Source organism: Pseudoalteromonas sp. SR45-6 (assembly GCF_014163545.1).
GTDB classification, from domain to species: Bacteria; Pseudomonadota; Gammaproteobacteria; order Enterobacterales; family Alteromonadaceae; genus Pseudoalteromonas; species Pseudoalteromonas rhizosphaerae.
In genome coordinates this window covers 1-47,106 of the sequence record NZ_JACJDM010000036.1, presented here as the reverse complement: position 1 = coordinate 47,106, position 47,106 = coordinate 1, and the positions used below count along the sequence as shown (strand labels likewise).

Sequence of the window (47,106 nt, the reverse complement as noted above, 5' to 3'; positions counted from 1 at the left end):
ATTCGGTGCTGCGTTATCTAAAATCACTGAGGTGCTGGCTGCAGTTGAGGTGTTACCCGCCGCATCACTTTGTGTGGCGCTGACGGTGAGCGTGCCATCATTAAAGCTGCTGACATCAAACTCACTACCACTGATAGTCCATGCCCCAGAGCCATCAGCCGTCACAGTACGCGATTGGTTATTCGAACCATCGCTAATGGTCACATTAACCGTAGCGCCAGAGTCAGCGCCGCTACCTTGTATAAGCACATGCGCATCTTCCACAGCATTGATCCGACCATCTACTTCAATCGGGGTGGTAATACTCGGTGCACTCACGTTAGTATCAATGGTTATTGTAGTACTCGTTCCATTGGTAATATTACCAGCAGAGTCCGTCGCGCGTGCCACAATAGTATGCGAGCCACTCGTCATTGCTGAGCCTACGGTGATACTCCACACCCCACCACTAACAACAGTACTGCCTATTGAGCCATCAACACTTGAAATAAGAGTAATAGTGTCGCCTGTGGTGCCTGTACCTGTAAAAGTGGGTGTTGTATTATTGGTTATATTATCTGTACTCGAAGAACCACTATCACTGGCTGCAGTTAGATCGGCTGCGCTCGGTGCGCTCGGCGCGGTTGTGTCAATTGTCACTGTAAGTGCGCTTGAGCTACTACTTACATTACTTGCTGAGTCTGTTGCTTTTGCTGAAATAGCATGGTCTAAACCGGCAGTTAAAGTGCTAGTGGTAATTTGCCAATTGCCATCGGTCGCTATGCCAGACCCGATTACAGTTGCTCCAGCACCAACTTGGTCGCTGTAAAGACTAACTGTTGAACCACTCTCAGCAGTGCCACTAAATGTTGGCGTGGTATCGTTGGTAATATTATCCGTAGTAGATAACCCTGAATCAGCAGCCGCATTTAAATCAGGGGTAGATGGCGCACTTGGCGCAACATTATCATTTACCGTTATAGTAAACGTTTTTTGAAAAGTTGTTGTTGCATCGTTACTTTGTACGCACACAATGTAACTTCCTGCACTAAGTGCAGCTTGCGTCTGAATTAAGGTGCCACTAATCTGAAAACTGCTATTGTTTGTGTCAGCGCTACATGTACCGTTTACACTTGCGCCTGAGCTTACAAACGTATAACTATGACTGTCGGTGGTATCTACATCTGAGGTAGTGAGCGCCCCTATATTAGCACCAGGTCCAGTTGATGATTGATTTATACTTGCCGATGAAAGTGAAATATCCGTTGGGGCATCATTTTGCCCAGTAATATTCACTATCGCTTGATTTGTACCCGCGCTGTTTGCTATCCCATCATTAAAGACATAATCCAAAGTCACTGATGATGATGGAGATTCGGAACTATTTTGATAGGTAATGCTTTGTAAAACTGAGTCAACAATTGCAGATGTAGCATTAGCATTAAAGGTCAGTACCAAGGTACCTGAGGAGTTAGTCGTTACCGTTCCGACTGTGGTCGAATTATAAGTAAACGTATTGCTCTGCGTTAGTGCGCCCAATAAGTTATTGTTCGCAAAAACATCTTCAGTACTTGCCCCACCGTTTCGACTAATAGTTAAACTGGCATTATTATAATTACCAATTGCGCCATTAAGGGCATCGAGCTCAGTATCAGCGATAGTCACATCAGAGTCGATAACAATTGCAGAGCCATTTTCAGTAAAGGTTGCACCGCCATTCAAACCACTAAATACGGGGGCGCTATTTGGCTCAACAAAAGTTATTATGGTATCGCTACCACTTTCAGCAACGCTAAAAGCTAAACTTGAGCCTGGTGAATTACTTAATGAGAGCGTAAGTTCAGAAATATTAAAATCGGTGGCATCTGTATCAACTTCTAATGTGCTAGCGCCATTAAATCGCACATTTGCACTTGAAAGCCCTGTCACACCAGTAATCGTTAAGGTATCGCCTACGGCTAGATCGGTGATGGTATCCCCTGATAATTGTGATGCACTGCCAACAAAATTATCGTTACCTGCATTGCCCGTCATCGAATCAGTACCACCGCCAGGGCGGATGGTATCTGCGCCGCTACCGCCAACGAAAGTATCATCACCATTAAAATCGCTGGCTGTGATTGTCAATATGTCACTGGCAAAGGCTGAAGCATTTATTGATAGGGCTGCTGTAATTTCACCGCCACTCGCATTTGACACTGATACTGCTTGACCATTGGCATTAAAGTTGTCAGTTAAGGTTACCGTGGCATTATTGTCTGTTCCTATTGCCACGCCTTCAACAGCAGACACTGAGGTACTGGTAAAATCAAACGCCCCACCATCCATAAGTTTCAGTGTTTCAGTACCCGCACTACCCGTTATAGCAGTATTAAAATTACCAATATTAGCGGCATCAATAGCCACTGTTGCGCCACTAGCTAACGAAAGAGTGCCTATATTTAAAAATCCACCGCCGCTAATGTCTGCACCATCAGTTACTTGTACTTGGTCGGCAACACTATTCTCGCCAATTAACGTGCCCGTGTATGCACTGTTACCAATTGCAAAAATTATGGCGTCGGTTGATGAACCAGCCGTAACATTAGTGGTCCCTGTTGATACGGTGATTGTTCTGGTATTTGTACTGTCATCAGCTACATCGTAGCTTTCAATGCCAGTTAACGTTGTAAAATCACCATCACCGGTGATAGTAATAGTTTCTGAACCTGGCGCTGTTATGGTGCCCGTAAAACTGCCATGCTGGCTGGCCGTCATCGATACTGACGCACCCGAAGCAAGTGTTAAATTAGTCACATTACTAATCGTGGCATTACTGATGTTTGCGCCGCTACTCATAGACAATGTATCAGCAACACTATTTTCGCCGGTAATTGTTCCCGTATAAGCTAGTGTGCCAATGTCAAAAGTAATGGCATCAGTTACGGAGCTAGCTGTTACTGAGTGCCCCGCGGCGCTAATAGATACTGTACGCGCGTTCGTGCTATCGTCATTTAATGTGTAGCTTTCAATTGCTGATACTGTAGCGAAATTACCATCACCTAAAATATCTAGTGTCTCATTACCACTGCCTGATACAGTGCCTGAGAACAATGCTAGCTGTGATGCAGCAATACTTGCTGAACCGCCACTTGCTACCGTCAAGTTTTCAAAGCCGCTAATTGTGGCGCCAGAAATACTGCCACCACTACCAATAGATAACGTATCAGTGCCGGTGTTGCCCGCTAAAATACCGATTGCGCTAACTGAGCCAATATTGAGAGTATCGTCGCCGGTGCTACCAGTAAAATTTTGCCCTGCAGCGCCAAGGGTGAATGCATTTGGTGCAGATAAAACATACGTTTCAATCGCACTGTTGCCTGTTAGTCCATCCGTTGCTGAGCTAATAGTTATCGTTTCTGTGCCTGGTGCTGTAAACGTTGTAAAACTATCGTGCTGTGCCTCAGTCATCAATACACTCGCACCACTGGCAAGTGTTAATGATTCAAAGGCAGATATTGTTGCACCGCTGAGATCAGCACCAGTGCCAGCCTGCAATATATCGGTACCCGCAGCGCCGTTCAATGTACCTGTTACCGTGAAGGCATTAATATTAACGGTATCATCTGCGCTGCTGCCAGTTACATTTTGCGCTGCGCTACCAAGCGTAAAGATCATTGCAGCGCCAAGCACATAAGTTTCAATATCCGCATCACCCGTTAGCGTTTGATCGCCATCGGCACTAGCGATAGTAAATTGATTTGTACCTGTACCATTTATAGTAGTGAAACTGTCATGCTGCGTTTCACTTAATGTCAATGAACCATTGTTATAGGGCGTTAAGGTTTCAAAACCCGTTAAGCTTGTGAACCCAGTTAAGTCGCTCCCGGTAACAACACTGATTGTATCGGTACCGCCGCCGCCATCAGCCGTTGACCCTGTAATATGCGCTGCATTGTTAATATTTAATGTTTCATTATCGTCACTAAATGTAATTGCTGGGCTTAAATTTATACCGTTTAAGGTACTAAATCCAGCAGCGGCAGAACTCGCTGAAGTAATATTAGCAACCGAAATTGTCGCTGTACGACTTACACTATTTACAGTGCCATCATTAATTACCACTGTCACCGTTCTAGCAGTTTCATCGGGCGTATTTGAAGTATTATCGTAAGTGATATTCTGCAAAAAGGTAGCCACTTCAGCGGCCGTTACGGTTGCCCCTGTGATAGAAATTGTGTCTTGAAGTATAATATCCGCCGCAGACCCACCCGTGAGTGCGTTTTGCGCCGCAGCTGTTACGTTCAGGCCTTCTGAGGCGCCATTTTGATCGTTGGTTAATGCAACGGTTATTGTTGTTATTGTATCGCCATCACTATCCTCTGCACTAGCATCGGGCGCAATATTTACAGCACCACTACCTTCGGTAAATGACACTGAACTCCCTGTACCTGGAATCCCACCATTTAAATCAACAACAGGCGCTGAATTTGTAGAAGTACCTGTGGCACTCAAAGACACATTATACATACTCTCATTTGCATCAGTGTTGCTAATTCTTAAATTACCTGATATCCCACCAACTGTTGTCGTTTGTACAGTTACAAGTATCGTACATTGCATACCTGAGCTTAATGTTTGACCATTCGTAGCACATGTACCGCCTGTAATTGAAAAGTCGCTACTTCCACTTGTTATAGAAACAGCCGTAGTCGTTAAATTACCAGTGCCTTCATTTTTTACCGTAAAGGTTTTTGTTGTAGTTGCTACACCATCCGCTGCAACACTGCCAAAGTCTTCGCTTACAGTTGTCGATCCACTTTCTTCAACATCTATTTCTGGCGATGACCCACAAGCGCCAACACTACCACCTCTCAAAGTACAGCTAGAAGAGCTTACAGTGGTGCACGCCCCGCCTGGTAGGGTGCAGTTTGCACTTGCAAACACCTTTCTTATTAGTAAATCACTTTTTACTTGTGTATTATCGCCCTTAACAATACTTACTTTTTGTTCATTCGTTTCAAGTAATCCCTGCTCTTTTAAAAAGCTTAATGTATTATTTATATCTGGGTTTACTAAGTGTGATTGGGCTTTTTGCCCTCGACTAAATGTCGAAAATGGGCTTTTTGACTCTATACCAACTATTTCATCTTCAGTTTCTAGCGCTAACTTTTTTGAAAATTGTTTTAAATCTACAGCTTCATTTACTGTTTCTGCGTAAGCCCCGCTAGCTATTACTGCAGAAATCGCAACCCCTAAAAAAGTTTTATTTAAGCTTAAACGTTCCATGATACTCATCCTCGACAAAATTCAAAAATATGGCTAGACAACGCGTCTGAGCTTTGAAATAGCTCTGGTTTCCTGCTGTTCGGTACAACAGCAATATCGTAAATCTGTTTTACATCACCCGTAAAAGTCAAATTACCTACCACCTCACCTGTATTTACATTCACTAACCATATTGCGCACACACTTTTCCCATCTAATAATCTTGGGTTTGCTTTAAAGCGAATATGCTCTTCTGATTTACGTAATGTACTCGTACCGACAAGCATCAAGTCACCAAAGAACGTCATTCCCCTTGTAAAACCTTGCAACTCACATAAAACTCTATTAGTACCTGACTTTGGATCGTATACATGAATATCGCCATCTCCAGATGCACAATAATACACCTTGCCTGCGTGGCATCTTGGCGAATGTGGCATTGAAATACCTGATTTGATGACCTTATTTTCAACGACATCAATAAGCACCCCTTTATTCCCTAGCTCTTCACGCCAACCTTGTGCTGTATCTGATTCACTAAAGGCTGTAGCATAACGAGGCACACCATCTAACAACGCCATGCCATTTAAATGGCATCTATTTTCCGGCTTCAGTTCTGAAATAAACGACGGCACCCAAGCAGCGACAAAACTATGGTCAGGACTTAACTTACTTAAACAAGAGAACATCGAGTTAACTACCCACAAACCATCATTACCCCAACAAATATCATGGATATTGATCATACCTGTTGATAAAGTCGCTCTTTCTATAAACAAACTGTCGGCTGCCTTTACACTTTTGACTTGTTCATCCCACTCTTCACGAAATTTGGGGCTATCTCTGAGTTCATTATCTTGTAATTTTTTTGGCAACTCTTCATAACGATCAAGGTTCCCATTAATAACATCAGCATAACCACTTGGTGTTTTTTGAAAGTCGATTACTTGATTTAGTGTTCCAAGCGTGACCCTATTTTCGTCGGCATAAAGTCCCATTGGTCTTGGAAATGCCTTTAATTTTGTTTCTAGCTTGCCATTATTGGAACGCACTAAAATAACACGTTGTGATTGATAACTTGTCGCAATCAACGATACGCCCAACTGAGCCAATATTTTTGGGAAGTTGTCACTGTGGGTGCTACTAAAATCTAACGGTTCCATTTCAGTGCTCATTAATTTCACTACCTTTTGATCTAATCAAAGTTACACTCTTTATATTATTTTTATTAACTACATGTGCAGGCAAAATATTTTCAACCATCGTTAATTTTGTTAACGGGTATTCAACTCCGCATGCTTTTAGCTGTGCCACAACGCCTGAAACAATAGCGGCTGATGATGAGGTGCCACCAAAATTTACATACCCATTAAGTGACGTTGATGCAATTGAAGAAGGGGCGTAATAATCAACACATTGCCCATAATTAGAAAACTCAGCAACATTCCCATTTTTATTTATTGCCCCTATAACAACCACTGAACTTAATGCCGATAGATGATTGACTTCACAAGCTTTCTTACCCGAATTTCCTGCTGAAACAACGATAATAGGTGCATTTGATGCAGATGCAACATTCTCAATTACCAGTGACGTAATACCCGATAATAACGGTAAAACCCAACTACAGTTGATAACATCCGCTTTCATCAACTTAGCGACCTGAAATGCCAATATTATAGAAGATGACCATGTTGAAACTTGCCTGATAGCTATTATTTCACTAGTCGGTGCGAAACCCTCAACCCCTATATTATCTTGCTTTGCAGCAATAACTCCAACAACACGTGTACCATGGTAATCAGTTGGGTTTTTAGCACTGGTTGCCAGTGTTTTTTCATCAGGATCATATTCAAACAATACTGTTAAATCATCAAACTCTGGGTGAGTAAAATCAAAGCCGTCATCAATAATTGCAACCCGCACAGTATTCTCTGGTTTATCGCATAAAGGAGCATTTTGTGACACAAGCACGCTGCTAGTCTGCCTGCTTGTTCCTGACGTAACTAACTTTGTGACAGGTGCAATATCTGGTTCGATCTCTAGCACATCTTGATGTTTGCTTAACGCTAAATAAACATCAAAAAAATATTCGGGTCTAGGTGTTACCCAGTAAACCAATTCACTTCCTATATTAGCGATTACTTGAACTTGTTTTATTTCATCATGTAGCTGTGAGATCTCATCGACTGATAGCAAAGAGAGTATTATTATTTTTTTGTTAAAAGCGTACATCTTCCCTGCATCATCAATCAAAAAATTACTGTCATGCTTGGCAAATACAACACTACCTTTAGAGCTTTTAAATTGCAGCTTGTCTAAACTCGCCTGAGCAGATACATCTCTTGCAAATAAGCACACAACTATAATTAAACAGCTGAAAACAATATGCCAATTAAGGTATTTCAACATAAGTAAATAACAACCAACAGAGCTCTTTCAAACAACATATAACTTACTTCCTGCACAAACATAATGGTTTTTCATCATATGTAGAATACAGATTTCAAACTAAAATCTGTATTCTCACACATCAATTTCTTGGTGGATAAATTCCATCTAGTGCAATGCAAAAGTTTAACGCTAAGCTAGGTTGCATATTTTCATGCCGCTGACTCTTACCTGACGATGCTAAACTGCTGCTACTCATAGCACTTGTATTACTATCCAGTGGCGCAGTATATCGCAGTGCACCACCTGAGGAGGCAACGTCTATTGCAAGTTGATTATCACTTGGTTGGTCAGTATTACCAGCTTGAAATACACCTGAAATAACATGGTCATGCTTAGGTAGCTGTATGGGGGCCAACGCTACTTGGCTAACACCACCAAAGGTAGAAAATGGCCGAGTCGTTAGTCCTATCCCTGATCCCGCATGCATTGGTGCTCTGCCTTGTAAATCAGGGACTCCAAATGTTGTTCGTCCATCACCACCGAAATTAGTTCCCAGCAAACTAAATAGCGCTGTAGATTGTGAAATACTGAGTATTTGCCCTGCGCATTTAGCCCAAGCTCTAGGACTATACGTAAGACCAAATATTCTAATTTCAGCCATAAATGGTTCAGCCATAATATTTCTCCTTTAATTTCTTGATGGGAAGAGGCCGTTGAGGCAAATAATAAAATGTATAGCCAAATAAGGCATCATATTAGTATGCGGCTCATTAGCACCCACAGTTTCAACTGCAGCGTCATTTAGTTGCTGACTTTCTCCCGTGACAGCGCCTGATATATAAGTTGACTCAGTTGCAGGGCTTCTCGCCAAAACATTACCAATGGCTGTAGATGTAGTTGCACGATTATTATTTGCCTGCAAGCTATGGGTGTGTGCTGGCATCTGCTGTGGTAGAAGCGTCACTTTTTCTACGCCAGCCTGACGCGCTATAGGGTAAGGTTGTAATCCTGGGCCTTGCCCAAAATGTACGGGTACACGCCCTCTTAAATCAGGCAGCATAAATGACGAGCGCCCATCACCGCCATATTGTGCGCCAATCAATGCAAATAACACTTGGTTTTGACTTATTGAAAAAGTAGACCCGCTACAAAATGCCCACTGCCTAGGTGAGAATGTAGTAGCAATCATTTTTATTTCACCGACAAATGACTCAGACATGCTAGTTTCCTTTTTTAATTTCTAGCTGGAAAGGTACCTTCCAGTGCAATACAAAAATTAAGTACGAGTAAAGGTTGAAGATTAGTATGTGGCGACCCACTCCCGCTACTACTAACAACATCCTGAGCAAGTTCTGTCAAATCTAACGATGAACCGTATACGAAAGGTTCAGCTGAGGTACACTTATTATCCTTTGATTCAGAAAATATACGATCTGTAAACGCGGGGCTATTAGCGGCTATGCTAGCCGTAGCTTTTACTGCATGCGTATGCGCTGGCATTTCATCTAACGTTAACCTAACCGTTTCCTCCCCTGAACTATCTCCAGCATAAAAGGGACGGTTTTCAGTGCTCAAAAACCCACTACCGATAGGCGTGCGCCCCCGTAAGTCCGGTAACTTAAAATCACTTGTTCCGTTACCACCAAACTGAGTCCCTAATAGAGCATACAGTGCCCCATTCTGTGTAATTGCGATCACTCCACCATTACAGAATGCCCAATTTTTTGGGGCAAAATCAAACGCAAATGGTCGTATTTCAGATATAAACGGATCAGCCATATAAATCTCCCTACTCACTTTTATTAAACGAATAATTTAGTCTATTAAACACGAAGTACTATTTTTGTGTCGTGATGTATATCTCATACTCAGTTTCGCTATTTGGTGATAGAAACAGCTCTGCATCATTAAATGCATCGTGTGTGAGTCTATATGTGCCTTGTTCTAAAGGTTCATTTGCAGAGCCTTTAAGCAAAACACGAAATGCATCCCATTGTTCCCCATTCAGTTTTGTTCTATCAACTGATGATACCTTTAACTCTACTTCACCATCTTGACCAGCAACCTTAACAATTGACCCTTGTGCTCTTTCAACATTTTCAAACGTAAACTTTTCCATATTCAACTCCTGTGTTTAACTTCGCTTAGTCACACACCACTCATTAATTTCACTGGGTGTGGGTACCACGCCATAAATTCATATGGCGGGCTAATTGATTCAACTTGAAACCCTAAACGCGCATACAACTGCTTAGCAGCAAAATTATGTTGCTCAACGGTCAGTGTTAAAGGTGCACCAGATTGTAATGCGGCACTTTGAAACGATTGAATTATCGCTGAGCCAAAACCATGCCCTCTCGCACTTGGTAAAAAGCCAATATCGACGATACGAATTTCATTTGGGCCAAAATCAATGGTTGCCTTACCGATTGCTTCATGATGTTTTTCAATAATAAAGTACATTGCATTGGGGAACTTATCTCCATACCCTTGGGTTTGAGCTTTAAACTGCATTTCCACAATTGACTCTACAAAATCTTTTTCGCCATCAATTAACTGTAAGTCTTGTCGCATTAAACTATGCAGCTTTTCTAAAAAAGGCTTATCGTTTGCATTTGACGGTCTTATATTTAAGCCCTTAGGAATATTAAGTTTCATTACCTCTTTAGCTCCTTAGCTTACTTTTTTTACTACAATATGTTTTTTCTTTAGAGTTCATAATTAAATCCAACAACCACTCATTAACATTACAGTCTATGACAAGGTTGATTCTTGGTGTATCACCAGTATTTATTACAGAATGTTCCGCATCGGCATTTATATACCAACAGCTGCTCTGACTTATTGGAACTTTTAAATCATCCACTAAAAATTCAACATGTTCAGATGTCTCTAAAGAAATATGAATACGTGCCTGGGCTGATAGCTCAATACTCAATCCAAGGTCTCGGTGGGGTTTAATCAAAGAGTTGGGGGAAAGGCGCATAAGCCGTGCAGATAAAATATTACATTTAAATTGTGACAATAACTCACTAATAGAAGGTAAATATTGAAGGTGATCGCCATCAATAAAACTTGAGCTAGACTCAATTGCGAAAGATTGCAGAATCACATGCTTATCAGCATGTTCAACAGGCACTCTTAAAGGCAATACATCCCAATCGCCCTGATAACACTGGGTATTAACATGTCTAACCCATTCTAATTTTTTTGCTACAAGCAAATCGGCAGACATCTTTTTTACATTATAAAAAATTTCAAGCTTGGCAAACGAAATGACTGGAGAGACTATATTCTCACCAGCATTAACAACTTCAGGAATAAGTATGTCATCATTCATTATTTGTTCTCAAACGAAGAGAATGAATGAGCAAGTATTTAATCTTAAAACAAAGTGTATACAGGATGGGGGTGAAATCGATTTCTGTATGTATATTGTTGCGGTATGTTGAGCTACTTTCACTCACTATAACGGCTTTAGCAAATGACTCTAATTGCATTTTAAGTAAAGACTTTAAATAACAAATTATTGGTTTTGCGCGCCGTAAACGCTTTGTAAGCTGTGAACTTTGTGCTTCCATACTGAAATATTCCTTTGATATCCAATTATCGTGCTAAATTCTATTAGGGAATTAATGCTACATTCAGTTAAGAGCTTAGTTTAAAAGCTATAGGGTACAACTTTAATTTTCATTTATTTTATATAGCTTTAATTTATTTGACTTATATCAAACATCATAAAAAAAAATAAAAGGCTTAGTAAATGCAGCTTAATTTAAATTATCTTGAGCATGGCACAGGAGTGTTATAAAAAACATTACACGTTATTACATGGCATCATTTTTATTCTTATAAATAACTGCAGGCTTGATTTGCTTAGCTTTATAATGAGCTCATATTTATATATTGCACAATTCGAGGACTATTCGTCCTATTTGGACAACTACCATGCGGCAGTGTATGTTGCCAAACAATTAAACTGCCCGCTTTTGCAGGCAAAGGCGTACTGTGCCATTGTTGGCAATTAAAATGATGTGGATTGGTGTTTTTAGGTAAGCTAGCAAGCCAGCCGTCTATTTTTTTATGAAAACCAGGAACACAACTAAACGCACCTTGATCAGCGGTAACGTCAGTAAGGTACAGTAACCCTTGCGTTGCAAAGGTGAGCGGTTTATTAAAATTAATATCCCAGTGCAGATTTGGCCCGGGAAACTGCCAACTCAATGTCTCTGGCGGGTTAAAACCAACCCTATCAGTACTTACAGTTAAATTACTTTTACCCCACAGTTGCTCAAAAACATCCCGCACCTGAGGCTGCTTCCGAATAGCTTGCATTGTTATATCATTAAAAATTTGTACCATAACTCCTTGTTTAAGATCATGATTTCGGTACCATGAAGCAGGATTGTGTTTATCCATATTCAAACGTTCATAAATCATATTACAAACGTTTTCACATAGCGTTTTTTCCACCAACTCAGGAATAATAACGTAACCATTATCATCCCAGCTTTGCCACTGCTGTGACGTTAAAACATAATGACGAGGCTGATTTAGTAATATTTTTTGTTGTTTTGGGTCTTTTTGCTGAAAAAATGCTGCTACCTTTTCATTTAACTTACTTTTAACTGTATTTGAAATAGCTATGCCATAACGCTGTTCTACCCAGTTTTCGAACGTTAAAAAACTATCCGATGAAAAAATGAATTCTATCGTCGGTGTGAGCCCTAAGCCTAAAGTATCCATGATCATGACATCAAGCGACCATTCGCCTTCTATTATTTTTTTATCCGCACAGCCTTGTTTTTGTAATTGCGCTTTGTGCCACATTCGTTTTAATTGAAATAGACCTAAGCGCCCAGTTTCTTTATAACAAGGTAGTATGCTCTGCGCTGTTGTGTGCAGAGATGGCACTTTTGCTATCAATTCATTTTGCATAATAACTCCTTTTTCTTGCCTGATTTTAGACAAGCAAAACACCTTAAATTGATTTATTAACGCTAACTAAACTTAGTTAGAATAGAGTGCTATATTACTGTAAGCAACAATTGTAATTGCTAAATACAGGGAGTGGTATGAACACTGAGATTGAAAAAATTCTCGCCTTTGTTACTCATATTGGAATAAAGCACAGGTATCAAACGTTAAACGAAAAGACTTTTTTGCCGGGAATTAAAGTAGCCCAGGGAACTTTACTACTTGATTTAGAAAAATGCCTCTACCCTGGTGACATCCTTCATGAAGCAGGGCATATTGCAGTAACCTCAGAGACAAACAGAACCTGTTTAACCGGCGATATGAAAAACCATGATCACCAAGCCGCTGAAGAAATGACCGCGATTGCATGGTCATGGGCCGCAGCCTGTTACTTAAATATTGCACCCGATGTTTTATTTCATCAACACGGTTATAAAGGCAGTTCAGCTAGCTTAATAACCGCTTTTAGCAATAATACTGGCTTTGGCTATCCGCTGTTGTATTCATGGTTTATGTGCGAACAACCTGATCACCCCAACGGTTATCCAAACATGTTGAGGTGGCTTAGAGATGACGCCTACACACAAGCTCAACTAAAAAAATTACAATAAATACGATAAGGAATATACGTGCTTGATAATAACTTTTCCTCAGAGCAGCTTACTTTACTATGTGCTGACTTAGCTCAACTAAGATTAATAGCCGATTTAACACTTGCACCTACTATGCCGTACTTTGCTGAAAAACCTTATCCAATTGGCCGCTGTAGAGAAATAAGAGACGAGGTATTTACATTACTACAAGCACAACTGCCGCACACAAACAAACCAGGGCTTAGCTTATTAAAAGGTCTTATTGCACAGGGCAATCCTTTACAAAAAGCATGGGGTTCACTGCGGGATGAGTATTTTCAAAACGCATTTATTATTGGCCCTTGGTATATTGATGTTTCTAACGACACCGTGAATGCCAATAAACCCAGAGTAGAGATTTTGCCTTTAGCGACATCAAACTTTACCCCAATTAAAGATTTTACTCAGTTTGTAAAAATAGCCCGTAACTATTGGAAAGTTGAGGTGTATAGAAATGATGTATGCCCAGCACTTGCGCCTTATATGCCACTTTTATGCGTTGGCGATAACGGTACTAGCTGGCTAGGAGCTGCAAACGACGACATGCTAAACATCGCAATAAACAGCCAATTTACCCAATCAAAAGCAATATTAAAAGTTCTGCCAAGCCCACCAAAAGAAATAATACAGCGCTGGCAATCGCTGTTATTAAACTTCACTCACGACCCTTTATTGATAACAAAAGGAGATGCAATCATCTTTTGTGATGAATACAGTAAAAAGTTACAGCACCCCGATCTAGCACACAGGGATGCCGCTGTGATTGCCTATTCATCGTTACCAAAGTCAGTGTGATTTAGAATATCAGTGCAACACTCATTGTAATGATGTGTAATAGAAAAGCCTGCCCTTGTCCCTGTACTCCTTAGAATTTATAAAGCGCTATGACACCTAGACTTATAGCGCTTTAACAAATTGTTAGCTAAAACGCTTGTAACCCCTGCCATGCCAATTGCAGCGCAAGTAAGGTTAAAACAACCCGAAAAATACGTTTAAACTTCTCGGCAGAAATACGGTGTAATAACTGTAAACCAAGCCACGTGCCAAGCGCACCACTGATGATCATTGCCGCAACTAAAGGCAACCACTGCCAAAACGAAAAACCTACAAAGCCATACAAAATAGCTTTAAAAGTATGTTGCGCACTCATACAAGCGGAAAAAGTAGCGGTATATCTTAGCTTTTCATAATTATTAACATACAAACAACTGCCCACTAACGGGCCACTTGCGCCAACAAACATTGATAAAAATGTTGTCACAGCACCAGCTGTACTGCGCCATAAAGCTGAGGTTTCACGCAACTTTGGCGTCACTCCCCATAATAAATAAAGTACAAACCCTGCCACGACAATTTTCATCAATTCAAGTGGAATACGGGTCACAATAGACGACGCAGCAAACGCACCAATAAGCCCACCGAGTGAAAAGTACGCAAACATACTTTTATCAAGGTGTTTAAAAGTCAGCATAAACCTATTGGCATTTGAGCCCAGCTGCACTAACCCATGCACCGGAATAACAATACTCATAGGCAATAACGATGCCATCACCACCAACAACATCAACCCGCCACCAGCACCAAAAGCCGCCGAAATCATCGACGTTACAGCCGATAATATAATAAGCCCAATCACGCTGAGCGGCGTTAATAAATCGCCAGCTAAAAATTCCATATAAGATCACTTGGCAAGTAAAAGAGAATAATGACGTTAACATGAGTAAAAATAAGATGCGAGTACCTAAAGCACCAGTAAAATGAAGCGCTTATTTCAATAAAATAAAAATAAGCGATGAGCTATTAAAACAATAAAACACTTCGCCTTAAACATAAAAAAACCCGCAAAATTGATTACTCAAATTTGCGGGTTTTTTAGGGTTTTTAAATCAACGAATTTAAAAACCGATATTGGTGGAGCTGGGGGGATTTGAACCCCCGTCCGAAAAGCCTCGACCGTCGGTACTACATGTTTAGTATTGTCATTTAATTAACCTTTAAGTCCCGGACAAACACGGTAAGTAAAGGCGAGGCCGCTTAGTTTTAGCGCTTCAACCCCGGCCAGGGTTTCCGTCGCGATCAGGTGTTAGGGTGACACTCCAAAATCCAGTCCACAAGAATACATGGAAGGAGCGCTAGCTAGCCTAAGCTGCTAGAGAGTAGTTATCGTCGTTTGCGATTACTTTAAGTTGCGGCTTTTTAACGAGGCAAACCGCACCTCGACATGCACCTTGGGCTTCTTGAATTCCGTCGAATCCTAATCAGCCCCTGAATTAGTAAACTCATTCAGAGCGTGCAGCCAGTATAACCGAGTAACGCGCTGATACTCAAGGCCCTTTTATGCTTTATTTTATATTGCTATGTAGTTGCTGATTAAACACGCAACAAATGTTACTACCCCCTCCTAGATCAAGCAAATAAATAACATTTACTTAACAATATTTGAAAGTTATGTTCAAATGGTCTGCTACTTTGAAAATGCCTGACTATGGGTTTTAGCCGAGCGGCATATAAATAAAAAATATCTACATCCAAAATAATAAAAACAGGCATATTACATAGGAAATTAATAAATGTCGTTGTTTATACATAACCCTGTAACGGGTTTTGTGTCACTGCTTGAGCACCCTAAAAATAGTGGTTTCCCAGTGACTAGCGCGCAACTTATTGAGTTAATCGAACAGTCCCCGTTCGCTGATTTCGATATAGTCAGTGCAAATATTGGTAAGTTATTCTCACCGAGCAAAAACTATCAGGATGATTCTTTAATTGTTGCTCGTGCACTCGATGCGTCGATATTCATTCAGGTTGATGAAAAAAATATGGTCGCTGAAGCCACATTAACCACTGCTAAAGGTGGGGCCTTAATGTCGATTGACAAGGCTCGCGAAGCACTCGTTGATGCTGGCGTATTACATGGCATTAGCACTCGTGCACTGGACAATTTTTTAGGTCAGCAATTTGACAAGCCTGCGGATGTTTCCTATAGAGCGATTGTTGCTCATGGTCGTAGACCAAAAGAAGGCAGCGACGCTAAATTTGTACGTTTGTGCGCTACAGCACAAGATCGTGTATTGAGTCCACAAGCAAAAGAAGGTGGTAAGGTCGATATGCGCAATTTAGGCGCGATCATCACTGTAAAACCGGGCACTCCTCTAATGCAGCGTGTTGCTGCAACTCCTGGGGAAGATGGTTATACGGTATTTGGTGATGTGCTGCCCGCCATACCAGGTAAAGATCTACCATTACAACCATTTGAAGGCACTAAACTCGATCCAACTAATCCCAATGTACTGATTGCAGATTGTAAAGGTGTGCCTGTCGCCCTCCCGCGTGGCATGCGCGTTGATGACGTGTTGTGTTTTGATAATGTTGATATTGGTACCGGTCATGTTGATTTTGACGGCAGCGTAATTATCAGTGGCGATATAAAAGATGGTATGCACGTGCGTGCCAGTGGTGATATCACGGTATTGGGATTTGTTGAATCAGGCCAGATCGAAAGTGCCAGTGCGGTCACAATTATGCTCGGTGCAATTGGTCGTAAGCGTGAAAATGACGAAGCGTTTACTTGCAAAATTAAAGCCGCTCGGACTATTTCAATTGGCTATGCCCAGTATTGCCATATTCATAGCGAACAAGATCTCTTTATTGAACGACAAGCATTACATTGTGACTTGAGTGCTCGGCGGTTGATCCGCGTTGGTAAAGCAAATAATCCGCGCGGTAAAATTATTGGCGGCAATATTTTAGATGCCATGCGAATTGAAACCGGAGAGCTAGGTGCCCCATCGGGCACAAAAACCCGAGTTTTCATCGCGCAGTATTGGCATGACTTGAGACAAAAACAATTGCAAATTGCCGATTTTGAAAAACTGTTAGCCACTAAATCCGCAGCATTAAAGCAAGCACGTAAAAAAGCAGTTAAAATTCCAGCACCAGCAAAACGACAATTATTTTTAGACAAAATTAGTGCTAGCGAGCAACAAATTAATATTCGTATTGCCAACACCAAACGTAAAAAACATCTAGTAAAACAAAAAATAGCACAGCTTTTAGCTACTAGCCGTTTAAAAATTAATGAGTTAATGCATCCCGGTGTGGAGCTAAAAATCGCAAAAGATTCAAAACACTTTTCGCGTATTTATCCGCCCCACTTAGTTAAAATGAGCGAAGGTAAAATTACTCAGTCGTTTTAACGGCTGAGTCTTCGTTGTCACCAGCTTGCTCTGCATCTTCCGGCACTTCTGCAGCTAAAGGCCAGCCACCCAGCTGTTGCCAACGATTAACTATCAAACAATATAGCTCTGCCGTGCGTTCGGTGTCATATAATGCTGAATGAGCCTGTTTGTTGTCAAATTCAATGCCAGCTGCACGACATGCTTTTGCCAGTACCGTTTGACCAAGTGCCAAACCCGCTAATGAGGTTGTGTCAAAACTAACAAACGGATGAAATGGCGTACGCTTAATATTATTACGTTCTATTGCTGCATTTAAAAAACCATGGTCGAACGCCGCATTATGAGCCACTATGACTGAACGTTGACAACCCGCAGCTTTTTGAGCTTTACGTACCACTTTACAAATTTCTTTGATCGCTTCCTCTTCAGATACTGCGCCACGTAATGGCGAGAAAGGATCAATACCATTAAAATCAATAGCGGCTTGTTCAATGTTTGCGCCTTCAAATGGCTCAACATGAAAATGCACAGTATGATCAATACTGAGTAGGCCTTCATCATCCATTTTTAATACTGACACCGCAATTTCTAACAGTGCATCGGTTACTTTATTAAAGCCTGCAGTTTCAACATCAATAACCACCGGGAAAAAGCCACGAAAGCGTTTTGCGAAAAGAGTTTGTTCAGTATTTGCCATAGTATTCTTGGTTTGCCAGAGTAAGCTGGCTATTATGTCAAAAATCATAGTGGCTAGGCTAGCGCTTTACAGATTAAATTAACACTTACATTTAGGCATATAACTTGCTTTACTTAACTAGAACTAGAGCTAGCTAACGACACTTTGATGACTGTTAGCCTCTGTAAATGCAGCTTTTGCCAAGATATTGGCGTAATAAATTGTTGGAGATCCCGTAATGAAGCTTTCAATGCTGTTTATCAGTCTAAGCATTGCAACTGCATGCCTTTCAGATACGGCCAGCGCTGCAATGCGCCAGTACACAGCCACGGCAGATAACTCACAATGGGAAGTTGTAAAAACAACTCGCTTACAATGCCAATTAAATCATGAAGTTCCATATTATGGCGAAGCTATTTTCAGCGCTACCGCGAGCAAAAATAAAGACCTGCTATTTAACTTGGATATGGTTGTCCGTCCTGACAATTACAGTATTGCTGGTTTAAAAGCAGTCCCGCCAATCTGGCGAGCAGGTTTACCAGCACGTGATATTGCTGACATGAAATTACTACGAAAATTTGACGGCGAACTGGGTAACAAAACGGCATGGGAAATGTTGACCGAGCTTGAAAAAGGCTACCAACCTACTTTTTATTACCAAGACTGGCAAAATAGTGCCGATAAAATTGCCGTTGGCTTATCGAACATTAATTTTAAACAAGCCTATTGGGCATTTTTACAATGCCGCGATGAATTACTGCCATACAGCTTTGAAGATATTTCCTTCACGATTATGAATTATCAACCAAATACCAGTAAACTTACTAAATCATCAAAACAACGTTTAGATAAAATTGCTGAGTATTTAAAGTACGATACGACGATTGCGGCTATTTCGATTGACTCATACACAGATAGCTACGGTGGTCGTTGGAACAACTTAGAGCTGTCTAAAAAACGAGCTCAAGCGATCAAAGAATATATGGTGAGCCTAGGAATTGATGAAACTAAAGTTGAAACGCAAGGCTTTGGTGAAAAACGTCACGTAGCGACTAACGATAATATTTTGGGCCGCGATAAAAACCGCCGCTTAGTGATACAAATTGAGAAGATGTAGCTAAAAGAAGTAATGCCATTTAGCTATATGACGACTGTTGTTAAGGGTTAAGCTTTTTAAACGTGGCTCTTTTTTTCAACCAACCATCACCAAACTGAAACACCGCTAAGCTCAGTAATATAATGACAGCGCCAATAAGTAATTGTTGATCAATTGCTTCATTATTTAACCAGCCCCCTAAGCCAATCGCAAAGCTTGGTGTGATCAAGGTGGTTAGCGCCACGGTACTAGCTGGTAATTTTTGTAACACATGAAAATAAGCAAGCGAACCAACCAATGAGCCAAACACGCCCAAATACACAATTGACCACAGTGATTTTACTGTCCACGTACTCGTATTGAGCTCACCATCGAACAACCACCAAGTAATAAAAAATAAGGGCGTAACAAATACTAATGCACCAAATGTGGTCGCCATTGGATGAATAGCAATTTTTATTCGCTTGATCATCACCCCACTTAAACTAAAAAAGCACACAGCCATAAATACGTAAGCTAAACCCTGCATTTGCATCAATGAGCCTTGCATGTGTTTTTCACTCACCAAAAATAACCCCAATAGCGCAAATGCTAACGCAATTAGTTTAACAACGCTGAATTTTGGCTCGTTGAGTAATCGCTGTGCTAATAAACCAGATAAAATTGGTGCCAGACCAAACATTAATGATATCAGCCCTGATGGGACTGTTTTAGCTGCCATATAACTCAACAGCATGCCACCATATATGCCGATACTCGAATAACCATACAAAAAACACGCACGACGGTGCCAAGGGACACGAATATTCGCAATCGCCACAACTAAAGCAGCCAGCACTAATCCTATCGACATCCGTAACAATACCGCGAGCGTTGGTGTAACAGACTCACTGCTCCAAACAATTCCCAAAGGCGTTGTTGACCAAATTAAGACCATTAAAAAATATGATGCTTTAACGCTCACAAGCGAATCCTTTTAGCAAAGTGGCGATAACAAAGAGGAAGGAGATACAGCACTAACCGCTTTGAAATCGCGGTTAGTAAAAAACAACTTAACCGCAGCGCAGCAATGGGCGGACAACTGATAGATTCAGCCATGGGCGCATGGTTAGGGCTCGGTTAACTTGTTGCATGTAAATAGTATTCTTAATAATAAATTGAATTTATAGGAATAGCAGAACTGGTTAATAAGTCAACTGCTAGAGTGGTTTTTATACCAAAAACTGACTTCACAATGATGGCTTGTAAATCATAAGTTACATTTAATTTCTTTGATTTGTAACAAAACTATTTAAGTTTGTGCCAACTAGTTATATCTTGCCTGCCTCTCACGATGTTTTAGGGGCAAAAAGTGCTTAAAAATAAAACAATAGGCAGCATGTTAATTGTTGCAGGTACCACTATCGGCGCAGGGATGTTGGCGCTACCAATCGCTTCTGCGGGACTTGGCTTTACAACCGCATTAGCATTAATTATTTCAATATGGGCGTTAATGACTTATACCGCATTATTAATGCTCGAATTACATCAACATGCTGATCGCGATGCCACGCTAAATACGTTAGCAAAATCATGGTTAGGTAAACGCGGCCAATATCTGGCTAATTTTTCGGTGATGTTTTTATTCTATGCGCTTTGCTCAGCTTACATTGCAGGTGGTGGTGCGCAACTACAAGAAAAAATAAATAACGGCTTTAGCCTCGATATTGCGCCGCAAGTCGGCTCAGTCATTTTAGCTGTCGTAATAGGCACAGTTGTTACCTTAGGCACCAGTAAGGTCGATAAGCTAAACCGAGTGTTATTTAGCATCAAAATTGTGGTACTGGCGAGCTTATTTTATATGTTAACCCCGTATGTTCATGGCCAACATTTACTCGAAATGCCCATTGAACAAGGCCTTATTTTATCAGCTATTCCTGTGGTATTTACCTCTTTTGGTTTTCATGGTTCGATCCCATCGATCGTTAAATATGTTGGTTTAGATATTAAAACCTTACGCCGTGTCATGATTGCCGGAGCAGCTTTACCGCTGGTTATTTACATTTTTTGGCAGTTGATCAGCCAAGGTATGATGAGTCAAGCTGAATTACTAAAAAGCTCTGGCTTACCAGGCTTTGTGGCAAGTATTGCCAGTATCGCTAATAACGCAGCTGTTGCCACTGCAGTTAACCTATTTGCAGACTTAGCACTGGCAACCTCATTTTTAGGGGTGAGCCTAGGATTATTTGATTTCTTTGCTGATGCCTTTAAAAAAGGAGATGGTAATAAAGATCGGATAAAAACAGCCCTCATTACTTTTATCCCGCCATTAGGATTTGCATTGTTTTACCCACAAGGTTTTATTATGGCGCTTGGCTATGCAGCTATCGCTTTAGTCGTACTAGCAGTGTTTTTACCCGTAGCAATGGTTTATAAGCAGCGTAGCAGCGATAAAGGCGGCTATACAGTGCGTGGTGGTAATTTTGGTCTGGCAGTAGCGGCGCTTTGCGGCGTGCTTATTATCAGCGCCCAAGGGCTGCAGATGGCAGGTTTAATCCCCGCGATAGGTTAATGCAAAAAGGCACCTAAATGGTGCCTTTTGGTATTTTAACTAACTTGAGTTAGATTAAACATGTGTTTAACTCAATCATCAAGCTTTGCAAATAGCTTTGGCAAATCTTGCTCTGCTATAGGCGGGCTGTAGTAATAACCTTGCACTATAAAGCAGTTATTGTTTTGTAAAAACTCCACTTGCTCTATAGTCTCAACGCCTTCGGCTACCACATTCAATTTTAGCTTTTGTGCCATCGCTATAATTGCCGCAGTGATCTCCATGTCATTTGGATCATCCGGTATATCTTTAACAAACGAGCGATCAACTTTTAAAATATCAACCGGAAAACGTTTTAAGTAGCTCAATGACGAATAACCCGTGCCAAAGTCATCTATCGATATTGACACCCCAAGCGCTTTTAACTGATGTAATTGCGAAATTGCCGCTTCCACATTCCCCATTAGCATGCTTTCGGTTAATTCCAGGTGTAACTGCTTAGCCGGCACCTTGGTTTTCTTAATAATCGATGCCAACAACGGCACTAACTTAGCATCTTTAAACTGACGAGCAGAGAGGTTAATCGAAATATTATTTTCTCGCCCTTGCGCTGCTAATCTTGCTGCAAATTCACACGCTTCTTGTAGCACCCAAGCACCTAACTCAACTATTAAACCTGTTGCCTCAGCTATTGGGATAAACTTGGTAGGCGGGATCATCCCTTCAGTTGGGTGGAACCAGCGGATCAAGGCTTCATAACCGACCACATGCTGCGTGCGACTATCAACTTGTGGTTGATAAAAAATCACAAATTGCCGAGCTTTGATTGCTAAGCGCAGTTCATTTTCAATAAACAGCCGCTCATTCGCAGCGGCATCAAGTTCTTGACTATAAAAGTGATAAGTATTGCGCCCTTTAGCTTTGGCCTCATACATAGCTAAATCAGCGTGTTTTAATAACTGGTCTTCTTCTTGGCTATCATATGGTGCCATTGTGATGCCAATACTAGCACTAATAATGACCTCGTTATTGCCAAGCATAATTGGCACATTCAATGTTTTTTGAATAGTGTTAGCGACATCCATTGCATGCTCTTGACGCTCAATACCACTAAGTAAAACTGCAAACTCATCGCCACCTAAACGGGCAATTGTATCTTCCGCACGCAGTCGTTTTTTCAAACGGTTAGCAACTTCAACTAATAGCTGATCACCGGCATCATGACCAAGTGTGTCGTTAATACGCTTAAACTCATCTAAATCAAAATAGAATAAAGCAAACGCATAATGGCCACGCTCTGCAAGCGCCATTGACTTACGTAATTGCATTCTAAAGAAAGTACGGTTAGCCAGCCCTGTTAAGGTGTCGAAATAAGCCAATTGCTCCATTTTTCGCTGGCTTTCTTTAACAAACGAAATATCCTGTGCTGAGGCAACATAACTGGTGATGCTGCCACCGTCTTCGCGAATTGGTGAGATACTGAGCGATACCCAGATTGGCTTTTTATCTAAACCTTGGATCAAAGTATCGCCACGCCAATAATTTCGGCTGCGTAAATCGATATCAATGTCATCAACCAAAATAGCCATTTCTTTGGCGATAATGCTTAATAGCGGTGACTGCATAAAATGGTTTTCTTCAAACCCAGTCATTTCTAACATTTTTGGATTGACGTATTCAATCACGAAGTTTTGATCGGTGATCACTACCCCTGTGCCTGAGAAAGCAACTGCTTTAGATAATCGGTTAGCGGCTTTTTCGGCAATTTCTTTTTCTGTAATACGCTGATTCAGACCATCAATAAGCTTACGAATTTCAATCGCCATATCGCGAAAAGAACCATTTAAAGTACCAATTTCATCTTTGTTTTCTTTTGGAAATTCAATTTGTAAGTGCCCTTTGCCAAAACTGGTTACCGCATAAACTAAAGAATGAATACGGCGTAAAACGAGTTGGTAAAGTGCTTGATGTAATAACAGTGCGACTAAAATGGCATATAAAATAAACAATCCAAAAAACTTCACCTTTAGCTCTTCAAGCGCTGAAAGTGCTGATGAACGTTTTTTGTAAATACCAATATACCAGTCTAAATTATCAACTTTACGAATATTAATGATGTGCGTTTCACCATCTTGTACAAAAGAGTCTGCGTATTCTGGTAAATGCATTTTGATAGTCTGATTGATCAGCTCTTGTAGATCGCCATTAACAAAATCATGAGTACGTAATGGTTTGCCTGCTTTACCGTAGGTTTCGTAAAGGTTTTTATTCAGATCAGGATGAGCAAGTAATTGCCCTTGGCTATCAAAAACAAATAAGTGCTGCTCCTTGTCACCGATCGGTAATTGCGAAATAAGCGTATCGAGTGCTAAATCGCTGCCAGTAACACCTAAAAATTCATTTTCAAGATAAACTGGCACCAGTAAACTCACCACCCATTTATGCCAAATTTTATCGTAGTAAACTTTAGACCACACAGCCGAACGGGTTGGATTAAGCGCTTCTTTAGCGTAATTAAAACTTTGATTATCAATAAACTGATGAGAGCCTGGAACATTCAGAGCCCAATTAGGTGGCGCAATACGGATAAAATTATCTTTGGTGATTAAATAAAAGTTAAAGAAATCTTGGATCAAGGTAGGCGCTACGATTTTCCATAACGATTCAGAATCATTAATGAGTTTTTTATAAAAAGGTGAGTACTTATCTTGTGGCATAAAAGCCGCAGATAAACCATCATCAGAGGCGCTGCGAATACTGCCATCGGGGTCAAAGCTGAGCTGCGCACTTTGGCTACTGAGCAATTGCGAGGAATTATAGAATAATTGGCTAGAGACGACGTTATTCGCTTGCTCCGCAATATTAATTTTGGTTTTCACCAGAGTATTAAACTGACGGATCAGACGTTCGCTGGAATGCTTGAGAACTTCATGTTCTTCAAATACCAATTGTTTTTCTTCTGATTTTAGCATTAACACCGCTGCACAGATCCCAGCAATTAAACAAATTGCCGAAATTAACAGCGAAAGCTTCATACTCAACGAATTTACACCAAAGCGTGATGGTGGGCGTCTATACACCACAGGACAACCTTATTTTTAATAATTATTTTTATTTAAATTCACCTAAATAAATATACCAGATCCCTATTTAGATTTATAAATTTTTCGTTGAAATTACTGAAAAAATCCCATATCAAAAATAAACTATCCTTTGGCGGCGATAAAACCCGCTAGAGTGTTGACTTTATAGCCCACTCTCCATACATTAAGAGTATGAATATAATATTTTCGCAATTACATTTTTCGTTTTTTAGCTTCTTTAGATAGAAGAGGCTTACCTGTTTGCGAGATTAAATCAACCGAATAGCAAAGCCTCCCAATTGGGAGGCTTTTTTGTTTTTATTACCCAAAAGGTAATTTTTTGGAATGAGGAACCCAAAAATGACTAATGATGTACTTAATTCACTTAGACACGATATCAATGAAATTGATTCTGACCTATTAGTGCTATTAGCAAAACGTCGCCGTATTAGCCACGGCGTTGTAGAATATAAGATTGCTAATAATAAACCGATACGTGATGAGGCCCGAGAACTTGCCTTGTTAGAAAAACTCATCGGTTATGGTAAGTCTCTTGGTTTGGACGCTTATTATGTGAATAACGTTTTCCAAACAATTTTAGAAGATTCAGTACTTAATCAACAAGCCATGTTACAGAAGAACTTAAACCCAGATGCTATGAGTGAAACACACCGTGTTGCTTATTTAGGTGGTCAAGGTTCTTACAGCCAACTTGCTTGTCATAAATATTTTAGCCGTCGCCCAGGTAAACTTGTTGAAATGGGCTGCTCTAGCTTTGAACAGATCACTGGTAAAGTTGAAAATGGTCAAGCAGATTTTGGCTTATTACCCATTGAAAACACCAGCTCTGGCAGTATTAACGAAGTGTTTGATTTACTGCAACACGCACAAGTCTCCATCGTTGGTGAAGTAACCCACAGTGTTGAACATTGTTTATTGGTCACACCGGGTACTGAGCTTAGTCAGATCAGTAAGATTTTTGCTCACCCGCAACCATTCGCTCAATGTAGTCGCTTTTTACAAGGCTTAGGAGATATTCAACATGAAACATGCGATTCAACCTCAAGCGCTCTACAATTAGCATTAGATACCCCTAATAGCGCAGCAATTGGTTCAGCTCAAGCGGGTAAGAATGTGGGTTTAGAAGTGATTAAATCAGGCCTTGCGAATCAACGTGAAAATCATAGCCGTTTTATTGTAGTTGCCCGTAAGCCTCTTTATGTATCAAAACAGATCCCGACTAAAACCAGTTTAATTATGGCAACTAAACAACAAGCAGGTTCTTTGGCTGATGCGTTGATGATTTTCAAAGAACATAATATCAACTTAGTAAAACTAGAATCACGCCCTGTGCCGGGTAACCCATGGGAAGAAGTATTCTATGTGGATTTAGAAGCAAACCTGGTTGATAACCATGTTAAGCAAGCACTTGAAGAACTTAAAGAACACACCCAATATGTACGCGTACTGGGCTGTTACCAAAGTGAATCGCTGCAAGCTGTTAGTATAGAAAGTTAAGCGCTAAGTAAAATATAAAAAAGGGCTAAAATTAGCCCTTTTTTATTATCTGTTTTTCACACAGCGGTTATCAATCAAGTACTTTCGCATCATTAGCTTTGTTTAACAGGCTGCGACTTTGCGTTAAAAAATGCGCAGTAGCATCTGAAAAATACGCTTTAGCATCCGCAAATGAATCAATTAAAGCGGCCTTATCACCGGCTTTTAATTTTGCCAAGGTACTTGCAAACGTATCTTGATATTGTGCAAGTAAAGGCTCTACGTTATCAAATTGCGCTAGCATAATGTCTGAATAAAGCTCTGGTGATTGTGCGAATAAGCGCCCTACCATCATCAACTCTAATTGGTAAATCGGTGACGAACAACTGCGGAGCTCCTCGAGAGTATGACCTTGTTTTGCTAGAAACTGACCGTATACAAAAGTGGTTAAATGGCGCATAACCTGAATAATTTGCATGGCTTCATCGTGCTTTTGCGCATCGAGTTCAACAAGTTGACAGCCCCACACTTGCAGTTGCGATAATAAACCTTGGGCAATCTCATGGTTACGGCCTTCGCAAACCACCACTGTTTGCTTTACCCAATGAGAAATATCAGGACCAAACATTGGATGTAAACCTACTACAGGACCGCTATGCACTGCTTTTAATACTTTTAACGGTGCTTGCTTAACTGAAGTAATATCAACTAATAAACAATCATCATCGAGCTTAGGTAAGGCAGTAACCACTGTTTCTAAGGCATTAATTGGCACACTGATCATCACCAGTTTTGCACCCGCTAATGTTTCTTGCGCGTTACTTTGCTGTTCTTTGTCGAGTATTCTAACTTCATACCCTGAGCGGATAAATTGCTGAGCAAACAATTGCCCCATAGCGCCTTGACCACCAACAATCACAATAGGTGATAACTGTGGCGCGCTACATGCTAATTTAGCCTGTTGATTTTGGTAAGCTTCGCGCATCATACGGCGTAGGATATCTTCCACCAATTCAGGATTAACACCTTGGTTAATCGCTTCTTGGCGACGAGCAGCTAATAAAGTAGCTTCACGATCAGGCGCATGCAGTGGCGCACCCGTTTGTTGTTTGATTGCGCCGATCTGCTCGGTAATACTATTACGTCTAGCCAGCAGTGCAACCAACTGGGCATCACATTCATCGATCCCCTCTCTTAACTTATCTAACTCTTTTATATCCGCCACGCGACTACCACCTTAGAAACTGCAATTTCGTACATTTAAATTTACATAAAAGTAAACTAATCAATACGATAAATACTAACAGGATCGCTTAGTTGTTAAAAGGCTAAATAAGCAAAAGAATGAGGGTTTAAGCGTTAAGCCATAAGTTATAAGTTGGCCGAGTTGTATTTGATTTATGAGTAATTCTTGGATGGGTATTTTTTTGCTGAACTTCTCTGCGCTCTAATCAAGTTATGGTGATCACTTTAACGTTGAGCGATCTTAATCTTTTAACTTTATCCTTTAACCTCACTAGCCTTCTAATTCGATAACTTTACTCTACCTAACTTACTATCTCTAAAAACCAAAACGGGTTGCAGCCCGAAGGTTGCAACCCGTTTTTTTGCGTTGATAAACAGCGCGTATTAGTTAAGTTTTTCTCTAATACGTGCAGATTTACCAGAACGCTCACGTAGATAGTAAAGTTTCGCACGGCGAACTGCACCGCGACGCTTAACTGCTACGCTATCGATAAGAGGGCTGTGCGTTTGGAATACACGCTCAACACCTTCACCGTTCGAAATTTTACGAACTGTGAATGCTGAGTGAAGACCACGGTTACGCTTAGCGATTACAACACCTTCAAAGGCCTGTAGACGCTCTTTAGCACCTTCTTTTACTTTTACCTGTACAACCACTGTATCACCAGGGCCAAATGCAGGTACGTCTGTTTTAAGCTGCTCATCTTCAAGCGCTTTAATAATATTTTGGTTTACTTTTGCCATTATGTTTCTCACTTTCCTAGGTGTAACTGTCTTCTAGCCACAAGCTTTTTGGTACTCTTGCTGAAATTTCGCGAGTAATACCGCTTGCTCCTCAGTCAGAGCTAGGTTATGCAACAAGTCAGGACGGCGTAACCAAGTTCTGCCTAATGACTGCATCAGCCGCCATTTTGCTATCTCTTGGTGGTTTCCGCTGAGTAATACAGCAGGAACCTGTTTGTCGTCCAATGTTTCTGGCCGTGTATAGTGAGGACAATCTAGCAAGCCATCCGAAAATGAGTCTTGCTCTGCTGACTGGTTGTGTCCTAATACACCCGGCACTAATCGCGCTACTGCGTCAATTAATGTCATGGCTGGTAGTTCACCACCACTCAAAATAAAATCACCAATCGACCATTCTTCGTCAACGTATGATTCTATTATTCTCTCGTCTATACCTTCATAGCGACCGGCAATTAAAATCAGTTTTTTAGAGCTGGCGAGTTCGCTTGCCCCTTGCTGATCTAATTTGCGCCCTTGCGGGGACATATAAATTACTTTTGCACCATCTCCTGCCGCCTGTTTGGCGTCAAGAATGGCTTGTTTCAGTGGTTCAACCATCATTAACATACCTGGACCGCCCCCGTAAGGACGATCATCCACGGTTCTATGCTTATCAATAGCATAATCTCGTGGGTTCCAGCAGTTAAAGTCGATCAGACCATTTTTTACTGCTCGACCAGTTACACCTTGAGTTGTAATGGCATCAAACATGTCCGGGAAAAGGCTGATAACCCCTACCCACAACGAACTCGTTTGACTCATTAAAAGCCAGGATCCCAGTCTACTGTAATTTCTTTTGCATCGTGCTTAATCTCTTTAATAACTGAATCAGTTAAAAACGGAATTAAACGCTCTGCTTGGCCAAATGCATCTTTATTGTTTGCTTTCACAACCAATACGTCATTTGAGCCTGTCTCCATCAGGTCATCAACTATGCCTAAGTCATAACCTTTATCGGTTACAACAGACATGCCAATGAGATCTCGCCAATAGAACTCACCTTGCGGGAGCTCTGGTAATTGCGCTGCATCCATTGAGATTTCTGCATGGGTATAAGCCATTGCTTCGTCTCGATCGTTTACTTGCGCAAATTTAGCGATAAAGCCTTTGTTGTGGCGACGCCAGTCGACCACTTCTAAGGTCTGCCATTTACCTTGCTGCCCTATCAACCACGGGCTGAAATCGAAGATCCCTATGGGATCATCAGTAAATGAATGTACCTTAAGCCAGCCCTTTATACCATATGGGGCACCGAGCTTTCCTACGACAATGATTGATGAGGTGTTCTCTTGACTCATGGTTACACTTACGCCTATTAAGCCGCTTTACGAGCGTCTTTAACTAACTTATTTACGCGATCTGAAAGAGATGCGCCCTGACCTACCCAGTGTTCTACACGAGATAAATCTAAACGTACTTTTTCTTCTTGACCACTAGCAATTGGGTTAAAAAAGCCTACTTTCTCGATGAAGCGACCGTCACGCGAGAAACGGCTATCCGCAACCACAATTTGATAGAAAGGGCGTTTTTTAGCGCCACCACGTTGCAAACGAATAGTTACCATACCGTCCTCTAAATAGATTGACTGTTTTCATTAATAAGATTTACTCCCCAGTATGGGGAGCTGGGGAATTGTACGAGTTTTTAGCAACAATGCAAGTAAGAAGTGACTCGAAATGACTGTTAAGTTGATTAAACTATGATCTACGCGTTAAATCAGGCTATATAGAACTTTCAACGCATAATTTATCTACAAAAAAAGAGGCTATTTGCCTCTCTTTTTAGTTAACTGACTCGCTACATCAGCATGGCGTCAGTTAAAACATTAAAATTTAGGGCCACCGCCACCCATCATTCCTGGTGGTAACATGCCTTTCATGCCGCGCATCATTTTCATCATGCCGCCTTTACCTTTCATTTTTTTCATCATTTTTTGCATCTGCGTAAACTGTTTTAGCAGCTTATTGATCTCTTGTACTTGCGTACCAGAGCCTGCTGCAATACGCTTTTTACGAGAGCCTTTAATGATCTCTGGACGCGCACGCTCTTTTTTCGTCATTGAGCTGATGATCGCTTCCATCTGAATAAAGGTTTTATCACCCATCTGACCTTTCACTGCATCAGGCAGGTTTTGCATACCAGGTAATTTATCAAGCATTGACATCATGCCGCCCATGCTTTTCATTTGCTTTAATTGATCAGCAAAATCATCAAGAGTAAAGCCATCACCTTTAAAAACTTTTTCAGCAACTTTTGCAGCTTGCTCTTTATCGACTTTCATTTCGACTTCTTCGATCAATGAAAGTACATCCCCCATACCAAGTATACGCGATGCGATACGATCTGGATGGAAAGGCTCAAGCGCATCAGTGCGCTCACCAACACCCATAAACTTAATAGGCTTGCCGGTAATATGGCGGATTGATAGTGCAGCACCACCGCGCGCATCACCATCGGTCTTGGTTAGTATCACACCGGTCAGAGGTAATGCTTCATCAAACGCTTTGGCAGTATTGGCAGCATCTTGACCCGTCATGGCATCAACCACAAACAAGGTTTCGATTGGGTTAATAGCATGATGAAGATTTTTAATCTCGTCCATCATGTCATTATCAACATGCAAACGACCTGCGGTATCAACTAATACAACATCGATAAATTTCTTTTTCGCATGAGAAATAGCTGCCTTCGCAATATCAACCGGCTGTTGTGAAATGTCACTTGGGAAAAACTCAACACCTACTTCATCGGCCAGTGTTTCCAACTGTTTAATAGCCGCAGGACGATAAACGTCGGCACTGACTACTAATACTGATTTCTTTTTACGTTCTTTTAAGAATTTGGCAAGCTTAGCAACACTGGTCGTTTTACCCGCACCTTGCAGACCCGCCATCATTACAACGGCTGGCGGTTGTGCGTTTAGGCTCAACTCTTCGTTTGCTTCACCCATGGCTTTTTCAAGCTCTTCGCGAACGATTTTAATGAACACTTGCCCAGGACTTAGGCTCTTAGTTACTTCAATACCTACCGCGCGCTCTTTAACTTGTTTAACAAACTCACGAACAACGGGTAAAGCGACGTCGGCTTCTAAAAAAGCCATACGCACTTCGCGTAGTGTATCTTTTATATTGTCTTCAGTAAGGCGTCCACGGCCGCTGATATTCTTTAAGGTTTTACCTAATCGTTCTTGGAGGTTCTCAAACATGTAAAGGTTCCGATCAAACGTGATATACCAATTTCCCAACCAACGTTATTGCCGCAAGTTTAGCACTTACTATTAATAGCGCTGATTTCATATAATCAGTATTATTAAAATTTTAATTAAAAACAGTATACCGTAAATGGTGGCGCACAATACAGTGTTCAAGTGAGCTGTTTGAGTTTCTTTTTACAAACTCTATGCATTTGCCTCACTATAAAATACAATGCCATTACTCTAACAAGGAATATTTGACTCAAATTGAGTGGCCCAAGCACTATGCTGATTATTAGTTTAACTATTATTGCCAGTTTATTTTATATCTTCGCGACGTCTCACGTGCTGTCTCGGTTATTTCACCAACAAGGTCCGAGCCAAAAGCTGACGGTTATCCTCAGCACGGTGGCAATTTTAGCCCACATGTTATTACTGGTGAATTCAGTGTTTCGCGCCGATGGCCAAGATTTAAGTATTGTTAATGTATCACTGTTAACCTGCTGGGTGATTGTGGTCTCTGTCACTACGGTGTCGTTAAAATTCCCTGCCACATTATTACTGCCTGTTGTCTATGGCTTTGCTGCTTTGCTAACAATTGCCAGCTTATTTATCCCGCATCATATTTTATTGCAAAGTATTGATGTTGAAATAGGTTTAGTCACTCATATTTCGCTTTCCCTGCTTGCATACTGTGTGTTAATTATTGCCACTTTATATGGCGTACAGTTTTACTTTATTGATAAACGCTTAAAACGAAAAGACTTAGCGATTGTGCATAGCCATTTACCGCCATTAATGGTGGTTGAACGCCAACTCTATCACTTATTAACGCTAGGCACGGTTTTGTTAACCTTAGCGTTATTATCTGGTTTTATTTTTCTTGATGGCATGTTTGCTAGTGAATTTATTCATAAAACTGTTTTATCATTAATTGCTTGGGCTATGTTTGCAACGGTGACAATTGGTCACTTAAAGCAAGGCTGGCGTGGGAAACCGGTCGTACTAGCTATCATGGCTGCTGCTTTTGTTTTAACGCTGGCTTATTTTGGCAGTCGTTTTGTGCAAGAGGTGATCCTGAATAAGTTTTAACTTGACTCAGGCAGCTCACTCCCGCTTAATACGCATTGGTTAAATAAAAAAGGATCCTTCTTTGGACGACATCTCTACAAGTGTTTTGTTTATAATACTTGGAATACTCATACTTTGTTCTGCATATTTTTCTGGTTCTGAAACGGGCATTATGTCAATTAACAGAATCCGCTTACGCCACCTTGCTAAAGAAAATCACCGCGCAGCAAAGCGTGTCAACAAACTTTTGAGCCGTCCTGATAGACTTATTGGCCTTATCCTTATCGGTAATAACTTGGTGAATATTGCTGCCGCGCAGGTTGCAACCATTATCGGTATTCGTTTATATGGTGATTTAGGTATCGCTATTGCCACTGGCGCACTAACTTTAGTCGTGCTTATATTTGCAGAAGTAACGCCTAAAACGCTAGCTGCGCTTTACCCTGAAAAAGTTGCCTTTCCTAGTTCGGTGATACTCAAAGGGTTACTAAAAATTCTCTTTCCATTTGTCGTCGTCGTTAACTGGATGACCAATGGTATATTACGCCTATTTGGTATTAGTGCTGCACAAATAGATGAGCACAGCATGAGTAAAGAAGAATTAAAAACGGTGCTGAATGAATCGGGTGCGCTGATCCCCGCGCGTCACCAAAGTATGTTGACCTCCATTTTAGATTTAGAGCAAGTCACTGTCGAAGATATTATGATCCCGCGCAACGAAATTGTTGCCATTGATATCAATGATGACTGGAAACTAATTAGTAAACAGCTTACCCATGCACAACACACGCGAGTACTTTTATATCGCGACCAAATTGATGATGCGGTAGGCTTTATTCACTCACGGGATGCACTGCGGTTATTAACAAAAGAGCAATTTGATAAACCATCATTGCTTCGCGCAGTTCGTGAGATTTATTTTATTCCTGAAGGTACGTCGCTCAATACTCAGCTATTTAAATTTCAGCAATCAAAAGAGCGTATCGGTTTAGTAGTTGATGAATATGGTGATATTCAAGGATTAGTTACCCTCGAAGATATTCTTGAAGAAGTGGTCGGTGACTTTACCACTACGCAAACACGTACTCCAAGTGAAGAAGTTGTGTCACAAGATGATGGCTCATTTTTAGTTGATGGCGGTGCTAACGTACGCGATCTAAACAAAGAAATGGATTGGGAGTTCCCTCTTGATGGCCCGAAAACATTAAGTGGCTTAATTGTCGAATACTTAGAAGACATTCCTGATGCCAACTTGAGTTTGCGTATTGCAGGCTATCCGATTGAAGTTGTTGAAGTAAAAGAGAACATGATCAAACTGGTGCGCATTCAAGCGAACAAGCGCAAAATATAAGCAATATCTGTAGAGTAACCTATGGTTACTCTACTCCCTCAGCTCATCCCCGCAACAAATTTTTTGTTCATTATTCTCTATAAAGTGTTAATTATTAGGCTATTATATTTGTAACTTTATAGATGTGGAAAATGCAATGGAAGATATCTCTATCGAGACCCTGTACACCAAAGCGATTGAAATGCTAATGACCTATGGCCCTCGATTTTTATTGGCAATCTTTGTTTTAATTGTTGGTTGGTGGTTTGTTGGCCGTATTGCCAGTATGGCTGAAAAATCAATGGCAAAGGTAAAATTTGAAGCCGGATTAAGTCATTTTTTGGTCTCCTTCTTATCGGTTATTTTAAAGTTGCTATTACTGATCTCAGTCGCATCAATGATTGGTATAGAAACAACCTCGTTCATTGCTATGCTCGGTGCTGCAGGCTTAGCGGTCGGTATGGCATTACAAGGCAGCCTAGCGAATTTCGCCGGTGGTGTGCTGATCTTATTTTTTAAACCATTTAAAATTGGTGATGTCATTGAAGCCCAAGGCTATATGGGTAAAGTGGTTGAAATTCAAATATTTGTTACCGTACTACTCACTTATGATAATGAAAAAATTATTATCCCAAATGGTGCACTTTCTAATGGCTGTGTAAAAAACAAGTTTGCAGAACCAACTCGCCGCGTCGATATTGAGTTTGGTATTAGCTACAGTGATGATGTGCTTAAAGCGCGAGAAGTACTAATGGGCGTGTTAAATAGCTACGAGTTAGTACTCAAAGATGAAGCAAAACAACCGGTTGTGCATGTAAGTCAGCATGGCGATAGCCATATCGGCATGTTGGTCTGGGCATGGGTTGATTCTGAAAATTACTGGCCAGTGTATTTTGGTTTATACGAACGCGTTAAAATTGCCTTCGATAAAGAAAATATTACCATTCCATTCCCACAGCGCGATGTACATATTCATCAATTCCCAGGGAAATAAACTAATACTAAAAAGCCCGCTGTGCGGGCTTTTTAAAATCTTGAATCTTGTCAGATCAGCTAAATAACCTTTCTAACCACCCTTTATCTAAATCGTCTTCACAACGTTTAAGCTGAGCCGCATAGCGACTTGCACGATTTTTTACTTTATTAGCCACTGCCATTAACCACTTTTTATTTTTATAGGTGCCGCGTTTATAACCGCCCCAGCCTTCGTGGTAATTTAGGTATTGCGCGTAGGCATCCCATTTCGAGATGCCATTAACTTTATGAGTCTTATAAACAAACCAGCCCATAAAGTCGATAGCGTCATCAAAATCATCGCGATCTGCGCCGCTATTACCCGTTTCACGAATATAATCAGACCAGGTGGGAGTTTTTGCTTGTGAGTAGCCGTAAGCTGAACTTGCTCGCCCTGTGGGAATAACCCACAAAAAGTATTCCATTGGCGGTGCAGCATCGTGTTTAAAGGAGCTTTCTTGATACATCATGCTCATTAGTACATGTTTAGGTGAGCCCCATTTTTCTTGGGCATCTTTTGCGTCATAGTACCAATCGCTTTTTTCTTCAAAAATTTTACATATATCATTAGGTTGCTTTGGAGGGGCTGTTGCGCAACCAGTTAACAGAGCCCCCAGCGATAAAATAATTAAACTATTTTTCATTTTTTTTTATGCTCGCTGAACTTTTTATAAAAGTATAAGTCTTATTTTATGAATGCGCAGTTTAGCATTGTTTATCCCTGAAGAATCTTTACGCAGCCAACTTGGGCTGCGTTTTTTTGCCTGCTTATTTAGCTACAAACTTACTTAGTGGCAAAATAATCATCTAAAAATGCATTAAATGTTTGATTATCAGCGGCTTTCAACTCGCGTTCAGCAATAACTGACTGTTCTGCTTGTTGTTTTAAATAGCTGTCTGAATACACTTTATATGGCGTATCTTGATGTTGTTGCTGGTAACTTTTTGCCAACGATAAGGCAAAATAACCATTATCAATACCAGACCCTTTCAGTTGACTAACGTAGCGCCCTGAGTATGTTAATTCAGGATCTGCTATCCATTGGCTTAATCGAGTAATCGTTTCGCTGTAATAGCTAACGCCGTAAGCATTATCCATATAGGCTGCAACTTGTTGTAACTGTACGAAGATCTCTGCTCCCCACGTTGCTAGACTGCGTAAACTACCAGAGCGATTTAGCATCACTTCTAAAGCGCGACCTTGGCTTACAACCGTATCTAAATTTTCGGTGCTCCGCTGTTGCGAATCCCAATCCATTGTTGGAGAATCTTTCAATAAGCAATAAGTTAGAAAAACATCTAGGAAATGAATTTGCTCAATATCAATTCCCGTTGCTGCAAATGGATTTACATCTAGAGCCCGGATTTCAATATACTCAATACCGCCACGTAACAGTGCGTCAGTCGGTGTTTCACCACTTTTAGCATTGCGCTTAGGACGAATTGGCGAATAAAATTCGTTTTCAATCTGCAATACATTTTTATTCAATTGTTTAGGCTGGGCATCTTTATAATCAGCAAGCTGACCATAAATATCTGACGGTGAATGAATCGCACTTTTTAATCCTGCTACATATTCATCTAGTGAGTTATACAGTACTTTTAGTGATGACTGAGCACTGTTGGTATAACCCAAATTACCTAAGCGCAAAGCTGTACCCACTTCAAGATAAAGCGTACCTTTACCTAGCTTTTTAAAAGGAAGATCCGTACTGCGCCCTTGTAAAAATGAATTACACAGCGCTGGCGATGCACCAAATAAATAACTGATCAACCATAGTTCTCGTTTGAAGTTACGGATCAGTCCTAAATAACCAGCCGAAATAAACTCTTGTAATGAGCCAGTATCGCCTTTAATCGTTTTTAAACTCTGCCAAAATGACTCTGGAAACGATATATTAAAGTGCACACCGGCAATCGCTTGCATCATGCTGCCATAACGATTTTTAAGACCTTCGCGGTACAAGGTTTTCATGCGTCCAATATTAGAATCACCAAATTGAGCTAATACAATGTCATCTTGATGTTCTATAAAACACGGCATACTGATAGGCCATAATAATTCATCGCCCATCTGTGATAGGGTAAACTTTTGTAAGTCTTGCAGCTGATTTAACGTTTCTTCAGCAGATTCACTAACGGGTGTTATAAACTCTAGTAAAGACTCAGAAAAATCAGTTGTGATATGCCCGTTAGTTAACGCACAACCAACCCCTTTTGGATGACCTTGCTGTGAAATTACACCGTTTGGCTTGATCCGCAACGCTTCTCTTTCAATACCGCGTTGAATGCCTTTAATTGCGTATTTATGCTGTTCTGGGGCTAGCGCTGCTAACGCTTTAGTTAAATCATGTGTAGTCAAAAATGCTTCCTCGAGCCACGTGGCCTAATCATAAGTCAATGGGGGCAAATTGATAATACTCAAGGTTTAATAGTGGCATAACTCTAATTTCCACTATTTTCCAAGAAGGTCACCGTATGTTTGTAAAGCAAACTTGCTGCGGGCAGCCAAGCTATAATAGCCAAATATTTACTAATCTTGCCATTGTAAGAGCTAATATACAATTGCTTTAATGACACCACAGTAATGCAAGATACTGACTAATTAAATGTTTGCTTATTATGTGCAACTCATTGCTGACATTTACTCATTGCTCGTACTAGAGCAATGATATCTATTTATATATTAAGCTATTACCCGCGCACTTTTTGCAAGTTTCTTTGTTTTAGATCATTAAAAAGCTATTTAATAGCTATTTTACTCCTGTGATCACTGAACCTGCTATCATTACATTTGTATGAACTTTATAATCATCACTAATAATAAAGCATGTTTAAGGACTACCTATGCGTCGGGGTCAGCAGTTAATAAACGAAGAAGTCACCTTTTCAGATCACCAGGAGCTCGTCTCCACTACAGATATACGTGGAGTGATAACCTATGCAAATAAAGAATTTTGCAACATTGCCGGCTTCACCCTTGAAGAACTGATTGGCAAAAATCATAATATTGTTCGCCACCCAGATATGCCTAAAGCAGCATTTAAAGAAATGTGGGGAAAACTCAAACAAGGTCATTCATGGCGCGGCATGGTAAAGAATCGCTGCAAGGATGGCCGCTATTATTGGGTTGATGCATTTGTTACTCCTATTTTTGAACATGGTCAACTCGTTGGCTATCAATCAGTACGAACAAAACCGAGCGAACAACTAAAACGACGCGCACAAAGCCTATACACTAAAATAAATGCCGGTAAATCGTTGTCCTCTTGGCGTGAATGGGTAGGTGTTCGCCAAAGTGCAGCCCTACTGATTGGCTTACTTGGTTTAGTACTATTAGCAGCTTTTGTATCTATTGCTGTTGCATTGATAACCACGTTATTTAGTTTACTAATTATGCTATTAAATTATGATGAATTAGTTTTCACACCAACAGCACTGAAACAGCTAAAGGCAGTAAATGATTCTGTATCCCGCTATGTCTATGTCGGCCATCATCCATTTAGTATTAGTGAATATAACCAGCAAATGCTTAATGCTAAATTACGTACCGTATTAGGACGAGTAAAAGATACGACTGTCACGTTTACCGGTATTGCGGCTAATCTAGACCAACAATCAGCATTAACTGAAAAAGGCATTGCCGCACAAGGACAACGCCTTGGCCAAATGGCCACCGCAATGTCACAAATGAGCGCAACCATAGGTGAAATATCGGGCAACACTCATCATACCGCTGAAAAAGTAAATATTACTTACCAAAGCTGCACTGATATAAAACTGCACATTGCAGACAATAGTGCCATGGTGTCTGACCTTGCTTTACAAGTTGAACAAGCGGCAAGTACTGCTAATTCCCTTGCAACCGAGGCGGATAAAATAGGTCAAGTAATGACTGAAATCGAAGGCATTGCAGAGCAAACCAATTTACTGGCATTAAATGCTGCAATTGAAGCCGCGCGTGCTGGTGAACATGGCCGAGGCTTTGCAGTAGTTGCCGATGAAGTGCGTGCATTATCTTCTCGTACTCAACGTGCTACTGCACAAATTCATAGCTCTATTAAAGAAATTCAAGATACCCTGTTTAGCTGGTCTACGGTCATGAAAAACACCAAGGCGCAAGCCGATGAATGTGTAAATACCACCGGACATACTCAAGTTGAACTAGATAGCATTTTCGCGCAAATAAGTGAAATATCACAACTAGCGACACAAATATCTGCTGCCGCCGAGCAACAACAAACTGTCAGCCTCGATATTAGCGACAACATTACACAAATAAAAGGTTACAGTGACGAGAACTTAACGTTGAGCTTTAATGTCGCTAAAGGTGCTGCACAGCTTGTCGAAGGCTCACGTAAAGTTAACGATATTTTACTGACTTTTAAGGTTTAATTAAGCGCGGCTAAATGATAGGGGTTTATCTTTAATAGTTACTTTATAACTTTTTATTCGCAGCGAGTTTAAGGCCAGCATATTCACTGGCCTTAAAACTCAGTTAATCAGTTAGCGTGATGAGAACACTAAACCATTTTCGTCAGCATCAATTACTATCATGTCACCACTTTGATATTCACCTGCGAGTAACTTCTGCGATAATGGGTTTTCAATGGTATGTTGAATAGCCCGTTTGAGTGGTCGTGCACCATAAACCGGATCAAAACCACTGGCTGCAATTCGATCAAGAGCTGCATCACTTATTTGTAACAAGTAACCCATTCCTGTTAGGCGCTCACGTAACTTGCTTAACTGAATATCTGCAATCTCTTTGATATGTTCATTAGCAAGTGGGTGGAATACTACGGTTTCATCAATACGATTAATAAATTCAGGTCTAAACTCATTAACCAAAACCCCCATCACTTTTTCTTTTAACGCTGCATAATCGTTGTTACCGGTTTGCTCTTGAATAATATCTGAGCCTAAATTTGAGGTCATGATGATCACTGTATTTTTAAAATCAACAGTACGACCTTGGCCATCCGTTAAACGACCATCATCTAACACTTGCAGTAGAATATTAAATACATCAGGATGTGCCTTTTCGATTTCATCAAGCAAAATTACAGAATATGGACGACGACGAACAGCTTCTGTTAAGTAGCCACCTTCTTCATAACCAACATAGCCCGGAGGCGCGCCAACTAAGCGAGCAACTGAGTGCTTTTCCATAAACTCAGACATATCAATTCGCACCATCGCGCTTTCAGTATCAAACATATATCCAGCTAACGCTTTAGTCAGCTCAGTTTTACCGACCCCGGTTGGGCCTAAAAATAAAAACGAACCGATTGGCCTATTTGGATCTGCAAGCCCTGCCCGTGAACGACGAATCGCATTCGCCACTGCGACTACGGCTTCGTCTTGACCGATCACTTTATGGTGTAAATGTTCTTCCATTTGCAGCAGTTTTTCACGCTCACCTTGAAGCATGCGCGATACAGGAATGCCAGTCCAACGTGAAAGTATCTCAGCAATTTCATCTTCACCCACTTGGTTTTTAAGTAAGCTCATTTCTTGCATTTCAGCTTGTGAAGCTAAGTCGAGTTTACGTTCCAACTCTGGAATGCGGCCGTATTGCAACTCTGACATACGTTGTAGATCAGTGGCACGACGAGCAACATCTAAGTCTAATCGCGCTTGCTCAAGTTCAGCCTTAATTACTTGAGTACCTTGCAAAGAGGCTTTCTCAGCTGTCCATACTTCATCAAGTTCACGGTACTGGGCTTCAAGATCGGTGATCAGCTCCTGCATCTCAGAACGACGCTTTTGACTGGCGTCATCTTTCTCTTTAGCAAGTGCATTATCTTCGAGTTTTAGCTGGATGATACGGCGCTCTAATTTATCTAATGATTCTGGTTTTGAATCGATTTGTAGGCGAATAGACGAACCCGCTTCATCAATTAAATCAATGGCTTTATCCGGTAGCTGGCGATCGCTAATGTAGCGGTGCGATAAATGCGCTGCGGCAACAATGGCTGGATCGGTAATTTCAACACAGTGATGTAACTCGTAACGCTCTTTCAAGCCTCGAAGAATCGCTATGGTATCTTCTACTGATGGTTCTTCAACAAGCACCTTTTGAAAACGACGTTCTAAAGCGGCATCTTTTTCAATATATTTACGATACTCATCAAGGGTTGTAGCACCGACACAATGCAGTTCACCTCGAGCCAATGCAGGTTTGAGCATATTACCCGCATCCATTGCACCATCAGATTTACCGGCGCCCACCATAGTATGAATTTCGTCAATAAACAGAATCACTTGGCCTTCTTCTTTAGCCAATTCATTAAGCACTGACTTTAAACGTTCTTCAAACTCACCACGGTATTTTGCACCGGCCACCAAGGCTCCTAAATCAAGCGATAACACACGTTTGTTTTTCAAGCCTTCAGGCACTTCGCCATTTATAATACGCTGCGCGAGCCCTTCAGCTATAGCGGTTTTACCGACACCGGGTTCGCCAATCAACACGGGGTTATTTTTAGTACGCCGTTGTAATACTTGAATGGTGCGGCGAATTTCATCATCGCGGCCAATAACAGGATCAAGTTTACCTTGCTCTGCACGCTCAGTTAAATCGATAGTAAACTTTTTCAGCGCTTGACGGGTATCTTCAGCATTCGGATCATCAACTTTTTGACCACCGCGAATAGCTTGTATTGCTGCTTCTATTTTAGTGCTGGTCATATTTAAAGCGCGGAAGATATCACCCAATGGCCCTTTATCATCACACGCTGCTAATACAAATAACTCACTGGAGATGTATTTATCTTTACGCTTTTGCGCGTACTTATCGCATAAGTTGATCAGTGAAACCATGTTATTTGACAACTGCACGTCGCCGCCAACACCTTCCACTTTAAATAGCTTTTCTATCTCTTGTGATAACTTGGTATTAAGTTCATCGGCACTCACACTGGCTTGGGCTAATAACGCACGCACACTTGAGCCACTTTGCTGCAAGAGTGAATACATTAAATGTACTGGTTCAATAAATTGATGATCACGACCAAGCGCTAATGACTGAGCGTCAGAGAGCGCAGATTGAAATTTACTGGTAAATCGATCTAAACGCATAAGGGGTTACCTATTAAAAAAACTAATTACTTAATTAATGGGTATGCTCGGCACTTTGATCAAGGCTTAGGAGAAAATATACTCACTGAATAGACTATTACTTGCGCCAGATCAAAGAAGCCATACGGCCTGTTTGACCATCTCGACGGTATGAGAAGAATTGTTCGCTATTGCTAACTGTACAGTACTCACCACCACTAATATTTCTTATGCCTAGATTAATAAGCTGTGTGGTTGCGAGCAGATAAATATCCGCTAAATATTTACCATCCGCCTGCGCCACAAATGCAGTGTGATGAGATGCTGATTGTTCACAGAAAAGCGCTTTTACTTCACTGCCAACCTCAAACTTTGCAGCACCTATGGCAGGACCTAACCACGCTATAATTTGTTCTGCAGGGCTGCTAAAGTGACGCAAAGTATTAGCGATAATACCCGCATGCAAACCGCGCCAGCCACCATGAATAGCAGCCACCTCATCACCACTTTCACAGGTAAGTAAAACCGGCAAGCAATCTGCTGTCATAATTGCCAGTGGTTGATTTTTTAATCGGGTATACAGCGCATCCGCATCATAATTAGCCTGTGGGTCAAAATACTCATCCACAACAACGACTTCACTGCTATGGATCTGATTAAGCCACACCGGTGCTTTAGGAAGCTGAGCAGCTAAAAGTGCGCGATTCGTTAATACCGCTTGCTGATCATCGCCCACATGTAGGCCTAAGTTTAAACTCATAAAAGGCGCATGCGATACACCGCCCTGACGAGTTGTACTGAGAGCACCTACATTGGTTGGCGCTGTCCAATTAGGATAAAGCATTAAAGCAGCTTAAAAATCGATATTTGGATTAGCTTTGGTGTCTTCACGAAGTACGTGCGTCATGGCAACCATGTCATCAGGAATTGGCGCCTGCCAAGTCATCATTTCACCCGTAATTGGGTGTGCGATACTTAGCTTTACCGCGTGCAATGCTTGACGATTAAATTCACGTAACATTTGGAACAATTCAGGTGTTGCGCCTTTTGGTGGACGTGGACGACCGCCATAGGCTTTATCACCAATCAATGGATGATTAATAAATGCCATATGCACACGAATTTGGTGAGTTCGGCCAGTTTCTAAACGAAGACGTAATCGCGTATGCGCACGGAATTTTTCAGCAACTCGAAAATGCGTAATTGCTGGTTTGCCCTGCTCATGCACAGCCATGTGTGTACGCTGCGTAGGATGGCGGCCAATTGGTTTTTCAACCATGCCACCCGCTGTCATTGTGCCATTACAAATTGCTTCATATTCACGCGTGAAATTTTCACGCTTTTGTAATGCTTTAACTAAATGTGTTTGCGCCTGAATTGTTTTAGCTACCACCATCAAACCGGTAGTATCTTTATCTAGACGATGCACAATACCTGCGCGCGGAACATTAATGATATCTGGATAATGATGCAACAATGCATTGAGCACTGTGCCATCAGGATTACCGGCACCAGGGTGCACAACTAAACCCATAGGTTTGTTGATAACCAAAATATCATCATCTTCATAAACGATGTTTAATTTGATATCTTGCGCTAGATATTCACGTGGGGCTTCAATGCTAGTTTCAACATTGACCGTTTCACCACCAAAGAGTTTTTCTCTCGGGGTGTTTAAAATTTCACCATCCACGGTGATTTTATCATCCAAAATCCACGTTTTTATACGTGAACGTGAATAATCAGGGAACAATTGCGCCAATACTTGGTCTAGACGTTTACCGCCTAACTCAGTTGGCACCTCGGCTTGAAGAGAAATTTGCTCTGACATTAGTAACTTTACCCAATTTACCAGTGCAAGCTGTGCTCGACTGGGTTAGAATCGCTTTTAATAAAAGCATTATATAATAAGCATAGTTTACTCGGTTTTACCCACTTGGCCTAGCCGAAGACATCGAAGGTAACAAATAAAATGATAAATAGAATAGGGAAACGTGCATTCGCCATTGTTTTTACAGTTTCATTACTTGGTTTAGGTGCCTGTTCGTCAGCACCTGATGCAGAAGATATCCAACGCGTTCCTAATAAATCAGCGCAAGCGTTGTATGATGATGCCAAACAAACACTTGATTCAGGCTTGTACGCGCGTGCAATTGAGCTTTTGAGTGCGATTGATTCACGCTATCCGTTTGGGCCTATGTCAAAACAAGTACAAATGGATTTAGTCTACGCCCATTACCAAGCGGGTAATACTGAACAAGCGCTTGCAACAATTGACCGTTTTATTCGCCTAAATCCAAACCACAAAGATTTAGACTATATGTACTACATGCGTGGTTTAGTAAATATTAAAGCCGATAAAAACGCATTCCAAGAGTATTTTGGTGTTGATAGAGCCGACCGTGATGCTAATCGTACCCGTGTTGCTTTTACTGATTTATCAACTTTAGTTAACCGCTTTCCTGACAGTGGCTATGCCCCTGAAGCAAAAAGACGTTTAGTTTGGTTACTCAACAAAATGGCACGTTACGAGTTGAAAGTTGCTGATTACTACTATGAACGTGAAGCTTACTTAGCAGCAGCAAATCGCGGTAAATATGTCGTAGAGCATTATTCTCAAAGTAGTTACTTAGATAATGCACTGGAAATGATGGAAAAAAGCTACAACAAGCTTGGTTTACCAGAATTAAGTAAACACGCTAAAATGACCCGTGAGTTAAATAAAAAGAAATAAATTAACATATACAAAAAAGGCGCTACTGATTGTTTATAAGTAGCGCCTTTTTTATGTCTGACTTTTAATCTCAGATAATAAATTAAATCGCGTCTTCATCTTCTTCAGCAGTACGAATACGTACCACACGCTCAACGTCAGTGACGAAAATCTTACCATCGCCAATTTTACCTGTTTGTGCTGTTTTAACGATCACTTCAATAGCACGGTCAACATCGTCATCACCAAGGACAATATCAAGTTTTACTTTTGGTAAAAAATCAACCATGTATTCAGCTCCACGATATAACTCAGTATGCCCTTTTTGACGGCCAAAACCTTTCACTTCACTGACGGTCATGCCAGTAATACCGACATCAGACAACGCTTCACGAACATCATCAAGTTTAAATGGTTTAATTATTGCTTCTATTTTTTTCATTAATTGTTGCTACTTTTAAATTCTGTTTGAGTCGATTTTAGACAATCCTGCAGTTCATAGCAAACAAAGCAATTGAATTACGGTGATTTAATCAACAACAATGGTATGATTATTAAAAACCTAGCAACTATACTTAAAATATAAGTCGTTAGCATCACGTTTGAGTGAGTCCCTGAGTATTTAGAGGTAGATATGAAAAAAATACAACGTGGTTTTACGCTATTAGAGCTAATGGTCACCATTGCAATAGTCGGTATTGTGGCTACGATAGCTTTATGGGATAGCAGTGATATGCTAGAGAATAACCGCGCTGAAAACTATTTACTTGAGTTAAAGCGAAACATCAACTTTGCCCGTGCAAAAGCAACCAGCACAGATTCACTCATCGTGGTATGTAGTGGCGAAACTTCTAGAATTGAAAATGACCAAAGAGTGACATGTTTAAATGATTGGAGTGAAGGCTCGATCATCGTCTTTTATGATAATAATGGTAATGGCATTCATAACCCGCGTATAGGGGACAAAATACTCAGGGTGATGTCTGAAATACCCGATAATAGTCAATTTACGTTTACCGGTGATAATTCATTAATATTTGATGCCAGCGGCCGTGTCACCACAAACCCCGGCATTTTTACCTACTGCCCTAATAAAGACAATAAAGACAATAAAAACAATAAAGCAATGGAAGTAAGTGTCTCTGGCACAGCTTTATACTATGGAGATACTAAAAACACTTGCGATTAAATGCCAATCAACCTTGCATCTAATTTAGGGTCAACTAATCTTAAGTAATTAGCTATTACTGAGTGCTTCATGGATGAACAGCATACAAAGCGCAGTTATCTTAAAGGGAACAACGTTAGTTGAAACTATGGTGGCATTGAGCATTATGTCTGTGATGTGTCATTTTATTTTATTTAATTATCAGCCTTTACTAATAAACAACCGCTTAGATAATCACATCGCTAAAGTAAACCGAGCTATTAACTTGTCCCGTTTAAATGCAATATCTTATAGTGCCAATGTGACGCTTTGTGCGCTGAAAAACAATCAATGTTATAACGATAATTGGCACAAGCAACTAACCGTATTTACTGATACAAATGAGTTAGGTGTATTTGATGGTAACGATCAAACTTTATTTTATATCGAGCCTACGCACCCACAAGACATGTTGACCTACCCACGACCTTTTATCACTTTTCGTTATGATGGTACCCCAATGGGGCTTCATAACGGTACCTTTACTTACTGCCCTGCCTATAAAGAAGCAAGCTTTGCAGGGCTGGCAATATCAATTAGTTACACCGGAAGAACAAAAGTTAAAAGTACTTCTAAGTGCCAGGAGTAGCTATTTTATATTTAACTTAGGATTATTTCCCCCAGCACATTGCAGAATTCGCTTTCGGCGTTGCAGTTTTTAACCCTGCATCATCGATTGTAAACGTCTTACAATCTTCATCCTGCAGTGGCGGCCCCGCAACTGGTGTTGCAGTGAAACTAAACATTCCTGCATCATTATCAACGTCAGCCTTAATTGTGTAAAAACCGTGCTCTGTTGGTGTTACAACGCCGATGTTATCTAAATTAGTCGTGTATTGACGATTATCTACAAAAAACTGTTCTTGTCTATTCGCGGCATCAAGAAGCGATGTTATCGCTTCTGTACGCGCAGTACGTTTAACATGCTCAAAGTAGCTTGGTAACGCAATTGACGCAATAATTCCTAATATTGCGACGGTGATCATCAGCTCAATTAACGTAAATCCTAGTTGTTTAATTGTTGTCATTTACTTCTCGCTTATAAATAAAGGTTTGTTGTGTTTTAAAACCAAAACCAATTGGCACAGCATCATTAACTAACTTGATATTGCCATCTTTATCAAATGAAATACCAGGCCCAAGAATCTCTTTTGGGATGAATGGGTTCTGTGCACTAAGATCATTACTATCTGTGGCTT

Annotated in this window: 41 protein-coding genes and 1 other RNA gene; 13 read left to right on the top strand and 29 right to left on the bottom strand. The window is 40.8% G+C overall.

Annotation, left to right across the window (positions count from 1 at the left end; all coding sequences use genetic code 11):
- From H5158_RS15185 to H5158_RS15140, 10 genes are all read right to left on the bottom strand, one after another.
- On the bottom strand, nucleotides 1-5,247 hold a 5,247-nt coding region (locus H5158_RS15185), incomplete at its 3' end, for an Ig-like domain-containing protein (protein WP_259399452.1).
- A 5-nt stretch (nucleotides 5,248-5,252) separates the two neighbouring features.
- Nucleotides 5,253-6,401, bottom strand: coding sequence for a TIGR03032 family protein (locus tag H5158_RS15180; RefSeq protein WP_259398577.1), 1,149 nt, complete (start codon nucleotides 6,399-6,401; stop codon nucleotides 5,253-5,255).
- Nucleotides 6,391-7,638 (bottom strand): S8/S53 family peptidase, encoded by a 1,248-nt coding sequence (locus H5158_RS15175; RefSeq protein WP_145242943.1) that lies wholly within the window; start codon nucleotides 7,636-7,638, stop codon nucleotides 6,391-6,393. Before H5158_RS15175 ends, H5158_RS15180 begins: the two co-directional genes overlap by 11 nt.
- Nucleotides 7,639-7,759: 121 nt before the next feature.
- On the bottom strand, nucleotides 7,760-8,296 hold the full coding sequence (locus H5158_RS15170; protein ID WP_054205193.1) for a phage tail protein: 537 nt from the start codon (nucleotides 8,294-8,296) through the stop codon (nucleotides 7,760-7,762).
- Between the two features lie 12 nt (nucleotides 8,297-8,308).
- Nucleotides 8,309-8,839 (bottom strand): phage tail protein, encoded by a 531-nt coding sequence (locus H5158_RS15165; RefSeq protein WP_054205192.1) that lies wholly within the window; start codon nucleotides 8,837-8,839, stop codon nucleotides 8,309-8,311.
- Nucleotides 8,840-8,853: 14 nt separating this feature from the next.
- Entirely contained in the window at nucleotides 8,854-9,399 is a 546-nt protein-coding gene (locus H5158_RS15160) for a phage tail protein (protein WP_182740354.1), read from the bottom strand.
- Between the two features lie 58 nt (nucleotides 9,400-9,457).
- Nucleotides 9,458-9,739, bottom strand: a complete 282-nt coding sequence (locus H5158_RS15155) for a DUF6916 family protein (RefSeq protein WP_054205190.1) — start codon at nucleotides 9,737-9,739, stop codon at nucleotides 9,458-9,460.
- 29 nt (nucleotides 9,740-9,768) lie between these two features.
- Nucleotides 9,769-10,278 (bottom strand): GNAT family N-acetyltransferase, encoded by a 510-nt coding sequence (locus tag H5158_RS15150; protein ID WP_145242939.1) that lies wholly within the window; start codon nucleotides 10,276-10,278, stop codon nucleotides 9,769-9,771.
- A gap of 7 nt (nucleotides 10,279-10,285) precedes the next feature.
- A complete protein-coding gene (locus H5158_RS15145) occupies nucleotides 10,286-10,960 on the bottom strand; it encodes an aspartyl/asparaginyl beta-hydroxylase domain-containing protein (protein WP_145242937.1) in 675 nt (224 codons plus the stop codon).
- 542 nt (nucleotides 10,961-11,502) lie between these two features.
- Complete coding sequence (locus tag H5158_RS15140; RefSeq protein WP_145242935.1) at nucleotides 11,503-12,558, bottom strand: phytanoyl-CoA dioxygenase family protein; 1,056 nt, start codon at nucleotides 12,556-12,558, stop codon at nucleotides 11,503-11,505.
- Between the two features lie 137 nt (nucleotides 12,559-12,695).
- On the opposite strand from H5158_RS15140, the gene H5158_RS15135 reads away from it, so the two are divergent.
- Both H5158_RS15135 and H5158_RS15130 read left to right on the top strand, forming a co-directional pair.
- Nucleotides 12,696-13,208 carry a hypothetical protein gene (locus H5158_RS15135; protein WP_145242933.1) on the top strand — a complete coding sequence of 171 codons (513 nt, stop codon included), beginning with the start codon at nucleotides 12,696-12,698 and terminating at the stop codon, nucleotides 13,206-13,208.
- Between the two features lie 18 nt (nucleotides 13,209-13,226).
- Nucleotides 13,227-14,024 (top strand): hypothetical protein, encoded by a 798-nt coding sequence (locus tag H5158_RS15130; RefSeq protein ID WP_145242932.1) that lies wholly within the window; start codon nucleotides 13,227-13,229, stop codon nucleotides 14,022-14,024.
- Nucleotides 14,025-14,151: 127 nt separating this feature from the next.
- Here the strand turns inward: H5158_RS15130 and H5158_RS15125 are convergent, their stop codons facing one another.
- Both H5158_RS15125 and ssrA read right to left on the bottom strand, forming a co-directional pair.
- Nucleotides 14,152-14,904, bottom strand: coding sequence for a sulfite exporter TauE/SafE family protein (locus H5158_RS15125; RefSeq protein WP_182740353.1), 753 nt, complete (start codon nucleotides 14,902-14,904; stop codon nucleotides 14,152-14,154).
- Nucleotides 14,905-15,138: 234 nt separating this feature from the next.
- Nucleotides 15,139-15,495: a transfer-messenger RNA gene (gene ssrA / locus H5158_RS15120) on the bottom strand.
- A gap of 304 nt (nucleotides 15,496-15,799) precedes the next feature.
- Here ssrA and H5158_RS15115 point away from each other — a divergent pair.
- A complete protein-coding gene (locus H5158_RS15115; protein WP_182740352.1) occupies nucleotides 15,800-17,425 on the top strand; it encodes a DUF342 domain-containing protein in 1,626 nt (541 codons plus the stop codon).
- Here the strand turns inward: H5158_RS15115 and rnt are convergent.
- A complete protein-coding gene (gene rnt, locus H5158_RS15110) occupies nucleotides 17,409-18,104 on the bottom strand; it encodes a ribonuclease T (protein ID WP_145237162.1) in 696 nt (231 codons plus the stop codon). The two genes, H5158_RS15115 and rnt, sit on opposite strands and share 17 nt — an antisense overlap.
- Nucleotides 18,105-18,321: 217 nt before the next feature.
- Between rnt and H5158_RS15105 the strand changes: the two genes are divergently transcribed.
- Nucleotides 18,322-19,200: an OmpA family protein gene (locus tag H5158_RS15105; RefSeq protein ID WP_145237165.1), complete on the top strand. Its 879-nt coding sequence runs from the start codon at nucleotides 18,322-18,324 to the stop codon at nucleotides 19,198-19,200.
- Between the two features lie 40 nt (nucleotides 19,201-19,240).
- Here the strand turns inward: H5158_RS15105 and H5158_RS15100 are convergent, their stop codons facing one another.
- Nucleotides 19,241-20,143: a DMT family transporter gene (locus H5158_RS15100; protein ID WP_149980787.1), complete on the bottom strand. Its 903-nt coding sequence runs from the start codon at nucleotides 20,141-20,143 to the stop codon at nucleotides 19,241-19,243.
- Between the two features lie 387 nt (nucleotides 20,144-20,530).
- Between H5158_RS15100 and H5158_RS15095 the strand changes: the two genes are divergently transcribed.
- A complete protein-coding gene (locus H5158_RS15095; RefSeq protein ID WP_182734393.1) occupies nucleotides 20,531-21,730 on the top strand; it encodes an aromatic amino acid transport family protein in 1,200 nt (399 codons plus the stop codon).
- Nucleotides 21,731-21,801: 71 nt separating this feature from the next.
- On the opposite strand, the gene H5158_RS15090 is transcribed toward H5158_RS15095, so the two are convergent.
- Complete coding sequence (locus tag H5158_RS15090; RefSeq protein WP_145237174.1) at nucleotides 21,802-24,792, bottom strand: EAL domain-containing protein; 2,991 nt, start codon at nucleotides 24,790-24,792, stop codon at nucleotides 21,802-21,804.
- Between the two features lie 360 nt (nucleotides 24,793-25,152).
- Between H5158_RS15090 and H5158_RS15085 the strand changes: the two genes are divergently transcribed.
- Nucleotides 25,153-26,310, top strand: a complete 1,158-nt coding sequence (locus H5158_RS15085) for a chorismate mutase (RefSeq protein WP_149980790.1) — start codon at nucleotides 25,153-25,155, stop codon at nucleotides 26,308-26,310.
- 70 nt (nucleotides 26,311-26,380) lie between these two features.
- Here the strand turns inward: H5158_RS15085 and tyrA are convergent, their stop codons facing one another.
- From tyrA to ffh, 6 genes are all read right to left on the bottom strand, one after another.
- The gene (tyrA, locus tag H5158_RS15080; RefSeq protein WP_182717094.1) at nucleotides 26,381-27,514 is read right to left on the bottom strand and encodes a bifunctional chorismate mutase/prephenate dehydrogenase; all 1,134 of its coding nucleotides are present in this window, start codon (nucleotides 27,512-27,514) and stop codon (nucleotides 26,381-26,383) included.
- Between the two features lie 404 nt (nucleotides 27,515-27,918).
- Nucleotides 27,919-28,278, bottom strand: coding sequence for a 50S ribosomal protein L19 (rplS, locus tag H5158_RS15075; protein WP_002962189.1), 360 nt, complete (start codon nucleotides 28,276-28,278; stop codon nucleotides 27,919-27,921).
- 33 nt (nucleotides 28,279-28,311) lie between these two features.
- The gene (trmD, locus tag H5158_RS15070; protein WP_145237185.1) at nucleotides 28,312-29,079 is read right to left on the bottom strand and encodes a tRNA (guanosine(37)-N1)-methyltransferase TrmD; all 768 of its coding nucleotides are present in this window, start codon (nucleotides 29,077-29,079) and stop codon (nucleotides 28,312-28,314) included.
- Complete coding sequence (gene rimM / locus H5158_RS15065; RefSeq protein WP_149980792.1) at nucleotides 29,079-29,615, bottom strand: ribosome maturation factor RimM; 537 nt, start codon at nucleotides 29,613-29,615, stop codon at nucleotides 29,079-29,081. The genes trmD and rimM overlap by 1 nt, the downstream gene beginning before the upstream one ends.
- Nucleotides 29,616-29,632: 17 nt before the next feature.
- Nucleotides 29,633-29,881, bottom strand: coding sequence for a 30S ribosomal protein S16 (gene rpsP, locus H5158_RS15060; RefSeq protein WP_145237191.1), 249 nt, complete (start codon nucleotides 29,879-29,881; stop codon nucleotides 29,633-29,635).
- Between the two features lie 261 nt (nucleotides 29,882-30,142).
- Nucleotides 30,143-31,522 (bottom strand): signal recognition particle protein, encoded by a 1,380-nt coding sequence (gene ffh, locus H5158_RS15055; protein ID WP_145237194.1) that lies wholly within the window; start codon nucleotides 31,520-31,522, stop codon nucleotides 30,143-30,145.
- A 273-nt stretch (nucleotides 31,523-31,795) separates the two neighbouring features.
- Here ffh and H5158_RS15050 point away from each other — a divergent pair, with 273 nt between their 5' ends.
- From H5158_RS15050 to H5158_RS15040, 3 genes are all read left to right on the top strand, one after another.
- On the top strand, nucleotides 31,796-32,602 hold the full coding sequence (locus tag H5158_RS15050) for an inner membrane protein YpjD (RefSeq protein WP_145237197.1): 807 nt from the start codon (nucleotides 31,796-31,798) through the stop codon (nucleotides 32,600-32,602).
- Nucleotides 32,603-32,663: 61 nt separating this feature from the next.
- Nucleotides 32,664-33,932, top strand: coding sequence for an HlyC/CorC family transporter (locus tag H5158_RS15045; protein ID WP_145237200.1), 1,269 nt, complete (start codon nucleotides 32,664-32,666; stop codon nucleotides 33,930-33,932).
- A gap of 136 nt (nucleotides 33,933-34,068) precedes the next feature.
- Entirely contained in the window at nucleotides 34,069-34,905 is an 837-nt protein-coding gene (locus H5158_RS15040) for a mechanosensitive ion channel family protein (RefSeq protein ID WP_145237203.1), read from the top strand.
- Between the two features lie 55 nt (nucleotides 34,906-34,960).
- Here the strand turns inward: H5158_RS15040 and H5158_RS15035 are convergent, their stop codons facing one another.
- Together H5158_RS15035 and gshA are read right to left on the bottom strand one after the other, a co-directional pair.
- Nucleotides 34,961-35,569 (bottom strand): hypothetical protein, encoded by a 609-nt coding sequence (locus tag H5158_RS15035; protein WP_145237206.1) that lies wholly within the window; start codon nucleotides 35,567-35,569, stop codon nucleotides 34,961-34,963.
- Between the two features lie 140 nt (nucleotides 35,570-35,709).
- Nucleotides 35,710-37,287: a glutamate--cysteine ligase gene (gene gshA / locus H5158_RS15030; protein WP_182740351.1), complete on the bottom strand. Its 1,578-nt coding sequence runs from the start codon at nucleotides 37,285-37,287 to the stop codon at nucleotides 35,710-35,712.
- Nucleotides 37,288-37,772: 485 nt separating this feature from the next.
- On the opposite strand from gshA, the gene H5158_RS15025 reads away from it, so the two are divergent.
- Nucleotides 37,773-39,320, top strand: a complete 1,548-nt coding sequence (locus tag H5158_RS15025; protein WP_182740350.1) for a PAS domain-containing methyl-accepting chemotaxis protein — start codon at nucleotides 37,773-37,775, stop codon at nucleotides 39,318-39,320.
- 111 nt (nucleotides 39,321-39,431) lie between these two features.
- On the opposite strand, the gene clpB is transcribed toward H5158_RS15025, so the two are convergent.
- The 3 genes from clpB to rluD all read right to left on the bottom strand — a co-directional run bounded on the left by clpB (nucleotide 39,432) and on the right by rluD (nucleotide 43,818).
- Nucleotides 39,432-42,008, bottom strand: coding sequence for an ATP-dependent chaperone ClpB (clpB, locus tag H5158_RS15020; RefSeq protein WP_149980795.1), 2,577 nt, complete (start codon nucleotides 42,006-42,008; stop codon nucleotides 39,432-39,434).
- 97 nt (nucleotides 42,009-42,105) lie between these two features.
- Entirely contained in the window at nucleotides 42,106-42,831 is a 726-nt protein-coding gene (gene pgeF, locus H5158_RS15015; protein WP_182740349.1) for a peptidoglycan editing factor PgeF, read from the bottom strand.
- A gap of 9 nt (nucleotides 42,832-42,840) precedes the next feature.
- A complete protein-coding gene (rluD, locus tag H5158_RS15010) occupies nucleotides 42,841-43,818 on the bottom strand; it encodes a 23S rRNA pseudouridine(1911/1915/1917) synthase RluD (protein ID WP_145237221.1) in 978 nt (325 codons plus the stop codon).
- Nucleotides 43,819-43,959: 141 nt separating this feature from the next.
- On the opposite strand from rluD, the gene H5158_RS15005 reads away from it, so the two are divergent.
- The gene (locus tag H5158_RS15005) at nucleotides 43,960-44,721 is read left to right on the top strand and encodes an outer membrane protein assembly factor BamD (protein ID WP_149980797.1); all 762 of its coding nucleotides are present in this window, start codon (nucleotides 43,960-43,962) and stop codon (nucleotides 44,719-44,721) included.
- Nucleotides 44,722-44,803: 82 nt separating this feature from the next.
- On the opposite strand, the gene glnB is transcribed toward H5158_RS15005, so the two are convergent.
- Nucleotides 44,804-45,142, bottom strand: a complete 339-nt coding sequence (gene glnB, locus H5158_RS15000; protein ID WP_145237227.1) for a nitrogen regulatory protein P-II — start codon at nucleotides 45,140-45,142, stop codon at nucleotides 44,804-44,806.
- 192 nt (nucleotides 45,143-45,334) lie between these two features.
- Here glnB and H5158_RS14995 point away from each other — a divergent pair, with 192 nt between their 5' ends.
- Both H5158_RS14995 and H5158_RS14990 read left to right on the top strand, forming a co-directional pair.
- The gene (locus tag H5158_RS14995) at nucleotides 45,335-45,889 is read left to right on the top strand and encodes a GspH/FimT family pseudopilin (RefSeq protein ID WP_182740348.1); all 555 of its coding nucleotides are present in this window, start codon (nucleotides 45,335-45,337) and stop codon (nucleotides 45,887-45,889) included.
- A gap of 73 nt (nucleotides 45,890-45,962) precedes the next feature.
- Nucleotides 45,963-46,496 (top strand): GspH/FimT family pseudopilin, encoded by a 534-nt coding sequence (locus H5158_RS14990; RefSeq protein ID WP_182717090.1) that lies wholly within the window; start codon nucleotides 45,963-45,965, stop codon nucleotides 46,494-46,496.
- Nucleotides 46,497-46,518: 22 nt separating this feature from the next.
- Here H5158_RS14990 and H5158_RS14985 read toward each other — a convergent pair whose 3' ends face one another.
- Nucleotides 46,519-46,935: a type IV pilin protein gene (locus H5158_RS14985; RefSeq protein ID WP_182740347.1), complete on the bottom strand. Its 417-nt coding sequence runs from the start codon at nucleotides 46,933-46,935 to the stop codon at nucleotides 46,519-46,521.
- Nucleotides 46,922-47,106: hypothetical protein (locus tag H5158_RS14980; protein ID WP_182740346.1), on the bottom strand; the 185-nt coding region annotated here is incomplete at its 5' end. The genes H5158_RS14980 and H5158_RS14985, both read right to left, overlap by 14 nt.

Excerpts from the sequence above, each read along its gene's own strand:
- H5158_RS15170 (WP_054205193.1), bottom strand. The coding sequence starts at position 8,296 with ATGGCTGAACCATTTATGGCTGAAATTAGAATATTTGGTCTTACGTAT.
- H5158_RS14990 (WP_182717090.1), top strand. The coding sequence starts at position 45,963 with ATGAACAGCATACAAAGCGCAGTTATCTTAAAGGGAACAACGTTAGTT.
- rpsP (WP_145237191.1), bottom strand. The coding sequence starts at position 29,881 with ATGGTAACTATTCGTTTGCAACGTGGTGGCGCTAAAAAACGCCCTTTC.
- ffh (WP_145237194.1), bottom strand. The coding sequence starts at position 31,522 with ATGTTTGAGAACCTCCAAGAACGATTAGGTAAAACCTTAAAGAATATC.
- rnt (WP_145237162.1), bottom strand. The coding sequence starts at position 18,104 with ATGGCAAATACTGAACAAACTCTTTTCGCAAAACGCTTTCGTGGCTTT.
- rplS (WP_002962189.1), bottom strand. The coding sequence starts at position 28,278 with ATGGCAAAAGTAAACCAAAATATTATTAAAGCGCTTGAAGATGAGCAG.
- H5158_RS14995 (WP_182740348.1), top strand. The coding sequence starts at position 45,335 with ATGAAAAAAATACAACGTGGTTTTACGCTATTAGAGCTAATGGTCACC.
- clpB (WP_149980795.1), bottom strand. The coding sequence starts at position 42,008 with ATGCGTTTAGATCGATTTACCAGTAAATTTCAATCTGCGCTCTCTGAC.
- H5158_RS15035 (WP_145237206.1), bottom strand. The coding sequence starts at position 35,569 with ATGAAAAATAGTTTAATTATTTTATCGCTGGGGGCTCTGTTAACTGGT.
- H5158_RS15005 (WP_149980797.1), top strand. The coding sequence starts at position 43,960 with ATGATAAATAGAATAGGGAAACGTGCATTCGCCATTGTTTTTACAGTT.
- H5158_RS15135 (WP_145242933.1), top strand. The coding sequence starts at position 12,696 with ATGAACACTGAGATTGAAAAAATTCTCGCCTTTGTTACTCATATTGGA.
- rimM (WP_149980792.1), bottom strand. The coding sequence starts at position 29,615 with ATGAGTCAAGAGAACACCTCATCAATCATTGTCGTAGGAAAGCTCGGT.
- H5158_RS15085 (WP_149980790.1), top strand. The coding sequence starts at position 25,153 with ATGACTAATGATGTACTTAATTCACTTAGACACGATATCAATGAAATT.
- rluD (WP_145237221.1), bottom strand. The coding sequence starts at position 43,818 with ATGTCAGAGCAAATTTCTCTTCAAGCCGAGGTGCCAACTGAGTTAGGC.
- H5158_RS15140 (WP_145242935.1), bottom strand. The coding sequence starts at position 12,558 with ATGCAAAATGAATTGATAGCAAAAGTGCCATCTCTGCACACAACAGCG.
- H5158_RS15125 (WP_182740353.1), bottom strand. The coding sequence starts at position 14,904 with ATGGAATTTTTAGCTGGCGATTTATTAACGCCGCTCAGCGTGATTGGG.
- H5158_RS15105 (WP_145237165.1), top strand. The coding sequence starts at position 18,322 with ATGAAGCTTTCAATGCTGTTTATCAGTCTAAGCATTGCAACTGCATGC.
- trmD (WP_145237185.1), bottom strand. The coding sequence starts at position 29,079 with ATGAGTCAAACGAGTTCGTTGTGGGTAGGGGTTATCAGCCTTTTCCCG.
- H5158_RS15155 (WP_054205190.1), bottom strand. The coding sequence starts at position 9,739 with ATGGAAAAGTTTACGTTTGAAAATGTTGAAAGAGCACAAGGGTCAATT.
- H5158_RS15050 (WP_145237197.1), top strand. The coding sequence starts at position 31,796 with ATGCTGATTATTAGTTTAACTATTATTGCCAGTTTATTTTATATCTTC.
- H5158_RS15160 (WP_182740354.1), bottom strand. The coding sequence starts at position 9,399 with ATGGCTGATCCGTTTATATCTGAAATACGACCATTTGCGTTTGATTTT.
- H5158_RS15165 (WP_054205192.1), bottom strand. The coding sequence starts at position 8,839 with ATGTCTGAGTCATTTGTCGGTGAAATAAAAATGATTGCTACTACATTC.
- H5158_RS15175 (WP_145242943.1), bottom strand. The coding sequence starts at position 7,638 with ATGTTGAAATACCTTAATTGGCATATTGTTTTCAGCTGTTTAATTATA.
- pgeF (WP_182740349.1), bottom strand. The coding sequence starts at position 42,831 with ATGCTTTATCCTAATTGGACAGCGCCAACCAATGTAGGTGCTCTCAGT.
- H5158_RS15115 (WP_182740352.1), top strand. The coding sequence starts at position 15,800 with ATGTCGTTGTTTATACATAACCCTGTAACGGGTTTTGTGTCACTGCTT.
- glnB (WP_145237227.1), bottom strand. The coding sequence starts at position 45,142 with ATGAAAAAAATAGAAGCAATAATTAAACCATTTAAACTTGATGATGTT.
- H5158_RS15180 (WP_259398577.1), bottom strand. The coding sequence starts at position 6,401 with ATGAGCACTGAAATGGAACCGTTAGATTTTAGTAGCACCCACAGTGAC.
- H5158_RS15150 (WP_145242939.1), bottom strand. The coding sequence starts at position 10,278 with ATGAAACTTAATATTCCTAAGGGCTTAAATATAAGACCGTCAAATGCA.
- H5158_RS15145 (WP_145242937.1), bottom strand. The coding sequence starts at position 10,960 with ATGAATGATGACATACTTATTCCTGAAGTTGTTAATGCTGGTGAGAAT.
- H5158_RS15025 (WP_182740350.1), top strand. The coding sequence starts at position 37,773 with ATGCGTCGGGGTCAGCAGTTAATAAACGAAGAAGTCACCTTTTCAGAT.
- H5158_RS14985 (WP_182740347.1), bottom strand. The coding sequence starts at position 46,935 with ATGACAACAATTAAACAACTAGGATTTACGTTAATTGAGCTGATGATC.
- H5158_RS15040 (WP_145237203.1), top strand. The coding sequence starts at position 34,069 with ATGGAAGATATCTCTATCGAGACCCTGTACACCAAAGCGATTGAAATG.